Consider the following 57,671-nt stretch of genomic DNA (forward strand, 5'->3'; position numbering starts at 1 on the left):
AAGGAATATTGGTAAATACAGAGCAAGAGCAAAACCAATAGTTCCTAAAAATCAACGAAATAGCTTATGAAATACACTAACTTAATGACATTGGGGTCAAGCGCCGGCAAGACAGGCAGCTATCTTTTCAAAGATTCCGGTTGATAAAGATGCAACCACCATTAATAAAGTCTGTGCTTCAGGAATGAAAGCCACGACGTTGGGCGCACAACAGATTCAGCTTGGGTTGGAGGATATTGTAGTCACTGGCGGAATGGAAAGCATGAGCAATGTTCCTCACTATTCCCATTTGCGTAATGGAAAAAAATTAGGAGATTCAATCCTGACAGACGGATTGATCAAGGACGGACTTTGGGATGTATACAATGATTTCCATATGGGAAGTGCCGCCGAATTGGGCGTAAAAAAATACGGACATACAAGAGAGCAGTTAGACGATTACGCTTTACATTCTTATAAAAAAGCCCAGGAAGCAACTGACAATAATAAATTTAAAAATGAACTGATTTCAATATCCGTTGATGGTAAAAAAGGGAACACAGTAGTAGATAGAGATGAAGACATCGACAAACTTATTCATGAAAAAGTCTCACAACTAAAACCCGCTTTTGAAAAAGAAGGATCACTAACAGCTGCTAATTCCAGCAACCTGAATGACGGAGCCGCCGCTTTGATATTGGCATCCGCCGAAGCGGTAGAAAAGCACAATCTAAAACCTTTAGCTAAAATTATTGCTTATGCAGATGCCGCTCAGGCTCCGGAATGGTTTACCACTTCGCCGTCTATTGCGATAACAAAAGCATTGCAACAGGCGGGTCTTAGCTTAGAGGAAATCGATTATTTTGAAATTAATGAAGCCTATGCTTCGGTGATCTTATCCAATCAGCAGATTCTGGGCTACGACCTGAATAAAGTAAATGTATATGGCGGAGCGGTTGCACTGGGGCATCCTATCGGAGCGTCAGGAGCCAGAATCATTGTGACGTTACTCAATGTATTGCGCCAGGAAAAAGGAAGATATGGACTCGCAGCAATTTGCAACGGTGGAGGTGGTGCTTCAGCTATTATCATCGAAAATATAGACTGATATATAATTAACCACCATCACATTTACCTAAATATAATCATCTAAAATACTATAAAGAAATGGAACAATATGATTTGGCCGTAATCGGCTCAGGTCCGGGAGGCTATGTCGCTGCTATACGAAGCGCTCAATTAGGCTATAAAACGCTTCTTATTGAAAAATATGACACATTGGGAGGTGCATGTACTAATGTGGGCTGTATTCCCACAAAAACACTATTAGACAGCACGCATCATTATCATGATGCTGTACATAAGTTTAAAGCTCACGGTATTGATCTGGATTCCGTTCAACTCAATTTTGAGCAGATGTACAAAAGAAAAACAGAGGTTGTTCTCAAAAACACCCAAGGCTTGGATTATCTGATGAAAAAGAATAAAATAACCTGTATGCAGGGAACTGCTTCTTTTGTAGACCATTCAACTTTAAAAATAACGGCAGAGGATGAATCTTTTATAACAATTAAAGCAGACCGGTATATTATTGCTACGGGATCTAAACCTGCTTCTATTCCGGGAATTATCATTGATAAAAAAAGAATTATCTCTTCCACTGAAGCTCTATCTCTCCAAGAGCAGCCCAAAAGCATGATCATTATTGGCGGCGGTGTTATAGGAGTAGAAATGGCTTCTATTTTTAACAGAATGGGAACTCAGGTAACCATTCTGGAATATGCCGACCAGCTGATCGCCAATATGGATCATGATTTAGGGAGTAACTTAAAGAAGATTTTAACAAAAGAAGGAATTGAAATTCATCTTCAACAGTCTGTTTATAAAGCTGAAAATGTAGGAGATTATGCAAAAGTTGGCTTTAAAGATAAAAATGGAGCGGAACAAGAGTTAGAAGCTGAGTATGTTCTGATGGCAGTCGGTCGAAAAGCCAATACCCAAAATTTAGGCCTCGAAAATACGGATGTACAGCTGGACCAAAGAGGAATGGTTATCGTTAATGACGAACTTCAAACCAATGTCCCAAATATCTATGCCATCGGAGATGTCATCGGCGGAGCGATGTTAGCGCACAAAGCCGAAGAAGAAGCCGTATTTGTGGTTGAAAGAATTAATGGACAAAAACCACATATTCATTATCACCGAATTCCTTCTGTAGTATACACTTGGCCGGAAGTGGCGTCTGTGGGTTTTACAGAAGAAGAATTAAAACAAAAAGGAGTTGAGTATACCATTGGGAAGTTTCCTTTTTCTGCCAATGCAAGAGCCCGCGCAGGAATGGATACCGAAGGTTTTGTAAAAGTATTGACAGATCCAAAATATGGCGAGTTATTGGGCGTTCACATTATTGGAGCCAGAGCAGCAGATCTTATTGCACAGGCAGTTGTGGGATTGGAGTATGAAGTAACTGCAAACGATATGGCCAGAATGTCTTATGCACATCCTACGTACGCCGAGGTATTGAAAGAAGCCTACACTATTGCCTCAGGGCGACCTTCTCTTAATATTTAAAACCTCTGTGAGTTCTTATTTACGACTTAGGAAACTGAAGCGTTAAGAAAATGAACTCTGTGAACGTTAATAAAATTCTACTGTTTGAGTGCGGGACAAATATTTATCGGAAGCAGCAATAGTAAATCCGCACGAGTTTTAGAATTTTTAGAGAGCAGATTTTATTTTTAGTGGAAGTTTCCAGTCTTGACTTTTTGTTTCCTTTTGTGTTAAGACAAAAGAAAAATAGATAAAAAAATCATAAAAAATATTAAAACTTTTAATGATCATCTGTAATCTTATCTGATCTCATTGAAAAATTTTTGTGACCTTTGCTGAGTAGAATGCCTTAGCGCTTTTTGAATTAGAAGAACATGAACATTAAGGTAGGTATTCAAAATTTTTAAACATTTTAAGACAAAAAAACAATACATGATCAAACTAAAATACATTATCCTTTACGTAGAAGACGTACAGAAGTCGATGAACTTTTACAAAAACACCTTTGATTTCGAGATTAAATTTATCACTCCGGAAAACGATTATGGAGAATTAATTTCAGGAGAAACTACACTTTCTTTCGCTTCGTTAGAGCTTGCGGGTTCAAATATTAAAAAAGGATTTCTGGCATCTAAAACAGTTGATAAGCCTTTCGGAATAGAGCTGGGTTTTGTAACCGATGACGTAAAAGCTTTAGTTGAAAAATCTATAGCCAATGGCGCTTCCTTATACGAAGAAATCACCGTAAAACCTTGGGGGCAAACAACGGCTTATATAAAGGATATTGATAATTATTTAGTTGAGATCTGCACAGAAATTCAATAAAATACTATTTCGCCAATAGTAAGTTACCCAACATGCAATAGATGGTGTGGTAAAATAATGAGTGTGTTTCGTCATATCCAATACAACGAAACACACTTTTGTGTTTACTGTCAGTCAGACTATATTCCTACTACAGCAGTAACTTCTATTTCAATAATTACATCGCTTCTAAATAAACCTTTTACTTCTACAAGTGTGCTTGCGGGCGGATTATCTAAATTAATAAATTGATCTCTGGCTTCTCTGTATCCTGCGATTTGCGAAATATCAGAAATGAAAATCCCGAGTTTTACAATATCATTAAGGCTGGCATTACAGGTTTCTAAAATATCTTTGATGTTTTCAAAAATTTGAATCGTTTGCGTTTTTACATCATGACCCACTAGTTCCCCTTGCTTGTTGAGTGGAATTTGCCCCGACAGGATAATCATCTTCTGATGCCCCAATGGAATCTCTACGGCTTGTGACAACCCTTTTATCGTAAATACTTTTTCTGAATTTTTAAACTGTAACATAATTGAATGAATTAATTTTCTGCAAAATTCTACTATATTCAGCGGAATGAGATTGCTTACCATGCCATATTTCATGACTATTTGTGTCAACAGGAAAAGAGGGTTATGATTGGTGAATAGATTTTCTATTTTTGTAAAAAATCCTACATGAACGTTGTAAAACAAATAGCAGATCAAGATTCATTTCCGGGAACACATATTATCTTAACATCAAAGGGGATAGGTACCATAGAGATTTGTCGCCAACAACATACCACCCCTTTTCATAAGCAGAATATGTTGAAAGAACATTTTCTGTTATTTGCAATGGAAGGGGTGAATGAATTGCGCATTGGAAACCAACTCTTTTCTTTAAAAAAGGGCGATATGTTATTGATAAAAAAAGCGACGTATGTTGAGATCATAAAAAGTGGTAATGCCCTCAATAACTTTATGTATGAGAGTGTTTCTTTCACTTTGAAGAAAGACATCATTATTGATTTTATTAAATTGATTCAAACAGATGATTATTTAGGAAAGCCCGTTCCGGATGATGAAGTAATCGTTCATTCTTACGGTGGGAGATTGCAATCCTTCTTAGCATCATTACAACCTTATTTTGATGATAATGAAAATATAAAAACAGAATTATTTAAGCTTAAAATTTTAGAATTGCTGTTTGACCTTTCACAGGAAAATCCAAGATTTTTACAACAATTGATTCATCTTAACCGGTATGAAACCAGAGATTTGGTAAAAACGATGGAAGCGTATTGCTTTCAACCACATACCCTTCAGGAGTTGGCGCATATTTCAGGAAGAAGTTTGTCCAGCTTCCGCCGGGAGTTTGAATCTCTTTATCATCGTTCACCTGCGAAATGGATACAGGAAAAGAGATTACAAAAAGCCAAAGATTTACTCCTTTCTACCCAGCTTACTATTGCTAATGTTTGTGATGAAGTAGGCTATGAAAATGTATCACATTTCTCCCGTTTGTATAAAAGTCACTTCGGATTCAGCCCGAGTGAAACCAAAAAGCAACTACTGTGATACGATCTATTTTATTTAACTTGAACGGATTGAAAAATCTATTTATAGAGAAACAACGAATTAGGTAAAAAGTAGTAATTAAAAATTCAATAAAACATGAAACACCATTTTGCAGATTTATTATACCGTGAAGACGAGTATTGGACAATTGTTCCGAATAATGAAAGGTACGCCTATTCTATAGAAAGAGAAACTACAGATCTGGGAAGCGCTAGAATATTGACGATCAGTAAGAATAATGAAAATTGGCGACAGATCTTCCAATGTCCGAATCTGGAGGAACTTACGCTTTATGATCCAAGCAAAGAACAGGTAGAAGCTATAAAAGAACTCACCCAGCTTACAAGATTAAGGCTTTCTTTTTTCAGGGCAAAAGACATAGAGTTTATCGAAAATTTAAAAAATCTAGAAGAGGTTGTTTTTGAATATGTTTCGGGATTCTCTGATCTTTCACCCCTTCAGAAATTAGCAAAGCTAAAATCAGTTCATTTTGAAAACCTGCGTAGGGTTTCAAACTTCGACGGATTGAAAGGAATTAACAGTTTACGGTATATGCATATTGACGGCACCCTCGACTGGAGCCAGCCGATTGACAATTTTTCTTTTTTAGAAGGCTTACCTAATCTGGAAATGCTGAGCCTTGGATTTGTGATTAATAAAACAGAATTTCCGGCTCTTTTATCAGTTTTAAAATTAAAGAAACTCAAGAGATTGCGTATTGGAATGGCAACATTTCATGCTAAAGAATATGCATTTTTAAATAAAGCATTGCCGAATGTTATCAAAGGCTATACAGAGGAGGAAACTTCATGGTCTGCTTACTACCAAAAGAATAGTAATAATGGAGATATCTATTTTCTGGGTAAAGGATCACGAACCATAAAATCTACTGCTTCTAATGCAGCAGAGAAAAAAGAAGCTGCTGTTAACCAATTTGAAATCTATGAAAGAGAAGCTGAAGAAACTCTTAAACCTTATCTACTTTAAATATGAACATCAAAGAACATTGGAGAATAAAACTTAAGAATGCAGTTTTTGGGAGTATAAAACCAGAGATTGATCCTTTTGATGATACGCATTTTTATATAAGTGATGGTTGGGGATCTTCATTTCCTTCGATGAAACTGAGAAAGCTTACTCTTGAAACGGGCGATGAGGTCAATAGCATTTCCATTAAAAATTCTGTCCGTTGTTTATATTGGAATGAGAATCAAAAAGATCTTTTTGCGGTTTCTGACAATACCATATTTCAGATAGACAGAACTCGTTTTACTATTGAAAAGAAGTTGAAAAAAGGAGTTCCAAAATACAGTGATTACATCAATTCGGATGATAAAGATATTTTACTGATGATGAATTTCAGTTCAAGTGTTCTGAATATTTATAATTGTACTACGGAGACCTCAACAAAAAAGAAAGTGAAATCTTGCAGAGGAATCAGCAAAGAAAGTGAAAACAGTTTTCTTATTTTCTGTGGACATTATGGTTTTGTGATGAGGTATGATCTTAGAAAAAATAAAACAGAAGAAGTGCTGAAAACAGAAATCTACCGAAATGTGATTCATAAGAAATCGGGGAAGTTTTATCTTCAATGTGGAATTTTAGAACCTGCTACAGAAACAAAACATGAAAGAATAGAACCTATTCCAAAGCTTATCATCTATCAGTCTTTGGAGGATAAAGCTCCATTTACATTAGAATTAGATTTCCATTTTACCGATTTTTTAGTCTCTGAAGATGAAAAACTGATCTATTTCTATGAAGACAATAGGGTATGGGTATATTCTTTAGAGCATAAAAAGATAGAAAATCATTTCATTTTTGAAGAAAACATAAGAATTCTACAAATTTTCGATAAACAAAGAAAAATATTAGCCTATCCTTATGATGATGTAAAAGCTCTGATATGCTGGACGTTCTGATTCAATAATCGTCTGTACAAAAGATGTTTTTAAGTAAATCACAATAAACTGATAAATGTCAGCATCTTTATTATTTTTATTAAGTCTAAATAAATATAAATTTGTCTCAATAAAAATAACTATTAATGAAGAAGACTTTTATCCTTTCTGCTGTTGCATTTTGCGCTCTTGTTGAAGCTCAATATTGTTCACCTACGTTTCAATATGGTGCAGACAGCAACATGATTACCAATGTTACTTTTGGAAGTATCAATAATACCTCTCCGTTTCAAGCTGGAACAACACCTGTTTATGAAAATTTCACTTCGAAATCTACAGATGTACAATCAGGGGTAAGTTACCCGATTTCCGTAAAAGGACCTTCAGGAACATTTCCGAGTGATGTGGTAGTGTTTATTGATTTTAACCAAAACGGAAATTTCAATGATGCAGGAGAAAGTTTTTACATCGGTCGTTTGGCGGCGGCTAATCCTGCTAATGCATTTACTGTTACGGCAAATATTGCCATCCCAAGCAATGCAACTGCTGGAGCTACAAGAATGAGAGTTCTTAAAAATAGTAATACAGCAGCGTATTCCAATCCCAATGCTCCGAACACAATCAATACAGCTTGTGATACGAATTTAAGAGCAGGACAAACAGAAGATTACACCGTTAATATTATCGGAAATACATCAGTATTCCCTGCGCCTTATTGCGGAGATGAAAATATTACAAGTCTTACCGTTAGCGAAATTACCAAAGTAGAATTCGCAGGCCTTACCAAAAACAGTCCGATTAACGGTTCTTCTACAACAATAGAAAACTTTATCAGCACTGTATTTGACGTTAACCGAGGAGGTTCTTATCCTATCTCTGTAACAGGAGGAACTCACGGACAAACTACGGTTTCAGCGTATGCTTACATCGATTTTAACCATAACAATATTTTCGATGATAACGAAAAATTCAATCTGGGGTATTTAGACAATTCAAATCCGGTTCCGAATGAGCAATCCGGTATCACTTCAGGTACTATTGCAATTCCTGCTGATGCATTGTTGGGCCCAACCCGTTTCAGATTGGTAAAAGCGTATGAATCCAGCTCATGGATGGGAACATTAGAAAATTTACCATGTCCAAAAAACTGGTTCATTGGTCAGGTAGAAGATTACACCATCAATGTACAATCATCAAGTCTTTCTACAAGAGAAGTGGCTAAAGAATCATCAAAGATATATCCAAACCCAACAACAGGTTTAGTTTATATTAAAACAAATGAAAAGGTAGAGAAATTTGAAGTCTACAATATATCTGGACAAAAGTTATCAGAAGGAAATTCTACAACCATCAATATCAGTGATTTTGTTCCGGGAACTTATTTAATTAAAATTCAGACGAACAACAAAAAAATAAGTACAGAAAAAATAATTAAACAGTAAAACACATATCTAATCATATCCATATCAATTTTTGTTTTTTTCTAACCGACAGGCTATATCTGTCGGTTTTTTTGTGGGCAGGATGCAGTACAGTTTTAATAAAGGCTTAGAGCCTGTGATAATTTTAGATAACCATTGATTGATGAAAGTCTTAAACCATTAAGAGTAATTTAGTTATTAAGGAAAATTAAGAAAATCCACGGATTTCCTTAAGCGGGTCGTCATAAAGCAAAGCTCAAAACTTAGAGCCTGTTTAGATTTTACTCAATAATTTTTATACATCTAGTTATCAGTTGTTTATTTTCATCAACAATACTCAATAGATGATGTTTGAAATTATTTTTTGATTAAAAATATTAACGCAAAGTTGATGAATAATTTTGCTTTATTCTAAGTGAGCAAAGTGATGCGACTTCGTCGCTGATGAAGCAGTATGCTTATCCATACGCTTCGACGAATCAACTTAGTTGATTCTATCCTTTGCTCCCTGAAAACATACATAATGAAGCTAAAGCTTTGCGTTAGAAAAATAGGTCATCAGTACATTGTCTTTTAAATCAAAAAAAATCCTTAAAGAATATGATTTAGATAACCATTGATTGATGAAAGTTTTAAACCATTAAGAGTAATTTAGTTGTTAAGGAAAATTAAGAAAACCCACGGATTTCCTTAAGCGGGTCGTCTTAAAGCAAAGCTCAAAACTTAATATTCTAAAAACCTTAAAAGAACCTTAACGGTGAAAAAATAAGAATTACTAAAAATAAAAGCAGTCAATTATTTATGCAAGGTGAAAGTGAAAAACTAAACAACCTCTTAAAGATATTGATTCAATACTTTGCTTCTTGACATTTTTCAAATAATTGAAGTTTTCAATCTGAATATCCAATCGTAGTTCTACTACAATTTCTCAAATTTAACATCAAAACTAAGGTTTAAGAAATCTTTTTTCATTAATTTTATCATATAACACACTCGATGGAAATAAATTACTTAAAATACAAAATTCGTAATGGAGATTCCCTTCATTCAATTTCTTCCCGGTTAGGAATGACCGTTGAAGAGTTAAAACTGTTTCATAATACGCACTGTGAGAAGCTAGATACCCTTTGGTTTGAAAATATAAGTCATATAGAATCTCTATGGGTTCCACAGAATTATAAAACGGAAGAGCAGAAAGAACAGGAAAAAAGAGAAGACCTTCCTTCATTAAAACGATCAAATGCTTTCCATGCTAAGGAATATAAAGTTTGTGAAACTTTTGAAAGCATTGATGAGCTTCCTTTAACAGTTGATTATACCGTTAGTTTAGAAAGTCGAAAACTTCAAAACAAACCTATTGTTACATTTAATCGGAAAGATTTTATAACCAACGGAGAAGTTCCTGACAATAAAATAAGCACACTTACTCTTGCCTGCATGGAAAGTATATTGCCTGTAGATTTTATACTTCATGATAATGGGTTGATTGCTGGATTTTTAAATCATAAGGAAATAAAAACACGTCTCAGGCAAAAGCGTTATGATCTTGAAGATTATTTTCAGGGAGAAACGAATACAAGCTACCTCAAATTATTTCAGGAAAATTGTAGCAATGAGAAGTTATTTTTAAAACAGTTTTGTTCCAGCTTACTTTTTCAGATCTTATTTCCCAATATGGAATGGTTTCAAAAAAAAGAATCATGGAGAGAAAACTTCTTCTTTTTTCAAAACTCCTTTCAAATAGCATGTCGTATGGAAGCTGAATATATAGCAGAGGATAAAGATCATATGCTCACGGTTTTGACAGGGAAAATAGCCGAACCTTGCAGTTTTCAACAACTTAAAAATGGAAACAGAAGCAATGAAGCTGACATAGATAATGCTTCAGGAAAAATCCAAATCCAATATACCACCCATAAACAAAATAAATGTTTGATCAGAGCTGAGGCAACTCTAATTTTCAACAGTGAAAAAGCAGTTGATTACAAACACCATCTCACTTTAACACAAATGATATGAAAAATTACACCATTCAACAAGGCGATACTTTCAATTCGCTCTCACAGAAATTCAACATTAAAGATGATGGAGTTTTAAAAACCTATCATAATCTCCATTGCCCAATCGAAGATGTGATGCAGGAACCCATCCCAGGGAAACAAATCATCATTCCTGAAAATCCTGATTTTTTTGAAACCAAAGATCCCACTTCTGAAAATCCAAATGATGAGGTAACAGACCCGATGAATGGCTATGATGAGGTAACAAAAAACGAATCTGAAGCTACAGAATCTGCAAATTCCCAGAAATCAGAGAAAGAAGAAACTGAAAAAGCAAAACAGGAAAATAAAACAAGTAATCACGACGGAAAATATTTCGTAATCCAGAAAGGGAAAGCTCAATGTAATCAGGGAAATCAATTTCCTCAGTTTAAAGTAAGCTCCCATCAAAGGCATTATTTTAATGATTCGGGAAATGATTCCGATTATCTTGCGGTAACAGAAAATGATTTACAGTTTAACCCTTCGGGACCAAGTTTCGGACAATGCAAACTAAAACCTTCTTCAGGTGGTAATCTTCCCTGTGCTTTTGCGCCTGCCGGAAAATGGCAAAAAGTGTACGAAAAAACAAAAGTCGAAGGTCAAAGTTGTCTTTCAGAGATTTCTGAGCTGATGTGTAGCACGGGAGGAAAAATCACTGTCCTCAAACATGGACAGCAAAGTGAACTTAGCAAGAAACAAGTTGCAGAGGCTGATACAAGAGAACAGCAGGTGTATAATCCTATTGTGGACTTTGAGGAATTTAAAGAAGATATTAATGGTACAGATGAACTTTATTATGTATAAGCTATGGTAGGAAATATTATTGGAAATCAGAATCCTGTAGTCGGAATAAGCTACAGCTACGAGCTTAATCCGCTAGGTCTTTTAGGTTCTTTGGGAAGTAACTATGAATGGCAAATTTTCAAAAAACAAAAAACCGGACGATGGAAAGACATTACCAACACGCCCAAAAAAGGAAATAAGGCAACCTATCAATTTGGAGAAATCGCGATGGGAATTGAATTTGAAATGAAGGTCTACGAAATCAAAGAAGGACTGCTTTCAGGAATAGGTTCCTCAAAGAATTTAATCGGAACTCTTTCTGTGATTCCCACAAGAAATGAAGTGCCTAAAATAGATAGAGTTACCTTGTTCAACAGAGGCGCAAAAGATATCAACAAAGCCAATTATCGAGATACCTTAATAGCACAAGCTCATTGCATTGCAATGTTTAATCAGGAAATAGAATTTCATCTCTGGGAGGATGATGCTGAGGGAAGAGGTCCCAATGCTGAGGTCAATAAAAACAATCGTTATTCTAAAACATATAAAGCCCGAGTCAATGAAAAAGGCCTTGCCGAAGTGAAGATATCCCTGATGTCAGAAGAAAAAATACTTCGACAAATTGCTGATAAGTATATGATGAAGGGCGATCAGAGCGAAGGAGCTTATCATGAATATTATGTAACGGCAAGTCATGCAGGGAAAATACTTGGCGCGAGTCAGGTTAATGTGAATGTTGCCAATCCTGATTATAAAAAAGAGAAAGCTCAACCTCAAAAAGATACACCGAAGTTTCCGGAAAACCCGAGACACAACAAACAAAAGGATCCGAAAGGAAATATTATAGAAGCCGTTTTTATTAATAACGAAGGCAAAGAACTTTCTAAAATCACAGTGGGAGACCCTTTACGTGTAAGAATACACAGTAAAAATATGGTGGGTAAGCATATTCAGTATGTGATTTGGGAGAAGGATGCTACCTCTAATGATGAGATCTACCGCAGCAAGATGATCAAAATTCCCGGTGATGTTTGTGATACTTATGCCATTATCTTGGATAAAGATCTGTTTAAAAAAGGAATTGATCTTCCATTTGGTGATCCAGATGCAGATCAACAGCATTATTTTATTGAAATTATTTCTTTAGATTTATCTGCCCAGTCGGTGAAGTTTGGAGTGGATATGGAAAATGGCCTTCTTGAAGTGGAACAGGTGAAAAGCCCTTCGATTATTAAGGAACCGAAAGTTATGGAGAAGAAAAAAGAAAAAGGAAAATGTCCTAATTGTGAAAAAGATATAACGGTTGAACAATTACAAAAAATATATACTGCTAGCAAAGATGTTACTCTTATTTCTGAGTTAACTAAGTATTTAAATAAATATAAGAAAGAATATAAACTTGATACGTGTGCTAGAAAAGCTCATTTTTTCGCACTATCAATTCAAGAGTCTGGTTTAGATTTAATAGGAGCTATTTCTGGAGAAGGATTGAATTATTCTGCCGAAGCATTACCTATTCAATTTAAGGCATTTAGAAAAACAAATAGTCAAGGACGATCAGTTGATAAGTATGGAAATCCAACAACTGATAATACTAAAACAGTTCCAAATGATTTAGCATATCAATATGGAAGAAGCTCAAGAAATGGTTACATTGCAAATAAGAAAAAAATTGCTGAAATAGCGTATGGAAATCGTCCAGAATTGGGCAATAGATCACCTGAAGATGCATGGAATTTTAGAGGACGTGGTCTATTGCAAATTACAGGTAGGACTACATATGGAGAAATTCAAAAAAGAATAAATAAATTCGCTTCTTCAGAAAATATTAAAATTGAAGATGGGATGGATAGAGATTATTCAGCAAAAGAGGCTGCTCTTACAGGAATGGCAGATTGGTATAAAGAAGATATGTATGTTGCCGCTGAAAAAACTGGAAAATTGCCAGATGATGATGTTGTAGACCTTATTGTTAACATTATAAATAAGAATACTAATTCTAGAACTAAACGAAAGGAGCATTATAAAATAACAAAAATTATTTTTGAAGTTGATTTATGTCCTTATGCCAAACCACAGCAAGTAAAGAAAGCAGAATCAAAAGAACAAAAAATAGATAAAAGTGGAAGCTACGATATTGAAAAGGCCGTTGCTCATCTTAATAAGAATGCTCTTCCAAAATCAAACAGTCAGTGCGCTTTATATGTTAGACAAGCAATAAATGCAGGTGGAATATATAACTTATCGGGACATGCAAGAGAATATTATAATACAGATAAATTGGTAAAGTCTGGATTTACAAAAATAGGAACAAATATAGAATCTATAAATTTAGAAAAGGGTGATATTGCTGCATTTTCTGGTGTAAAAGGACATTCATATGGTCATATTGCGATGTGGAATGGATCGCAATGGGTATCTGATTTTAAACAAAAATCTTTTTGGGTAGCAAATCAATATTCTGTTGAAAAAAAATACGCTATTTATAGATGGAATAGGTAACAATAGTTTTACCTAATCAAATAATACTAATTAACATTTTAAGACTTTAATTTTATGAAAAAAATATTTCTTTTATCCATTTTTATTTGGCTGTTTGCGGGTTGTAAGCAAGAAAAAAAGGATGAAAATAAATCATCCACAATTGTAACTAATAATGATAATGAAGAGGCGATAAATAAAATAAAAGAATTTTACACATTATTTTATACTAGTAGCAAACCTTTCTATAATGAGGAATTAAAAAAGCAATATGTTTCCGAACGTATTATAAAAAGGATAGATAGTTTAAATTCAGACGAAGAAAACCTTATTCTAGATTATGACCCTTTTATAAATGGACAAGATTATGATGGAAATATTATAAAAAAAACAATAGAAATAAAACCTATAAATAATAAAAATGAGTATAGAGTAAGCTTTTTACTATTTGGAGAAAAAAATGAAAAGAAAACAAATATAGATTTACTATTAAAGAAAAATCAAGATGGAAAATTTCTCATATACAGTATATTAAGCAATGAGTATTTAAATTTCAATAACTTAAGCAAAAAAATAAATTCAGATACTAATCCAAATAAGGTTAATAAAGATGATTATATAATAAGCTTAATGAAAAGCAATCTTTCTACTCCTGAAAAAGTAACAAATCATTTAATTTTCACTAAAGATGAAAAAGGAGAATTAATAGTGAATACAGAAATATTAAATTATATTCAAAGAAATACAAGTGAAACTAATAATGCTTACACTATGGCATTATCTAAATATGTAACCAATCTTATAATTGAATATTATGAAAAGAATATATCAATTTTCACTGAAAATGATTTATTTAAGATTATTGCATATGCCGCAAATACAACAGATCCTTTGTTTAAAAAGTTTTGGAAGAATAATATTGAAAAATGGAGTAATGGAAATAAAGGATATATTCTAGGATTTTGTAATGTCGCATATCATAATCAGATATGGAATAAATTGACAGAGAACTTTAAACAGAATAAATATTATAATCTACCTTATTTAGAAGATATGGTATGGTTTGGAAGTGATTTTGATAAAACTGGAGCTCCATAATATATAATTAATCCTTTAGTGACATCGTCGTCACACTATGCAAAAAGTATAATATAAATACCTGTGCTCAAAAAATGCATTTTCTTACATAGAATTCTACAAATCAATCTTCTTTCCTTGTTCCGGGAAGATGTAAGTAACTCCTAGAGTCTTTTGTTCTTTAAGTTGTTTTTTTATTCGCTCTATATTATTATCTACAGGTTTAAGATGGGTGATAATGATAGGAACTTGTTTTAATTTTCCGGGTTGACAAAAACTGTTTAGGACGGTTAATTCAGATTCTAATAATTTGGGAGTAAGATGGCCAAACAAAGACTTGTCTGGCTGTTCATTTGGAAAAGAAACTTCAATTAAAATGCCTTTTAATTTTTGGGCATTAATATAAGGTGCAATCTGTTTCCATAAATTCTGAAGCAGGTTGCTTTGCTCTATAGAATCGCTGCCGGTATCTCCAAGATATAATAGATAATCACCATTTTGTCGTAAAAGAAATGCCGTACTCTCGTAAGGTTTTACATGGCTCAGTGGAAATGCCGTTACATACATCTCTGTATCGGTTAAAGGAATTTCCTTGCTTGTTTCTAAATTTACAATGCTGTATTTATTAAGATGAGGTGCTTCCCCAACATTGGTAAAGTTGGCCCAAGATTTCCATGAAAAATATTTATCTGTAAGTATTTCTGCTACAGAAGGAAGGGCGTAAATATATTTTTTAGTATCGTCGGGGCTGTTTAAAATCAAACCACTTGCATGATCTAGATGAGCATGAGAAATAAGATAGCCTTTAATATTTTTTTGGATCACCTGTAATGCTGAATTTCCCTTGAAGTTTCCTTTCTGTATGGCTTTTTCAATTCCTGAGCGTAATGTTCCGGCATCAAGACAAACATAATTTTCAGAATTCGCCGGAGCAGCCATATAACTGGATAAGTTACTTTCTTCACCGCCACCATATATTCCTAATGGAACCACTTTGAAACTGTTTTGAGCCGAACAAAGTATTGAAGAGGAAAAAATAATCAGAGGAAAAAAATATTTTCTCATATAGAATAGGTGCTATAGTTATATAGATTGAAGAATTATATTGCAAATTTAAATTAAAAAATGACGACCTACAAAATTTACGCAGAATAGACTTTATGAACAGGATTCTTTTAATTTATTCGTTTACATTATATTTTTGCTAACCATTTAGTTAAATCAACATCAGAAGATAGATTAAACTTTTTTTTCAAACGATACTTCTTGGTTTGTACAGTTCGTAGGGTTACATTTTCAATACGTGCTATATCTTTATTAATAAGATTTAGCCTTAAATAGGCACAGAATTTAATATCATGCTCGGTAAGCTCAGAATGTTGTTGAATAATTTTAGCATAAAACTCAGGATAAACTTCCTTAAATCTTATAAGAAAAAAGGGATCTCCATTTTTGGCTAGCATTATAATTTCATCAAAAGACTCGTTTACTTTTCTTTTCAGAAGATCAGTTTCTGTAGATTTTTCAAAAAGTAAGCTATCTTTCTGTCTCTGTTTTTTAAGGTAATTTTTTCGGATAAAATAAATCGTTAAAAAACATAAAATGATAATGCTTCCTATAATAAGATAAAGCTTGTTTTGCTTTTGTCGGTCTTCTTTCTCATTTTGTTTAACGATATTTTGTACAACAACATTTATGGCCTCTTTCTGTTCATTTTCTATGGTATCATTAATGAGTTTGTATTTTCTTAAGTATAAATCAGACTTTTCTTTGTTATTGAGAACACCGTAAATACTGGAAATAGAATCATATAAAACTCTTTTATTGATTTTAAATTTTATCTTTTCAAAGTACTGAAGAGATTTTAAATAATAGTCCAGTGTTTTTTCAGGGTTCTTTCTTACATATGATAAGTTTCCCCGACCATACCAAGCCAATCCTTTAATAGCAAGAATACTGCTGTCTTGTGCGGTTAATGCTTTATTCAGATAATATTCGGCAGAATCAAGATGGCTTTTACTTTTTATAAAACGATTGGCTATTTGAGTATAAACAATCCCGCTTGGTATATATTGCAAAGATTTTTTTTCTAGAACAATAAGAGAATCCTTTTGATTCATGAAGTTCAGCCGTTTCCAAATATGGGTGTAAAATAAAAGAAAGTTTTTCTGTTTTTCATTAGAAATTTGCCTAGAAAATTCTATGGCTTTATTAAAGTTTTCATTAGACTTTTCAAGCAATCCCAATTTTGTATCAATCTTGGCATATTCACTGTAAAGTCTTGCCTCTAATAATGGATCATTCATACCTTCCATTTCAACTTTAGCTTTGTCGAGATAATATATACTTTGATTGATTTTGCTTAATAAAAGAGAGATAAAAGCAATATTTATATAACCGTTAGCAACACCTACTTTGTCTTTCTTTTTCTGGCATTCTTTCAAAGCCTTCATATTATATTCTAATGCTTTTACAAATTCGCCTTTATCTGCAAATTCTGCAGTTACTTTTATGGTTTCAGGAAAAAAAGAATAATCTTGAGCATTATATTTTACTGTAAGTAGGAGGGTAAGCAGTAAAAGTATTTTAAAATTTGAATGAAATATCAACATTAACTTGTGTTTATTATCCAAAAGTAAAAATTTTATAAAAATAATTTTCTTAAATCTTTTAAAAATTTCTAAAATTCTTTAAAAATCATCATTAAAAGTATTTTTTAAGTACTGCATCTCTACTTGATGAGCGTTGTATGTTACTGATAATCAATTATAAATTGTTTTGTAGTGTCATTGTAGTCGCTCTTTTTCAGTATGCTGGTTATAGATTTGCAGAAACAAATGAACATCGAAATACTTTAAAATATACTAGTCATTTTTAAGTACGAGATACGATTCTAAACACACAAAAAGAACAAGAAAATTTATTACAAACAAAAAAAATTAAGAATGAAAAAAAATATATTTATATTATTTGGGTTGATATTTTCAAGCGCTGCCTTTTCGCAAGTGGGTATAAACACTGCTGATCCAAAAGCAACTTTTGATATTATTGCGAAAGATTCAAGAGGTACATCTACAACGCCTGAAGGATTATTAATTCCGAGAGTAGATCGAGAAAGAGCAGAGTCTATGTTTGGAGTAGCTATATCTACTTTGATTTATGTAAATGATGTGAAAACAGGTTTACAAAAAGGATCAGCATTAAATATAGATAGTATAGGTTATTATTATTTTGACGGGTTGTATTGGGTAAAACTAAATACAGATTCTGCAATCAATCCATTAGTGAATATATATAATTCTGATGGTATTCTTACTACTAATCGTATAGTAGATCAGGAAGATAAAACATTAACTTTTACAGGAACTAGGGTGAATTCGTTTTCAGTAGCTGGAGATACATTTTCAGTAGATGCGGCTAATAAAAGCATAGGAATTGGTACCATAAATCCACTTGCAAAAGTAGATGTGGTAGGTGATCGTTTCGGTATTAAAAGATCTGCAGGCTCTGGAAGTTGGGATAATCTTTGGTTTGATGTAGGTTCTTATGGTCCTTCAATAAATGCCTCAGGTGCAGAGAATGGTATAGATTTTAAGGTGGGAGCTAATGCTTCTGGGACTTATGGTGATGGGAATCAAGTGCTGACAACAGTAGCTACAATGCGTCCAGAAGGAAATATGGGAATTGGGACAACTACTCCTAATGTAAATGCTATATTAGAATTGAATGCCACTAATAGAGGTTTTCTTCCTCCTAGATTGACAACAGTTCAAAGGAATGCGATTCCGGCCGCAAGTAAACCAGCAGGATTAATGGTTTATAATACAAACACCAATTGTATGGAGTTTTGGAATTCATCATCATGGGTATCTACTTGTGCTGTTACGGCTCCCGTTGCCGGAGCTATTACTGCTGTTACCTGTGCAAGCGCAACCAATAATGGAACTTTATCAAAAGGAGTCGCAGTATCAGGAGTGACTTCAGTGATTCCTTATACTGGAGGAAATGGAGGTTCACATGGCGGACAAACAATTACATCTACAGGAGTTACAGGGCTTACGGCAACATTAGCTGCAGGAAGTTTTGCTAATGGAAACGGAACCCTTACTTATACTATCACAGGGACTCCATCTGGTGATGGCAATGCAAATTTTGCCATTAATATTGGTGGGCGTACTTGTACTTTAACGAGAGCTGTAATTGTTCCTGTAGGTACAATTGCTAGTTTAAATTGTGCAGGAGCAACTAATAATGGTACTTTAACTAGTAGAGTTGCTGCATCCGGAATAACATCTGTAATTTCGTATACAGGAGGAAATGCCGGTACATATACAGCACAAACAGTTACATCTACAGGAGTTACAGGGCTTACAGCTACCTTAGCTGCAGGAACATTAGCAAACGGTAATGGTACATTTACTTATACGATTACAGGAACACCTACATCAGCAGGTACTGCTAGTTTTGCGATCAATGTTGGAGGAAGATCATGTGTTTTAACAAGAACAGTAGCAGGTGCTGCAACGCCACCAAGTGGTTCTACCGCTTGTACAGCAAATTCATTTAAAATTCCGTTTGCGGCTACAAATGGATCAACGGTTTCAGGTACAATCAATGGAGTTCCTGTTAATGCTACGGTTAGTTATACAAATATTATCAGTAACTCTACATCACCTTGTGGACAACTCCTTGGTGGAGGCTATCAGATGGCAGCAAATGCACCAAGTAATAGTCGTCTCAAAATTAAATTTGATAAAAAAATAAGTAATCTTAAGATAAATACTATTACAGCAGGAGGAAGTAGTGGGCATATAATATATTTTAGAAATGGCGGAACAGCAATAAACCCAACATCCACTTCTTTAAGTAGCTCTCCTTGTAGCTCTACACTATACAATTTAGTAGATAATTATGGGGGATTATGGTTTGATGAAGTTGAGATTGTTTTTAGTAATTCAAATACACCAGGAATTATTTTTAGCTTTTGTGTTGGAGATGTTCAATAAAATATTCATTTCGTGTTTGTGTTTTGAGATTTCAGGGACTATTCATCCCAAGTCCCTGAAACTCTCTACAACATTTTAAAAATAAAAACTAGAGTTTTTTCATCTAAAGGTTATCCGTTTTTTATGAAAATACCTCTGATATTTTTAACAAAGAAAATTTTCCATAATTGAGGAGCGGGGAGGAATACCTATTTTATATCCCCGCTTAATTTTTTGAGAGTTAAAATTTGATTTAATACATAATGTAAGTGTTTTTCAGCCAAAGATCTATTTTTAGACTTTGGCTTTTTTGTATTCATACAATGATGTTATAAGATATGAAACCTGAATCTTAATTTTAGGAAACTCCTTTTTCTATATTGATAGATGAGCGCGTTTTATTTAAAATAAAACTTGTTTAAACTTTTAATTTAACCACAAAAGAGATAAAATATTAGCATATTATTTATTTAAGTTCATAATGAACTGCAAACAAGAACACATAAGTTTAAAAAAATCTTTGATTTTTATTCTTTTGTAAGCTTTGTTTTCAAATAGTTCAACTTTAAATGATTCAATAATAGCTTTTGTACCTTTTGTGGTTAAATTTTTTAATTAGTTTAAACAGGTTTATACTTAATGATTCATAAATGTGAAACGAAAAGGGGATTTCCATTTTGGCTACATCTTTATCCAATTTGGCAACTTCATCCTTTTCCCGAATACAGACCTTTGTCATGTAAAATTTAAACAAACAAAAAATGAAAACAATTTTTATAACAGGTGCTTCTACAGGATTAGGAAAAGCAACCGCAAAATTATTTCAAAGCAATGGGTGGAACGTTATCGCAACGATGAGAACACCGGAATCAGAAACGGAACTTTCTCAGCTTGACAATGTAACAGTTCTTCCGTTAGATGTTACCAACTCAGAGCAGATTCAATCCACCGTAAAAAAAGCATTAGAGATCAGTGATATTGATTTGGTTTTTAACAATGCAGGATATGGTTTAATTGGTCCATTGGAAGCATTGAATGATGACCAAATCGTAAAACAAATCAATACCAATTTATTAGGGGTTATCCGCGTAACACAGGCATTTATTCCTTATTTCAGAGAGAAGAGAAAAGGAATGTTTATTACAACAACTTCTATTGGTGGATTGATAGCATTTCCTTTAGCCTCAACGTATCACGCTACAAAATGGGCGTTGGAAGGTTGGAGTGAAAGTCTTGCATTTGAATTGAATAAATTCGGGATCAATGTAAAAACAGTTTCTCCAGGCGGAATTAAAACAGATTTCGTAAGCCGTTCTTTAGATACAGCCACCAGACCGGAATATCAGGAAATGATTGACGGACTGTTTTCAAGCATGGATGGTATGATGGACGCAGCTTCTGAGCCTTTACAAATCGCAGAAGTGGTTTATGAAGCAGCGACTGATGGGAAAAGCAAATTAAGATATGTTGCAGGAGAAGATGCCAATGCACTATACGCACAGCGTTTGGAATTGGGAGATGAAGCTTTCAGAGAGCAATTAGGTCAACAATTTATTTAGAAAATCTTAAAGTTATTCTAGTAGTAATTTGAAAGTAGTTTTAAACCATTAAGAAAAATTAAGTAGTAAGAAAAATCCACGGATTTCCTTAATCACAATTTCTTAAAGTGAAGCTCAATCTTAATATTCTAAAAACCTTAAGCATTTCTTAATGGTAGAAATAGTTGAAAACTTTTAATAAATTCAAGTAAAAAATAGCACAGGTATACAAGTATTTGTGCTGTTTTTTAATCTAAATAATTCTTACATTTATCATTATGGAAAAGAAAGAAAATGCCCCGCTGAAAATTGCATCCATTTCGGAATTGCATCGTTTATTGCAGCTTCCGAAACCTTTGCATCCATTAATAAGTTTGGTTGATAATACTGAAATGAGTGTCAATAAAGAATTACTCAATCGAAATTTTGTACTGAACTTTTATAAAATATCCTATAAGTTTTCTGAAAACGGGAAAATGGGGTACGGACAGGGATATTATGATTTCAATGAAGGAGGAATGATGTTCACGGCGCCCAATCAGGTTTTATCTACCGAAGAAGAGGCTGAATATCATGGATATACTTTATTGGTACATCCAGATTTTATAAGGAGTTATCCATTAGCAAAAAATATCAAAAATTTTGGTTTCTTTTCCTATGATACCAATGAAGCCCTGCATTTATCAGATAAAGAGAAAACGGTGATTGTAGGATTATTACACAATATTTTGGGTGAGCTCAATACCGCGATTGATGAGATCAGCCAGGATGTGATCGTATCTTATATTGAGGTTTTGCTGAATTACAGCAACCGTTTTTACAAGAGACAATTCATTACCCGAAAAAGTTTTAATAATGATCTGCTTTCGAAAATGGAAAATGTATTGGATGGCTATTTTAACAGACAGGAAACCTTAACAAAAGGACTTCCCACCGTGGAATTTTTAGCATCCGAACTCAACCTTTCACCACATTATTTAAGTGATATGCTCCGTAATTTAACCGGACAAAATGCTCAGCAACATATTCATGAAAAACTCATTGAAAAAGCGAAAGAGTATCTTACCACAACCAATTTTTCTGTGGCGGAAGTTGCTTATCAATTAGGTTTTGAACATTCACAATCTTTCAATAAATTATTTAAAAAGAAAATGAATACAACGCCGCTGAGCTATAAACAGTCTTTTAATTAAAATCAGGTTTATTCGCCATAAGGAAGATGTAATTTGCTGTTAACGAATTGATACATCTTTTCTCTGTCTTTCGGCATCGAAAGCATTATTTTTAGAAGGGTAGTAGTTTCACTTTTGGGATTTTCTTTCATGAAACGTTGAAATTCCTGAAGATTTTCAGGAGTAAATCCGCCCTCATCATTTTGGGTTGGAGTATTGTCGTAGCCTAAAAGATAAGCATATTGATAGCTTTGAAGTTCTTCGTTGATAGTCTTATTCAGTTTGGAAGTAGGGAAGTCCTGCAAAAATTTCTCACGCACTTCAACACGTTTTGCTACATCACGCCACGGAATTGAAATGGCAGCATCCGACTGAAAAAGCACTTTATCTTCTTCCTTCATGATTTCCAGATATTTTTGATAATCTGCTGTTAGTTTTCCATTAAAAATATTGAAATAAAAATCTGGCAACATGCGAAGTTCTGTGTAGGCTTCACCAACATCCCAAAACTCAACTCCTGTTTGTGTATAGGAATCAACCGTCTTTTTATATTTTTCCGGAACCTTTAATGTAGACTTATCGGTTTCTGGATGATAAACGTAAAATTCAAAAAACTGATCGAGTAAATGGGTTTCTTTTAATGTTAATAATGCGAGTGCAGAATCGTTTTCCTTTTTATAATTTTCATACATCAAATTGTTCTTTTCCGATGATGAATTTTCCAACATACTTATGATTTCATTCTTTCGATGTTGAAGATGGGTTAAAATTTCATTTTCTGACCGCAATGAATCCAAATAAACCGGAGGTAAGGAATAGGTAGTTTGTGTATTGATGATTTTAGTTTCTTCAGAAGGTTTTTCGGTCTTTTTTTCTTCTTTTTTACACGAATATACTAAAGAAAGTATCGCTAAACTTAGTGTCAATTTTTTCATAATGAGGTGTCTGATATATCAAAAATAATTTTTCCCTTAACTGGAGTTTAATAATGAACTTAAAATAATTGGTGTGTTAATCTTTTGTGGTAAATATTAAACATGTTGAATCCTTAGCAATCATTCATTTCGTAATTTACCTGATCGTATTTTTCGTCATAAGATTGGAATGTTTTGGCATTCGTAGGAACTTCTTTCACGTTCACATTCAATTTTTTGTTTCCATCCGGAGAGATCCAGAATCCTTGAAGAACGCCACCTGTTTTCTTTACGCTGATAATTCCCGTAATTCCGCCCTCTACCATAACCAAACGGTTTTCTTCATCGTCTGAAATTTCAAGATAGAGCCATTTGCTTATGTTGTCATATTTATACATTCCGGTATAGCTGGTAGTTGGGCAACCGGAAATTTCTTCTATTAAATATAAGGTAATGGGATATTTATCAATTGTTCCTTTGTAAAGATGTTTTTTAACTTCCTGTGCGTTCATTTTTCCAAAAGAAAATAGGATACAAAGGAAAGCTGTAATTTTGAATTTCATAGTGTTTACTTGAGTTATTAGATTATAATTTTCGGCAAATATAGAGGTTTAAAAATTACCTCATCGAGTGTCAAAGCTTGATGTAAAAATTAAAGTTTATTTGGAGAAATAGTAGAAATAAAAGAATCCGCTCTTTAGAAGCGGATCCAGTAGATAAATAGATCTCATTTTTTTAATTAGACAACAATAAAAAAGCACAGCCGACAATGCTGTGCTTAAATTTTTATTTCAAATTTAATTGCAATTCCAAAGTTGAAAAACGCAAAGAAAGTGTTCATTTCAGTTGTATTACGTAGTAAATGTAGGAATTATTTTAATACGGTGTGTAAATTTAATATTAACCCTTGTCATTTATCTAAGTTTATTGTGGGTAACTTTTGATATTACTTTTCGATAAGATATTTCAAACAAAATCATTCAATTAGGATTTGAACATTCGCAGTTCTTCAGTAAATTATTAAATAAAGAAAACGGCTACAATACCTTTCATCTATTGGCAGTTTTTTAATTAAAAGTATTAATAGGTCTTCGGTATAAAAAAACGGTCTCCTTTGTTATAAAAACATGAGAGACCGTTTTTCAAAAAAATAAGCATGAAAATCTATGTAAAATAAAAATTGAATTGTAATTGCATTTTATATTTAATCTTCATCTTTCTCTATATAATTTTTGATGTTTCTGTATTTATAGAGCATTTTTATGTTTTTAAGAAAAATCAAAAATTTCTTCATCATTTTGTAAGCTTTTAGAATCGTTTTATACTACTTTGAGGGATATTTATTTGTGTTGATCTAAAAATATTAGATTTAAAACAAGAGCCATCATCTTGCAACGATGACTCTAAAAAACACACTATGGAAATTGAAATTTAATTCTTATGTTTTATTTTATAAAGATTTTGTGTAAAGTTCTGCTTTCATATATCCTTTCCCCCAATTATAATTCTGACCAGAAGTACTCCAACTATTAAAATAAAACAGAACATTAGTACTTGAAGGATTTACTGTTTCTATATAACCGTTTAAACTATATGTAACAGTCATTGGAGAATAGGAAGTATTAGTAATGGTGTCTCCTAACGAGTTACCAATTGATACCATCCTGGAATGAGTTCCTCCTATTACAGGAACTGAATATTTTCTTGACCCAGGTACAAATTCTGACCCGTTTTTCAAGAATCTGACACCTACATATCCTCTATAGTTTTCTGCAGCAGTACCAGTAGTTGTTCCTGCCGGAATACTATAAGAAGTTGTGATTTTTGCTTCTGATCTAGCGGGGATAGTTACTGTTATACTCATTTTTAAATCAATGTTATTAACTTTTCCTATAGAAGTCACGTTATGCGTTACTGTAGTTGGTGAAGTAATATCATAAAAATCATTAAACTCCCATCTACTTTGATCACGTACAAGTTGCCAAGAAGCAACCCCATTAGCATCAGAAGTTAAAACTTTACCTGCACCTTGCGTGCCATCTGCAATTTTTACGGCTCCTCGTACATCTAATTTGTGAGTAGGTGCGGTAGTTCCTAAACCAATTCTGTCATTCGCAGCATCTACAGAAAAAGTTGCTCCGTCTACAGAAAATGAATTGGTTGTATTTCCTGTAAAAGCTAAGGTTTTATCGGCTTGAGCGACAATACGATTAGACGAAATAGTTCCGTTAGCATTATAAAGACTGGTATCTGTAGAAGCAGGAAGATCTTTCCACGTAGCAACACCATTTGCATCAGAAGTAAGGACTCTGTTATTAGCCTGTCCGCCATTTTCAATTCTTAATGAACCATTGATATGCAATTTTGCCGAAGGGGCTGAAGTTCCAACCCCGATGTTTCCATTTTCATCTATTCTCATTCTTTCATCACCTGATGTTTTCAGGGTAAGATCGGTAAGATTGGTGGTTCCGTTTCCTTTATATTTTGCAGAAATTCCTGTTCCTGCTCCCCAAGCGAAATTATTTCCTGCTCTTGGCGTAAAGTTGATGCTTCCAATATCCTCATTATTCACAAGATTTGTTGGTGCAGCTAAAGTTCCGTTTGCAGAACCAATATGAATGATCGGTGTTTTAGATCTTCCGAAACCTCTTAAGAATACTTCCTTTTCAGTACTGTTTACTTTATCATCTGCAACGATATCTAGTTTAGAGAAAGGAGCAGTAGTTCCCAAACCAATTCTGTCGTTCGCGGCATCTACTGAGAATGTATTTCCGTCTACTGAGAAAGCATTGGTAGAGCTTCCTGTGAAAGCTAATCTATTTGCTCCCTGAGCTACTGTTCTGTTTCCGGCAATTGTTCCGTCAGCTTTATAGATACTGGTATCTGTAGTAGCGGGAAGATCTTTCCAAGTAGCTACACCATTGGCATCAGAAGTAAGAACTCTATTATTGGCCTGAGAACCATTTGCAATTTTTACAGAACCTGCTACATGTAACTTATGGCTTGGCTCTTCAGTACCGATTCCTATGTTTCCGGTTTCAGTCACAATCATTCTTAGATCATTTGCACTAGCTGTACTGAATCTTATATCTGCCCCGGCTCCGGTGCCAACTTTTGAGGTAATATGAGCCCCTGAACCATGAAGATAATAGCTACCTAATCTTGGAATAAATGAAATCCCACCAATTAAATCTCCTTTTACCGAATTTTCTGGCTTACTTGCAGTACCATTAGCAGATGTAATTATAATATCTGAATTTTTTGTAGCCCCATGCCCTGATAGCCTGATTTCATTTTTTACAGCCCCAGTTTCTCCGCTTGCTAACATTTCTAATTTGGCTATAGGCGCTGTAGTTCCCAAACCAATTCTGTTATTCGCAGCATCTACTGAGAATGTTGTTCCATCTACCGAAAAAGCGTTTGCAGCTGTACCAGTAAATTCTAATCTGTTAGCTCCCTGAGCTACTGTTCTGTGTCCGGCAATGGTACCATTGGTATTATAAATACTTGTATTGGTAGTAGCTGGAAGATCTTTCCAAGTAGCTACACCATTGGCATCAGAAGTAAGCACTCTATTATTAGCCTGTTCTCCATTTTCAATTCTTAATGAACCATTGATGTGTAATTTTGCCGAAGGAGCTGAAGTTCCAACCCCGATGTTTCCATTTTCGTCTATTCTCATTCTTTCATCACCCGATGTTTTCAGGGTAAGATCGGTAAGATTGGTAGTTCCGTTGCCTTTATATTTTGCTGAAACTCCAGATCCTGCTCCCCACGCAAAATTATTTCCTGCTCTTGGTGTAAAGTTGATGCCTCCAATATCTTCATTATTTACAAGATTTGTTGGAGCAGCCAAAGTACCGTTTGCAGAACTTATATGAATAATAGGAGTTTTAGATCTACCGAAACCTCTTAAGAACATCTCTTTTTCAGTACTGTTTACTTTATTATCTGCAACAATATCAAGTTTGGCAAAAGGAGTAGTGGTTCCAATACCAATTCTGTCATTGGCAGCATCTACAGAAAATGTATCCCCATCAACAGAAAAGCCATTGGTTACTGTTGATGTAAATGTTAATTTTTTATTTCCTTGTGTTACCGTACGATCAGCATTAATAGTACCATTCGCATTATATAGATTGGTGTCTGTAGCAGCAGGAAGGTCTTTCCATGTAGCTACACCATTGGCATCAGAAGTTAAGACTTTGTTATTGGCCTGTGAACCATCTGCAATTCTTACAGAACCGTTAATATGCAATTTTGAACTAGGTACTGATGTTCCTATTCCAATTCTCCCATCTGAAGTAATTCGTATTCTTTCTTCAACTAAAGATCCTCTTCCAGGATAGCTTCCGATCATAAAATCTTCTTCTGATCCTGAGGTTATAGTATCTCCTGTTCGTACACTTCCAAGTTGCCAAGTTGCTCCTGCTGCGCTGGTACCATTATTGGAAAAACCTAAAAGCGTATGATTATTAGTAGCCAGTGGCGAAGTATTTCTTAGTGTCAGAATTGGGCTATGCCCCGTAGAAGAAGGTGCATCGATTAAGCTATATCTGCCATTTTTATTTTCCTTGCTTACTACATGCAAATTATTTTCAGGAGTTGTTGTTCCAATACCGACTCTATCATTTTTAGCGTCTACAGAAAAAGTTGTATCATCTACAGAAAAACCATTGGTAGCTGTTGTCGTGAATGCTAATTTGTTGGCTCCCTGATCTACTGTTCTGTTCCCGGCAAGTGCTCCGTCTGCTTTATAAATACTTGTATCGGTAGTTGCGGGAAGATCTTTCCAAGTAGCTACACCATTGGCATCAGAAGTAAGCACTCTATTATTAGCCTGTTCTCCATTTTCAATTCTTAATGAACCATTGATGTGTAATTTTGCCGAAGGGGCTGAAGTTCCAACCCCGATGTTTCCATTTTCATCTATTCTCATTCTTTCCTCACCCGATGTTTTCAGGGTAAGATCAGTAAGATTGGTTGTTCCGTTTCCTTTATATTTTGCTGAAAATCCAGATCCTGCTCCCCACGCAAAATTATTTCCTGCTCTTGGTGTAAAGTTGATGCCTCCAATATCTTCATTATTTACAAGATTTGTTGGAGCAGCTAAAGTACCGTTTGCAGAACCAATATGAATGATCGGTGTTTTAGATCTTCCGAAACCTCTTAAGAATACTTCCTTTTCAGTACTGTTTACTTTGTTATCTGCAACAATATCAAGTTTGGCAAAAGGAGTAGTGGTTCCAATACCAATTCTGTCATTGGCAGCATCTACAGAGAACGTATCTCCATCTACTGAGAAAGCATTGGTAGAAGTTCCCGTGAAGGCTAAAGTTTTATCGGCTTGTGCAACAGTACGGTTAGCTGAAATAGTTCCGTTAGAATTATAAAGACTGGTATCTGTATTGGTTGGAAGGTCTTTCCATGTAGCAACACCATCTGCGTTTGAAGTCAACACTTTATTGTTTCCCTGCGTGCCATCTACAATTTTTAGAGCTCCGGCAGTTGCAGATCTTACATCTAATTTGTTGGTAGGAGTGGTAGTTCCTATTCCCATATTTCCGTCAGCAAGCATTGTTGCTACAGTTGTTAGGGTTTGACCATCACCATATGTACCTACAGTATTTTTTCCTACATTAAATTGTAGTCCACCTTCAGCTCCTGATGCGTTGATTGTTGGGCTGCTGCCATCCACTTTAAACCAAAGGTTGTCCCAACTTCCACTATTTTCGGCATTTCTGATTCCTAAAACAGCACCGTTTCCAACAATATCTACTTTTGCTTTTGGAGCGGCAGTTCCTGCACCAATTCTATCATTTTTAGCATCTACGGAAAAAGTCGTTCCATCTACAGAAAAGGCATTGGTTGCAGTTCCTGTAAAGGCTAAGGTTTTATCAGTTTGAGCTACCGTACGGTTAGCAGAAATACTTCCGTTGGCGTTATAAAGACTGGTATCTATATTGGCAGGAAGATCTTTCCATGTAGCTACACCATTGGCATCAGAAGTAAGCACTCTATTATTAGCCTGTTCTCCATTTTCAATTCTTAATGAACCATTGATGTGTAATCTACTCTCAGGATTAGTTGTTCCTATTCCTACATTACCTGCTCCTGTAAGAACCATTCCGGGAGCTGAAGTTTTATTTGCCGCTGCATGAAATTGAAGCTTTTGGCTACTTACTCCTAAACCATAAAACTGACTTCCAGTAGCATTATTGTATACTGCTAGCTTTTTACCTGCTACTGCAGTATCATCTGTACCCCCAGTAATTGTCCCAAGGTCTAACCTATTTTGAGGCTCTACCGTACCAATTCCTACATTACCAGTGTTTTTAAGTACCATTTGAGGAGCATCATTTTTAGCGGATGCAGCATGTAACTGTAATGTATATCCATTTACTCCAAGTCCATAAAATGAGTTTCCATTAGGACTATTATACACGGCTAATTTTTTCCCTGCCTCGTCAGTTGCATCCTTTGCTGCATCCGATCCCAAATCTAATTTATTCTGTGGGATGGCAGTACCTAAACCTATTCTTTTATTGGCAGCATCTACAGAGAATGTATTTCCATCCACTGAAAATGTATTGACTGTAGTTCCTGTAAACTTCAATTTTTTGTCGCCGTGAGCTACGGTACGATCACTTTTTAATATACCATCTGCATCGTATATAGCTGCAGTAGATTCTGATTTCATTTTTACCCAAACAGTCCCATCAAAAAAATAGAACCCTGTTGCATTAATGTTTACAGATTTTCCTGTTGCAGAACCTGTAGAGACATTGTCTACATAGATCATTGTAGAGGCTATTATATTATCCATTGACTGAGCTCTTTGTCTGTCAACTCTGGGAATAAGTAATCCTTCAGGAATTTTAGTCGTTCCATTTGGATTCTTAGCCGTAATGTCTAAGGTAGATTTTGGATTGGGAGTGTTCATTCCGATTTGGGCATAAGCCACATTAGCTGTTACTAAAAGTACGCATGCTAAACCAAATTTCTTTTTCATTGTATAGTGGTGTTTATATTTCAACTGTGAGTAAACTAAGTAGGAGATATTGTAATAAAAGAATACATGTATCTGAATCTCAGTTTTGTTTGATGACAGGGCAAAGTTGAAACAAAAACACCAAAAATAGGTTACTACATCGTGACTACACGAGGTTAGTGTTTTGATTTTCAGTTATTTGAGTAGTTTGTTGTGGTCGTGTTGTAGTAGGGGGGTATTTTGAAATTTGGATATGGATACACTTATAAAACATGTAGTTTTAGATAATAATAGATTTAAAATCATGCGTATTTAAGTATAGGAATATTACGATAAGGGATACTTGAATAAAAAAAGTTATACCTTATAAATTTATAGAATCTTTAGTTTGTGATTTAAAAAAAATAATGCACACTTATAATTCAATGATCCATTTTACAAGATCAACATCGGCAGGAAGGTTAAGCTTCTTCTTAAGTCTGTACCTTTTTGTCTGAATTGCACGCACTGTAACATTTTCCAATCTGCTGATATCCTTATTGTTTAGTTCTAGCTTAATGTAGGCGCAAGATCTCACATCGTGTTCTGTAAGGTCTGGGCTCTGAATAATCAATTTTTCATAAAAATCATGAAACAGTTCCTTGAATTTTATCATAAAAAATGGGTCTCCGTTTTTAGCCAGTTCAGTTATCTCATCAAAAGAATGGCTGACTTTCTTTTTAAGTTGTTCCGTTTCCAATGATTGGGTTTCAATTAATTTATCTTTTTTCTTCTGATTTTTAATATTTTTCTTACGAATAAAATATACCAATCCTAAAAAGATAATAAAAATGACTCCTCCCAATAAATAAAACTTATTTCTTTCTTCTTGCTCTTTTTCCTGAAGTAGCCTTTCTATGGTTTTACCCATTACTTTTTGCTCATTAAAATTGATCGAGTCATTTAAAACAGTAAATTTCAAGAAATATTTTTGTGATTCTTCAGTATTACCAAGAAGTTTATAGGTGTCAGAAATATTTTTATATCCGGATCTTATATCAAATTTACGTTTGATTTTTTGAGAGATTTCAAGAGATTGAATGTAATAATCTAGCGCTTTATTATATTCTCCTTTTGTTTTATATAAATTACCAAAAATCTCCAAAGTCCTTGATTTTTCGTAAGGTAGGTTTTTGTTATTAGCTTGTAAAGATTTGTTTAAATAATATTCTGCAGAATCCAAATATACTTTTCTGGTAATAAAGTCATCTGCAATTTTAGTATACACTATAGTACGGTTAGTAGCAAGCAATAAACATTTATTTCTCATACTGTACGCTGAGTCTGGTTTTTTCAGCATTTCAAAATTGAACCATTTCCAAGAATAATTATAATATAAGTAGCCTCTTTTTACTTCTCTATCTTTTACCTTATTTAAGTATTGAATGGCTTTATTAAGATTTTTATTAGATTGTTTGAATAAATTAATTAGAGAATAATATCTCCCATATTCAGTGTATAATCTTGAGGAGAATAGGGGATTATTAATGTTGTTAATATCATCTTTTGCATCATCTAAGTATTGAAGTCCTTCTTTATACTTTCCAATGGTAATTAGATGGTTGGCAATATAGATATTCGTAATTACAATACCTTCAGTGTTTTTGGTCTTTTTAAAGTTATCTAAAGCTTTACTACTAAAATCAATAGCTTCTTCGAGTTTTCCTTTAAGCCTGTAATCCTCATTAATACTGTCCAGCTTTTTTAAGCTGTAGTTTTGTGAATAATGCACTGAACTAAGCATTAAAAACAGAACAAAGTAAGTTTTTAAAATGAGGTGGTTTTGGAACATTTAATTAAAATTTTAAATCAAAAATAAGTATTTACAAAGGAAGTTGAGATTAATATAAAGAAATAGTTGTTAAAATATAATAATTTGTATTTGTTTTTCCTTTAATGGGTTACTACAATATGACTTCATTTCATTTGCAAACTATAGAGTTACAGCAAGTACCGATTGGTAGTACGGATGTAGTAATCCTTTCTCCTTATTCATGCAATACATTTGCTTCTATAAATAATCAAAGGGGGATTATTTTATAAATACCCAAAGAGGAATTAAGGTTCCTTTTTTCATTCAGTGTTTGTGTTTAACAGTAGAGGCATAATCTCTACTGTTTTTTACACAAAAGACAAAGTATTATAAAAAATAATAATTGGATGATTATCAGTTTTCATAGCTTGCTAAGAATCGAATTTGAATCTAAAATTTAGAAAGGTTTATTTTGTTCATTGAACGGTTATTCATGAAAATATAATTAAAGAATATTTAAAATAAAAGAATCTGCTCTTTAGAAGCAGATCCAGTAGATAAATAGATCTCATTTTTTTAATTAGACAACAATAAAAAAGCACAGCCGACAATGCTGTGCTTAAATTTTTATTTCAAATTTAATTGCAATTCCAAAGTTGAAAAACGCAAAGAAAGTGTTCATTTCAGTTGTATTACATAGTAAATGTAGGAATTATTTTAATACGTTATGTAAATTTAATGTTAAAACTAACAAGTTATCCACAATTTATTGTGGATAACTTTTAAATCATTTATCGTTCAGGTATTTAAGAACAAAATCATTCAATATTTTTTTCTCTTTGATATTTCCTTTATTGTCCATTTTTCCATGATTAATATTGGTAGACTGCACAGTAATATGGTATTTTTCCTGTTCTTCTTTTGTGGGTAGAACACCTTCATCAGCCGGATAGTCATTAGAGCGCAATGTGTAAATTTTTGGAATTGAAGTTCTGGGAAGATACATTCTTCTATTATCCATTGCGATAATTTTATAGACTAAATCAGGATATTTATTTCCAAATAAAGCAATCATATCACCACCATTCGAATGCCCGATTAAGGTTAAATGCTTATAATCAAGTTCAGGTTTTGATTTTTTTAATTTATTTAAAACAAATAGAATGTTTTCAGTGCCATTTTCCCAAAAAGGCATTCTTACAATCTGTAGATTTCCTTCTAAAGGAAGTAATGAATCGGTTGGTAATTCATGCTGAATACTTACTACAAAATAGCCTTTGGATGCTAGTTTTTCTGTTAAATAAGAATAGATAAAATAATCTCCTCCTTTGTTTGCACCATAACCGTGATTGAAAATAATAACCTGCTGATTCAAAATTTTTCTGTTTGTTTCTGGGCTGTAAAAAGCAATCGGAATTTTTCTATTTCTGCTTTGGTCAAATAGAGTTAAAGTATCAAGCTTTACTTTATAATTAGAATTTGTGTGGATGTTGTTTTGGGAAGAACAAGTGAATAAAAATAAGATTAGGGGGAGAAAGAAGAGGGGGTTATTTTTCATTGTACTTTGACTAGTTGCAAAGATATAAAAATAGCTATGTATTCCTATTCAGATTGTTATGGTGTATTAACTTCCAAATTTAGAAAATCTCTAATGATCAATAAATCTTTGGCTAAAAAAATAATATAATTTGTGATCTGACAATTAATATTTTCACTTCTAGAATAAAAACCTATCTTTGGCTCATTAATATCTCTTTATAAATATTACCATTTTATTCAAGCGCATTTCTTTTGCCTTGAAATCTAAGGTTCAAATTTTCTGAACCCAATTATTCTATTTTTTAAATTTAAAAGACAAAAAAGCAAATCGGCTAGGTTACGATGTTGCCTCTTGTCGAAAATAAAGAGATCATTATGAAAACAAATACCATTGCCGTTATTGGCGGAACAGGAAAATCAGGAAGTTATCTTGTTCAGGCGCTTCTGAATAAAGGATATTCTATGAAGCTATTACTTCGAACTCCTGAAAATTTTACCCTTCAAAATCCTTTAATAGAAATTGTAAAAGGAGATGCAAGAGATTTTAATGCGGTAAATCATCTTATTAAAGGTTGCAGTTCGGTAATCAGTAAAATAGGGCAGCCTGTGGGTGAGCAATCTATATTTACGGATGCTACAAAAAATGTGATCCAATCGATGAATTTACATGGTATTACAAGATATATCGCGATTACAGGTCTTAATGTGGACACACCATTTGATCATAAAAATGAGAAAGTAAAAATGGCAACAGATTGGATGTACGAGAATTATCCTAAAACAACTAAAGATAAACAGGATGAATATGAAATTTTGAACAGCTGTAACTTAGATTGGACATTGGTAAGACTTCCATTAATTATTCCGACTTCTGAAAGTTTTCCGACTGAAACCAATTTGGAAGACTGTAAAGGAGAAAAAATAAGTGCTACCGATTTATCAGAGTTTCTGGTTTCTCAGATTGAGGATAAAACTTTTATTAAGCAGAGTCCGTTTTTGTATAATATTTAATTTTTTAAGCACAAATTTCACGAATTCCTTCACAAATAACACCATTTTAAAGCACTGAAAAAATGATTCTTGTTTCTAAGATGCAATAATAAATTCGTGAACATTCGTGAAAAATATTTGTGCAATTAGTGTTTAAAACAAAAAAAATAGAGCGTCACATTGACGCTCTATTGCTATTTATTGCTCCAGCTTTTCTTTAATATATTTCGCTGTATGAGATGTTTTATTTTTTGCTAATTCTTCCGGTGTTCCTGTGAAAACTACTTCACCACCATATTTTCCGGCTTCCGGACCAATGTCGATAATATGATCGGCTGATTTTATAATATCCGGTTGATGTTCAATAACAATCACTGAATGTCCAAGATCGATTAACGCTTGCAGGGATTTCAATAATTTTTGAATATCATGAAAATGTAAACCAGTTGACGGTTCATCGAATATAAATAAAGTCTTATCAGTTGTAACACCTTTTACCAAGAACGAAGCCAATTTCACACGCTGCGCTTCACCTCCGGAAAGAGTAGAAGAGCTTTGTCCTAATTGCAAATACCCCAAACCAACTTCCTGTAAAGGTTTTAATTTGGTTACGATTTTTTCTTCTTTATTTTCTTTGAAGAATTCTAATGATTCATCAACGGTCATGTGAAGGATATCAGAAATGTTCTTCTCATCGAATTTCACTTCCAGAATTTCATTTTTGAAACGGGTTCCTTTGCACGTTTCACATTCCAGCTCAATATCTGCCATGAACTGCATTGAAACATTAATGACCCCTTCACCTTTACATTCATCACATCTTCCGCCATCAACGTTGAAGGAGAAGTGTTTAGGTTTATAACCCATCATTTTTGAAACTTTCTGTTTGGCAAAAAGATCTCTGATGTCGTCATACGCCTTTAAGTAGGTTACAGGATTTGAACGGGATGATTTTCCGATAGGATTTTGATCAATTAATTCAATGTTTTTGATTAATTTTTTCGGAAACTCTACAGAATCGTAATCTCCTTTTTTACCGCCCATTCCCAATTGGATCTGAATGTCGTTCGTTAGAATTTCTTTCATCAGAGTAGATTTTCCACTTCCCGAAACTCCTGAAATAACAACCAGACTTTCCAAAGGAACGTCAACGTCTATATTTTTAAGATTATTTTGTCTGGCTCCTTTTATGTGGATCCATTCTTTTGCTTTTCTACGTTTTGCCGGAACTTCGATCTCCAGTCTTCCTGTTAGATATTTAGAAGTTAGAGTATCGGCATCTTTCAATTGTTTATAATCGCCTGCAAATACCAATTCACCACCAAGGTAGCCTGCTTCCGGACCAATATCGATGATGTAATCTGCTGCTCTCATAACATCTTCATCATGTTCCACAACAATTACTGTATTTCCAAGATCTCGAAGGTTTTTTAAAACACCAATTAGATTTTCGGTATCTCTGGAGTGTAATCCGATTGATGGTTCGTCCAATATATAGATGGAACCCACCAAAGAACTTCCTAAACTCGTCGCCAGGTTAATTCTCTGACTTTCACCACCGGAAAGTGTATTGGATGTTCTGTTAATGGTTAAATATCCTAATCCAACTTTCAGTAAAAACTCAATACGGGTTGTGATTTCATATAATAATCTTTTCGCGACTTCTTTATCATGATCAGATAGTTTAAAACTTTCAATCAAAGGAAATAGTTCATCCAAAGGAAGTTCAATAACCGATTGAATGTTATGGCCGTCAATCTTTACCCAGCTCGTTTCTTCACGCAATCTCAGACCTTCACAAGTAGGACAAAGCGTTTTTCCTCTATAACGGGAAAGCATCACGCGGTATTGAATCTTATATAGATTTTCTTCAAGCATTTTGAAGAAATTATTAAGCGATGGAAACCCTGTGCTTCCGTCACCTTTCCAAAGGTAATTTTTCTGTTCTTTGCTTAATTGATGGTAAGGCTTATGAATAGGGAAGTCTTTCGCTTTTTTAATGAAATCTTTCTTCCATTCGCTCATCGTTTCTCCTTTCCATGAAGCAACTGTATCTTCAAAAATGGATAGTGCTTTATTGGGGATCACTAAATCTTCATCAATTCCAATTACTTTTCCGTAGCCTTCACAAGTCGGGCAAGCGCCGTAAGGATTATTAAAGCTGAAGAAGTGAACGTTAGGTTCAAGAAACTCCATTCCATCCAATTCGAATTTATTGGAGAATTCTTTAACGCTTTCTGTTTCAATATTTTTAAGTGAACAATGACCTCTTCCTTCATAGAAAGCCATTTGAATAGAATCGGCCAACCTTTGAAGAAAACTTTCATCTTCTTCATAAGAAAAACGGTCAATCACCAAATTCATGCTCATTCCACTCTCAGGAACGAAACCAAAACTTTCCAGATCTTCAATCCCCGCTACATTTCCGTTGATTTCCAATCTTGTAAAACCTGCCACTTTCAAAACATTCAATGTTTCATTAAAGTTAGCAACGTCATATTCCAACGGAGCAAGCAATAAGAAAGAAGTATCTTTTTTTGATGATTTAATATAATCTACCACATCCGTAACCGAATCTTTTTTCACTTCTTCCCCCGAAACAGGAGAAAATGTTTTTCCGATCCTTGCGAATAAAAGTTTCATATAATCGTAGATCTCGGTAGAAGTTCCTACTGTAGAACGCGGATTAGACGAAATTACTTTTTGCTGAATGGCAATGGAGGGTGCTAATCCTTTAATGTCATCCACTTTTGGTTTCTCTAATTTACCCAAAAACTGACGGGCATAAGAGCTTAAACTCTCAACATATCTTCTCTGTCCCTCTGCATAAATGGTATCAAACGCTAAAGAAGATTTTCCGCTTCCGGAAACACCTGTAATAACGATTAATTTATTTTTCGGGATTAATACATCGATGTGTTTCAGGTTGTTAAGGTGTGCATTTTTAACAAAAACCTGTTTTTTAATATCTATTTCTTTAGTTGAAGCCATAGTAAATTTAAGACGAACAAAAATACAAAATTTTGGTGGATAAAATTGATTATTACTTTAGGGAACTATATACAATTCTGCACCTGCATGAAACTAAAGGAATACAGGGTATTGTTAATAAATTTTAATTTTCATCAAACCTTTGTTCAATAAAATGCATCTATTAAGGATACGACCTTAATAATTTGTAATTTTACTACACCATGATAAACACAAAAATAAAGTCAGTAATAGAATTGTTACAGACTTTTTCAACTGAACAAATATGTATAGACTACTTGGAACAAATGAGATGGGGAGGGGTTGTTGAAAGTCCTTTTGATCCTTTATCACAGGTATATAAATGCATAGGGAACAAATACAAATGTAAAAATACCGGGAAATACTTCAATGTTAAAACGGGTTCTATGTTTGAGAATACTAAAATAAGTTTGAGAAAATGGTTCTTAGCGATTTGGCTGGTAACGACGTATAAAAAGGGAATTAGCTCTTTGCAGCTTGCTAAGGATATTGGTGTAACTCAAAAAACAGCGTGGTTTCTATTACAAAGAATACGTGTATGTTTTAGTATTGAAAACAGCAACGAACTTAGTGGTATTGTAGAATGTGATGAAACTTTTATAGGCGGTAAAAATAAGAATAGACATAAAAATAAGAAAGTAAAACGGGCTCAGGGAAGAAATTTTAAAGATAAGACTCCTGTTATGGGTATGCTTCAAAGAGGAGGAAAAATGAATGCTTATGTTATAAATGATACCAGGCGACAGAGCATTCAGCCATTAATTTATAAGTATGTAGCTGTAGCTCCAGAAACAACGAGAATAATCAGCGATGAATGGTGGGCTTATACAGGGCTAGATAAATATTATGATCATCAGGTTGTAGACCATTCCAAGAAAGAGTATGTAAGTTTACAGGATGATACTGTGCATACCAATAGTATTGAAGGATCTTGGAAGATATTAAAAAACTCAGTAAGCGGAATCTACAATCATGTATCCAAAAAACATCTTCAGAAATATGTTGATGAATTTTTGTACAGATTTAATTTAAGAAAAATATCGGATAGTGATAGGTTTCAATACTTATTAAGCAATAGTGATATAAGGACGAAATATAAGGATTTGATAATCATTAAATAATCATTGTGGAAATTCTGCTTTATGATTAAAATGAAATTAAACCAAAGTACTCAATAGTTGTTTTAATAAGAGAATCGGGCGTGGAATTGAAAAAATGAAATCATAACCATTGTTAGAAATTTTCTCATTTTTGCTGATGTTGTTTATAAATTATATAAAACTAAGAATTAGGAGAATATTTCTTGTTTTCACTGTAATAAGCATAAATTAATTAATACCCAAAAACAAAATGATGTCACCAAATGTATTAAAACAAAAGAAAGTGAAGAGTATCACTATTAAAGATGTAGAATATTTTGATGTTGCAGATATAAAAAGCAACCATTATGATCTAAAGGTGAATATTAAAAAGATGATTACTATTGATGGAGTTCTATTGATAAAGGCTGAAGATATTTCTTCATTAACAGATTTTGATAACAAAATCAAAGGAATCTTTAAACCCAAAAAGTAAAAACTGTTAAAGTGTAGAATTGTATATAATTACCTTACTTTGAGCAAATAATCATCAAAAGCTCACATTTATAGCATATTATCATTCTGATATGTTAAAGTTTATGACTTTCATTATCTTTTTTTAGTTTGCTATTGTTTTGTATTTTAAAATTATTTAAAATTGCATTCATAAATATGTAATATAGAAATGAGAAAGTTATTCAGAGATCTTGTTACACATTTAATGAGAAAAAGATAAAATTTACTTCCCCTACAAGATGCAGTGTGTTTACTGCATCTTTTTTTATGACAACTATCATTTGCCTGTTTTGATTAACTCTATTACTTTTGGGCTTGCTAAAATGCAAAAAAACTAACTGAAGAATAATTCTGATATAGACATGATTAAAAAAGTAGGAAGTGCTTTTTTTCTTGGAACAATGCTTTTCTCTCAAGCACAGGAAAAAACAACTGAGATTGATACTATCGCTGTACAAGGTAAATTTATTGCCACACCTTATAAAAGTGCCAACCAAAACATTACCATTATTACGAAAGATGATATTATGAACTCGCCTGCAAAAAGCATTGATGAGATTCTTCAGCAAGTTCCCGGAATGGATATCAGAAGGAGAGGAGCCAATGGTGTACAAAGTGATATTGGGTTCCGTGGAAGCTCTTTTGAACAAGTACTTTTGCTATTGAACGGAATCAGAATGAATGATTCTCAGACCGGTCATAATTCAATGAATATTCCTGTAGACCTTGACGATGTAGAAAGAATAGAAGTGATAAAAGGTCCTGCAGCAAGAAGGTTTGGTCAAAATGCTTATGCAGGAGCCATTAATATTATTACTAAAATAAATCCTGGAAAAAGAGTTAAGATAAGTGCCGAAGGTGGGGATTATGAAACTTATAGTTTAGGATTAAACGCCAGTATTGGAAATGAGAAATTCTCCAACTCCCTTCAGGCCAATTCTGCTTCATCTCAGGGATATATGTATAATACCGATTACGAGATCAGAAATGTTTTCTATCAGAGTAAATTAGCGATAAAAAACGGAGACCTTAAATTGCAGGCAGGTTTTTCAGAGAAAAAATTTGGTGCTAATGGTTTTTATTCATCTCCAAAGGCTACAGAACAATATGAGGAACTTCAGTCTTCTATTGTGAGCTTAGTTCATCAGCAAAGTTTTGGTAAGTTTAAAGTCAATTCAAATGTGTATTGGAGAAGAGGGCAGGATATGTATCTTTTCAACCGTGAAAAGCCTGAAATTTACAGAAACATGCATATTGGAAATAATGTAGGTGGTGAAGTGAATTCCAGCTATCAATGGAAACTGGGAACCACAGGTGTTGGAGTGGAATTAAGAAAAGAACTGTTGGCAAGTAATAACTTAGGTAACAGAAACCGTTTTGTTTCTCAGGTTTTCTTTGAGCATCATTTTTCTTTATTAGATAAAAAATTAAATATTACCCCGGGAGTTTCTTGGGCAAACTATTCTAATGAAGGAAATTTCTTCTATCCTGGACTTGACGTAGGCTATAACTTCGATCCAAACAATAAAATCTATGGAAATATTTCAAAAGTACATAGGGTTCCTACCTTTACAGATCTTTATTATGCAAGCAAAACGGAACAGGGAAATTCTGGGTTAATTCCGGAAAATGCGGTGTCTGCAGAGGTTGGATATCAGTTCCAGAGTAAAGGTTTCTTAGCAAAGGTGAGTGGTTTTACAAGGAATTCTAACAATTCTATTGATTGGGTGAAAAAATCATTGGAGGATCCGATTTGGTATGCTCAAAATGTAGGCAAGATTGACACAAAAGGAATTGAAGTAGAAATCAACCAGAGGGTATTTAATTGGTTAAAATATACAGCAGGATATACTTATCTTGACACTAAGTTTCAGGAGACTAATGATTTTGTTTCCCGATATGTATTGGATAATTTAAAGCATCAGTTTATTGCAAAATTAGAAACAAAATTCCTTAAGAATTTTACCAACGAAGTTGTTTACCGATATAATGACAGGCTAAATTTGGGAAGTTATAACCTGATAGATGAAAAATTAAGTTTCGTTAATAAAGACTTTTCAGTGTATATTTTAATTAATAATTTAACAAACACTAGATATACTGAAACCTTTGGGGTGAATATGCCTAATAGATGGTTTCATGTAGGTTTTACTTACAACATCAATATTAAGTAATTGTTAATTTTTAGATTACGTAAAGTTAATGTTAACGGTTTATTAAATAATTTATTTTTGCAGAAAAAATTTATGAAACTTTTTTTAAGTCTAAGTGTGTTTTTTACCCTCAGTTTTTTCAAGGCACAGGAGCATGTTTCCAGCTTTAATGCCCTGACACTTACTTATAAGTTTCATCCTAAGTTTTTTCTTTATGCAGAAGGTCAGGCGAGAGGTATTGAAGATTATAGCTATCCGGATTATTATGAAATAAAAGGTGGATTGGGATATAATCTTACCAAGAACCACAAGCCTTTTGTTGGGCTGGGAAGATATGCTACCTATAAAGACCATGCTATTAACAAGGAAGAATTCAGAGTATGGTTGCAAGATGTTATTGATTTCAAAAAAGGGGTTGTAAAGTTTGAAAATAGATTCCGTATTGAAAAATCATGGTTTTATGAGCCTCAAACTGATATAAGTTCAGACAGAATACGTTATCGTTACCGTTTAAATATTTCAGTTCCCCTTAATGCAAAGAAAATTGAACCAGGTACTTTATTTGCCAACGTTTATGATGAAGTGTTCGTTGTGACCCCAATGAAGCCTTCTTTTGCAAGGAACAGAATATATGGTGGTTTTGGATATCAGATTGATGAAAACTTTGGAGTTTTAGGCGGTTATCTTTGGCAGAGAGAATTTGAAGCCAAAGGAAATAAAAATGTTCACTTCGTATACTTAGCATTAAACATCAATATTGACGATACAGATTCTCATACCAAAACCTATCATTTCCCGGGAGCAGATTAAGATGCTTTATCCAGCTCTACCTGGAAATCTACGAGCTGTACTTTATAATTATTATATGTTTTGCTGATCATTGATTGGTATTCATTAACGAAAGAAAATAGGTCATCTACCTCTTTTTGAATGTATTTATCATTATTAAAATAAATGTATTCAGAATCTGTAAACTCTTTAAGTAATTGTCTGTTTTCTAATGTTAAAAGATCTTTATATCCTGATTTTTCAAGGAAATGTTTTATTACTTCTTTGAATGGTTTTTCATTTTTAAGTAAGGTTGCTCTGTGTTTACGAATCTCATCAATAGGTAATGTCACCATAATGAATTGTAAATGAGGAATAAAATTAGTGATTGAATTCTGGAACATTTCATATTCATTATCCAGCAAAGCAAACTTTTTATATTTTTCAATTAAGATTTTCTTGTTACTTTCATCTGCTTTATGATAAAAATACAAGAATATATTTTTATCATTTTCATTAAGTTCAGATTTAATGACTTCAAACTCCTTTTTAAATCTTGGGATCAAGATCTTAGCTTCACTTGCTTTGTAAAGCCTGCCATTGCACTTGAATGTTTTAATTATTTTTGGATTGGCAACAAGTTGATTAAGGATACTAATATCTGTTTCTATACCTATTTTTTCATAGACTAATGATACATTTTTATCGTTAAATAAATCATTGTCTTTTACAGAATTTACAGTATAAATTAGCTCGTAAATATTTTCTAAAACAGGACTATGCCCCTCGTAATATCCGTTAAAAGCTGAACTAATACTTTGATAGGGATATTTCTCATTATAAAATTGTAAAAACTGCTCATTATTTTTAATAACTTCACCTACGTTTTCAATTGCATATAAGGCTAAATATTTATTTGTTAAAGCTTTGCAAACCTCATCAAAACCACGAATGACATTCTTTGCCAATTCATTGTTTTCAGGAATGTTTTTAGTCTTGTTTTTCCAGATTGCTTCAATTCTTATATGCGTTTCCGGATGAAATGACCATTGATCTTCAATTTCGATTTTTGTTTTGTTGTAACGTGTTGATGAATCTTCAAGCTTTACTTTTGGCAGATCATTTTCGTATGGATGATGGTCTCTTTCGCTAAAAACTTTCATTAAATAAGTCTGATTTTCAAAAAGATTTTCAGGAAAATACTTTTGTTCGCTGTCTGCATAAAACATAAATGCGCTGTTGAAGGCAGCATTGCTTACATCTAATCTTAATAAAGAAGATACTTGCTCTTTAGGGTTGGTAATGTAAGTAGCAATCGCATCTGCGTGAAATTCCATTTCTCTTCTTAATGAAGCATTATTCTTAAATATAAAATCAGAGAAAAACTTCAAAATATATTGAAAAGTACTTATAAATCCTACAGAGATTAATCCTGTAAGTTGAAATGCCCAATGCCCGGAACCATTTTTGAGAGAGTCTTCAAAATCTGTATTATTATAAACGGTATCGAAAATAATTTTTTCAACTTGATTTACATAGCCTCCAATTTTCATACTTCGCTGCGAAAAATGTCCAAATTCATGCGCTAAAACAGATTTAAGTTCACCTACAGTTGTAGAGTTTATTAATCCCATTCCAATCGTGAGGTTCTTTTTTACAGGTAAAAACATACTCCAAAAAAGAGAATTATAGCTTACGCTGGCATTAACTTCTGGTGACAAAAAGACTTTCCCCGGTTTCTGAACATTTGTTTCTGCTACAATATCATCAATAATGGCAAACAGTTCTGGCTGATTTTTTCGGTTAACTTCAATTAAATGTTTGTTGCTGTAATTATTTTTTATGAAGATAAATTTTATCAGAAAATAGAAAACGATAAACCCAATACTCACCAATCCTAATGCAATAACAACAGTGAAGTAGTTAGCGTTTAGCATCACAAGATTTAGGGCTCCATAGCCTAGTAAAAAAATCAGAAAGAGAGAAATTAAGATTAATATGAAATAGACAATAAAAAATATTGAAATTGAAGTAATTGCAGAAGTCAGCTTAGATTTATAAGCTGATGAAATAGGGGGAAGGTTATTAGTCATGTAATCTTAATATTTATCTATCAAATAATGATACGCTTTCAGGTATTTGTTGAACCTTTTGATATCTTTTGAAGTTAATTCTCGGTTTACTCTTCGAAGATCCATATTATCACGCAGATCATTGAGCTTTACAGCTACTGCCAATGGAGATCTTTCAGTTCTTTTTACAAAGTCGTCATATTCTTCATCAGGATCAAATTTGGTAAGACAGCTGATCGCAAAAATAATGTGTTCAGGAAAACCTTCATCCCTTAAATAATCAAGACTGAAGGTTTCAGGATGATCTTCTACCACATCGTGTAAAACACCCACAATTTTCTCGTCCATTGTTTTACCATATTCCATCACACGCATAACGTGAGCAATGTATGGAGCGTGGTACTTGTCTGTTTGCCCTTTATGTGCTTTATCAGCTATTTTTATTGCTCGGTGAAGCATATCGTCTTTAGTCATTGTATGTAAAGTAGAGTACAAAAATAAAAAATGCCTCAAAAAATAAGGCATTTTTATTCATATTATTTTACTATAATATTACTTGTTGGTTTCATCTTCCACGGAAGCGTCTGGTGCATTGTTTTTTACGGATTCAATTCCGTTTTCTCTACCACTTTCAGATTCGTACATTTCACTGGTTCCAATGATTTGTCCATTACCTGCTTTTAAATTGAAAAAAGGCTTTCCGTTTGAAGATGTCTTTCTTTCAAATTTCGAATCTTCCTTAGAATTTGTTTTCACAGATTCAATCCCATTTTCGCATGCAGCTTTTGAGTTGTATCCCTGACTCGTCAGAATGACTTGTCCGTTTACTGCTTTTAAGTTAAATTGATAATCATCATTTGTTCTTTTAGAAATAATAAATTTTCCCATAGTTGTAAATATTTAATGTTTGGTTAAAAAGGGTTTTAATTTTCAAATAAAAATAATAAAAATTTTTAATCTATTAGTGTTTAAAATTCCATTGTTTATTATACGACAATTTATACTTTTTTATGATGACTTCTTTCGGAAAAGTTATAGTAAGTTGAACATATTCGTTCTGATTATCCATTTTTCATTATTAATCTAAAGGTAATTAAAAAAATAAAAAGCGCCTCATTTTGAGGCGCTTTGAAATCAAATTTATAGGTTTAAAAGCTAGTAAGCTCCTTTCTCAATATAATGAGCAGCCACTTTCTCAGTTAATGCTACTACATTTGGATTGTTTGTATATTTTGTAAATCTTCTCAATCCTGAAAGCATCATTCTCTGTTCGTCTCCTTCAGCGAAAGAAATGATTCCTTCTTTAGCAGCAGTAATGATTTTTTCAACAGCTTTATAAAGGTTTAATTGAGCCATTGCAGCTTCCACAGAATCAGCAGAGAAATGCTTTTCGGCTCTTAAAATTGCAGATTCAGCCATATAGATTTGGTTAAGAATTTCAGATGCATTTAATAATAAATGTTGCTGTTTCTCAATATCCATCATGTATTTTTGAAGTGCAGCCCCAGCAACCATTAAAAATACTTTCTTAAGATTGGCAATGATGGTTTTTTCTTCACTCATAAATTCAGAATAATCAGGAACTTCAAACGAAGGAATTCCCATCAATTCTTTGCTGATCGCCATTGCAGGAGAAAGTAAATCTAATTCTCCCTTCATTGCTCTCTTAATCAACATTCCAACGGCTAGCAATCTGTTGATTTCGTTGGTTCCTTCATAGATTCTTCCGATTCTTGCATCTCTCCATGCAGATTCCATTGGAGTATCTTCTGAGAATCCCATTCCACCATAAATCTGGATTCCTTCATCAGCTGTATTTTGAGTAAGGTCAGAAACAAAAACTTTAAGGATTGAAGCTTCTACTGCAAATTCTTCAACACCTTTTAATTCTGCTTGTTGATGATCCATTCCTCCAGAAACTAATTCTGTAATTTTATCTTCTACATTTTTTGCTAAACGGTAAGATCCTGCTTCACTCACGAAAACACCTGTAGACATTTCAGCAATTTTCTTTCTGATTGCTCCGAAAGTTGAGATAGAAACTCCAAACTGTTTTCTTTCGTTTGAATATTGAATAGAATGGTTTAAGATTCTTCTTTGTCCGTCAAGGTTTGCCGCAGCTAACTTGATTCTACCAACATTCAATGCATTTAAAGCGATTTTGAAACCATTGTTTCTTTCGCCCAACATATTCTCTACAGGAACCTTCATATCATTGAAGAAAACCTGACGTGTAGAAGATGAACGAATACCTAGTTTGTGCTCCTCCTCACCGAAAGTCAAACTTTCAGGATTTTCAAGCTCTGAACGGTTGATAACAAAACCTGTGATGTTTTTATCATCATCTATCTTAGCAAACAAAGTGAAAGTATCAGCAAAACCTGCATTGGAAATCCACATTTTTTGTCCGTTGATGATATAATGTTTTCCATCTTCAGATAATTTTGCTCTTGTTTTTCCTGAGTTGGCATCAGAACCGGCATCTGGTTCAGTCAAACAATAGGCTCCGAATTTTGTTCCGGTAGCTAAATCCGGAAGATATTTCTTTTTTAATTCTTCACTTCCGTAAAGTAGCGTTGGCAAAGTTCCGATTCCGGTATGCGCTCCATAAGCTGTAGCCAATGAACCATTTCCTCCTGAAACATAATCACAAGCCAACATAGTGCTCACAAAGCCCATTCCAAGACCTCCGTATTCTTCAGGAACAGTGATTCCTAATAGTCCCATTTCGCCTAATTTACGCATGGTTTCTTCAGTCAAAGCGTAATCTTTTTTCTCAAAACGATCATGCTGTGGGATCACTTCTCTATCAATAAATTCTTTAGCAGAATCACGAAGCATTCTTTGTTCTTCAGAAAGTTCTTCCAAAGAAAATATTTCATTAGCAGGAATTTCTTTAATTAAAAACTCACCGCCTTTTAATGTTTTATTAAGTGTATCACTCATTGTTTTTGTTTTTTCTTATTAAGGAAACCTTCAAGGTTTTTAAAACCTTGAAGGTTTAGTTTTTATTGTATTATAAAAGCTCAAAAATTGAAGCTGCACCTTGACCCGTTCCAACGCACATAGAAACCATTCCGTATTTGTTTCCGCGTTTTCTCATTTCGTCAAGAAGTTGAACTGTTAATTTTGTTCCTGTGCATCCAAGGGGGTGACCAAGAGCGATCGCTCCTCCGTTTACATTCAGAATATCAGGATTTAAGTTTAATTCCTTTTTGATAGCAACAGATTGTGATGCGAATGCTTCGTTTAATTCGATTAATTCAATATCTTTTAATTCTAATCCTGCTTGTTTTAATGCTTTTGGAATCGCATAAATTGGTCCCATTCCCATGATTCTTGGCTCAAGACCTGCAGCTGCGTAAGCAACTAATCTTGCTTCTGGTTCCAATCCTAATTCTTTTACCATTTCTTCGCTCATGACGATTACGAAAGCGGCTCCGTCACTCATTTGAGAAGAGTTTCCGGCTGTTACGCTTCCTCCGTTGGCAAATACAGGTCTTAACTTTGCTAAGCCTTCCAAAGAAGTATCTTTTCTTGGACCTTCATCTACTGAAAAATCAAACTTTTTAGTCTGCATTTTCTGATTTTCATCCAGGAAATTATATTCAACAGGAATCGAAACAATCTGGTTGGCAAATTTACCTTCCTGATTGGCTTTTAAAGCTTTCATATGAGATTCAAAAGCGAACTGATCCTGTTCTTCTCGTGTAATATGATATTGTTTGGCAACCTCTTCTGCAGTGTAACCCATTCCCCAATAATAATCAGGGTTTGTTTTTGCAATTTCCGTTTCAGGAACTGGCTTATAACCACCCATCGGAATATAAGACATTGATTCTGTCCCTCCTGCAATAATACAATCAGCCATTCCTGCCTGAATTTTTGCAGAAGCAATCGCAATTGCCTCACTTCCTGATGCACAATATCTGTTTACGGTAACTCCGGGAACTTTATCTGTATTCAATCCCATTAATGAGATCAAACGAGCAACGTTCAAGCCTTGTTCAGCTTCTGGCATTGCGTTTCCTACGATAAGGTCATCAATTCTGTTTTTATCTAATTGCGGAAGTTCAGCCATTAATTTTTCAATTACGGTTGCCGCCATTACATCGGGTCTTGTGAATCTTAAACTTCCTTTTGGAGCTTTTCCAACGGCAGTTCTGAACCCCTTTACTATATATGCTGTTTTCATATTTTTTATTGATTAATATTATTTTCTGAGAGTTTTTTGCCTCGTAGAGGTAAACTGTTCATAGCTATTTGTTTGTTTTTGCTTTGCGGAGCTCCGTAGGAGCGACCTGTTAATCTTCAATCCATTCAAATAAATATTCCGAATCATATTCAATTTCAAATTTTGACATAAAATCCAAATATTCTTCTTTAAATGTTTTCTTTTTATGATGCTCTTCTTGGTTTAAAATATATTTAATAACAGAATCTACACTACTTTTAGAATAGGAGAAAGCTCCATATCCTTCCTGCCAGTTGAATTTTCCATTAATCCAATTTTTATCATTAATAAATTTTGAAGAACCAGCCTTGATGTCTCTTACTAAGTCTGAAATTGAAATAACAGGACTCATACTTATAAGAAGATGGACGTGATCCGGCATTGCAAAAACTGCGAATAATTTTTGATTTCTATTGGAAACAATACCTGTAATAAATTTATGTAATTCTTCTCTAATTTCTTTTGAAATCAGATTTTGTCTTCCTTTGACTGCGAAAACAATTTGAATATAAATTTGTGTATATGTGTTTGCCATAAAAATTAAAGCGGTTATTATCAGGTCGCCTCTACGAGGCTCGATAAAAATTACAAATTATTCTGCTATTAACAGTTCGCTCTTACGGAGCTGCCTATTAATTTCTCAACGGTTTTCCGTTTTGCAACATGTACTGAATTCTCTCCAATGTTTTTCTTTCACCACAAAGCTGAAGGAAAGTCTCTCTTTCAAGATTCAATAAATATTGTTCAGTTACGATTGTTGGCTCAGAAAGATTTCCTCCGACCATTACATTGGCCAATTTATCTGCAATTTTCTTGTCGTGTGCAGAGATAAAGTTTCCTGTTAACATTTGGTCAGTTCCAACATAGAACATTCCCAATGCGTCTTTACCTAATACTTTTACTTTCTGCTCGATTGGTTGAGTATATCCTTGTTCAGCTAGTAATTTTGCAATCTTTTTAGCTTCTGCAATCTGTCTGTTTTTGCTAACGGAAACGATATCTTTACCTTTTTCAAGAATTCCCATATCGTATGCTTCATAAGCAGAAGTTGCTACTTTACCCATCGCGATGTTCATGAAGGCTTCACGAAGTCTGTTATTTTTAACATCATCGCTGTGGAATTCTCTTGAAGTTCTCAAGGTCAGTTCTTTCGTTCCACCACCACCAGGAATCACACCAACTCCGGTTTCTACCAATCCGATGTAAGTTTCTGCTGCTGCAACCACTCTGTCGGCGTGCATGGTCATTTCGCAACCACCACCAAGCGTCATTCCGTGAGGAGCAACGACAACAGGAATAGAAGAGTAACGAACTCTCATCATCGATTTTTGGAAATAAGCAATTGCCATATTTAAATCATCCCAATCCTGCTCGATAGCCATCATTAAAATCATCGCCAAATTCGCTCCAACAGAGAAATTCGTGCCTTGATTTCCGATTACTAAACCGTCATATTCTTTTTCAGCTAAATCAATTGCTCTGTTTAATCCATCTAGAACTTCGCCTCCAAGAGAGTTCATTTTTGAACGGATTTCGAAGTTGATAATTCCGTCTCCTAAATCTTCAATCGAGGCACCTGAATTACTCCAAAGTGTTTTATTTTTTCTGATATTATCTAAAATAATGAAAGCATCCTGACCTGGAATTTTATTGTATTCACCTGAGTTTTTATCAACGAAAATACTTTGTCCCTCATCATTAACTTTATAGAAAGTTTCTACGTTTTTAACCCAGTCTGAAACTTCATAACCGGCATCTTTAGCGAGTTCGATACCTTTTTGAACACCAACGGCATCCCAGATTTCAAATGGTCCGTTTTCCCAACCGAAACCTGCTCTCATGGCATCATCGATCTTATAAACCTCATCAGAAATTTCAGGAACTTTATGCGAAACATAAGCGAATAGTGCGCCTAATGATTTTCTGTAAAGCTCACCGGCTTTATCTTTTCCACCAATTAAGACTTTAAATCTGTCAATTGGCTTGTCAATATTTTTAGTTAATTCCAACGTAGGAAAAGATGATTTCCCTTGAAGTTCATATTCTAAAGTCTCAAGGTTTAATCCATGAATTTCAGATTTACCATCTGCACTTTTCACTTTTTTATAGAAACCCTGTTGCGTTTTTGAACCTAACCATTTATTATCAACCATCTTCTGGATGTAATCAGGAAGGGCAAACACATCATTGAAATTATTGGTTTCAGCACCGCTTTGGCGAACGCCATTCGCAACCATAACCAAGGTATCTAAACCAACAACATCCGCTGTTCTGAATGTCGCAGATTTTGGACGACCGATTACTGGACCTGTTAATTTATCTACTTCAGATACCGTTAATCCTAATTTTTGAACGTTGTGAAGGAGATCCATCATAGAGAACACTCCAATTCTGTTGGCAATAAATGCTGGAGTATCTTTTGCTAAAACGGTTGTTTTACCTAAGAATTTAGCTCCGTAGCTCATGTAGAAGTCAATAACTTCAGGAGCAGTATCATTTGTTGGAATAATTTCTAAAAGAGGAAGGTATCTTACAGGATTAAAGAAGTGTGTTCCTGCAAAATAATGTTTGAAATCATCGCTTCTTCCTTCTGTTAGGAAATGAATAGGAATTCCCGATGTATTGGAAGAAATCAACGTTCCAGGTTTTCTGAATTGTTCAATTTTCTCGTAAACTGATTTTTTGATATCTAGTCTTTCAACTACAACCTCAATAATCCAGTCTGTATTTTTTATTTTTGGTAAATCATCATCAAAATTTCCAACCTTGATTCTATCTGCGAATTTTGGAGAATAGAGTAGAGCCGGACTTGCTTTTTTCAGTTTTTCAAAGTTTTCAGAAGCGATTCTGTTTCTTACCGCTTTATCATCTTTGGTCAAACCTTTTTTCTGTTCTGCTTCAGTTAATTCAAAAGGAACGATATCCAAAAGCGAAACTTCTACGCCAATATTAGCGAAGTGAGCCGCAATACCGCTTCCCATAATTCCTGAACCAAGAACCGTTACGTGTTTGATTCTTCTTTTCATTTGATTTATTGATTTGTTATATTATTTTTTATTATTTAAATCGATCGCAATTTTCATGATCTCAACCATGACTTCTTTGAAAGTATCTAACTTTTCCGGAGCAATTTTTTCCATCACTCTTTTGTTGAAGTTAACGACAACTTCTTTAGACATGTTTCTGGAGTTCAGTCCTTTATCGGTTAGTTTTATAATTACTTCACGCTTGTCTGTGGTTGTTTTTTCCTTATAAATATATCCGTTGTCTTCAAGAAGTTTGATAATTCTTGTTAATGAAGTGGGTTCAATGGCCATTTTAGGACCTAAATTCGTACTTCTCGTGCCTTCTTTAGGATCAATTTTAAGAAGAGTAAGGGCCTGAACGGCTGTGGAATCATGTTCCTGAGCAAGATCTGTATACATTTTAGAAACAGCCAACCAAGTCTGCTTTAAAATTAGATCTACGTTTTCTATTTTATCTTTATTGTTGTCCATCATTTTTTGGGAAATGGTTTAATTCAAATGTAGTAAATATTATGCATGCATAGTATTTATTAACGTTAAATTTTGTTAATAGATTGATAGTTAAGTGTTTAAATTGTATGATTAGCATAATACTATGCATGCATAGTATATGAGGTTAATAAAGAAAAACGCGTATTAGTAAATGGTTTTCACGAAATTAACTATTTCTTCGAAAGATTCGCATTGTTGTTTCATGGAATCATTAGAAATAACCCAAAAGTTGTTTTGGAGTTCAAAATTTAATAAAGAAAGGTCTTTTTGGAAGTTTTTTTGAAGTAATGAATACAACATTTCTTTATAAAAATCGGGTGCAATGATTTTTGGAGCTACAAAATTTTCATTAACTTGAAATAAAGAGGCATTTGTTAGCTCATCATGCTGAAGTAAAATATCTTCAACAATCCCGGAATACAAATGACTATCCTTTACGTACCATATTTTATCTGCAAACTCTTTGGCCAATCGCCAATCGTGGGACGAAAATAAAATCAATTTATTCTGTTCTTTAGCTAATTTCCTAAGCGTTTTTAAGATGATGATTTTATTCTTTTCATCTAAATGAGTTGTAGGTTCATCCAGAATAATAATAGGAGAGTTCTGTGTTAGTGCCCTTCCAATAAAAGCCTTTTGAAGGTTTCCGTCTGAGAGGTTTTTCAGAAGAGTATGTTTGTATTGGTCTAAATCTAATGCTGAAATAATATCAGAAACTTCTTCTCTGTCTTCTTTTTTAAGCTCAAAATAGAAAGGATAGTAAATGTATTTTCCTAGTGAAATAAGATCTTCAACGGTATAATTCTGCGGAATAATAGACTTTGAAAATACCACGGCAATGTTTTCTGCAATCTCCTTAACAGAAAGGTTTTTTATATTTTTATTATTAATTGAAATTTCCCCGCTTAATAAAGCATTTTGATGGAGAATAGATTTGATTAAAGTAGTTTTTCCTACACCGTTGTTACCAATCAATAAACATACGTCTCCTAAATTCAAATGAGCAGAAGCATTTGAAATTAAGGTTTTATTGTAGCCGATGTTTGCTTGTTTGATTTGTAGGTGCATTTCTCTATGTTGGTTTTCGCAAAGGCTCGAAGTTTGTTTTACAAAAATAGTGTTTTAAGGCGCAAGGAATTTGACAAAGTCAAATTTTTATACTGATTAATTTATAAAAAATTTACGATTCTAGTTACTCCATTTTTAAAGACATCGGATTGAAAATTCAATAATAAACCTAATTTACAATTTGTCATTTTTAAATAAGTTAAAAGTTGAGCTTTATGAGTTGGATTGATGTAGTCAACCGTTTTTATTTCCAAAATTAGTTTGTTTTCTACAATTATGTTTAGTCTAAAAGCATTTTCTATTTTCAATTCTTCATATACAATTGGAAGTAGCTTTTGCTTTTCTACAAATAGTCCTGCTTTTATTAATTCATAAAATAGACATTCTTCATAAACATGCTCAAATAATCCAGCTCCGAGTTTTTTATGAATTTTTAATCCTGTCTCAAAGACAATCTTTGATAATTCGTTTTCTGTCATTTGTGTTGTGTTTTTTATTCTTTCTTGGTTTTTCGCAAAGGCGCAAAGATTTCAATTTTCATGGTGTTTTTAAGGCGCAAGAAAATCAAAGATTTTCAGCAAATGTTATATTATATTAACCCTGTTAAAAATGTGCGTTCCTCAATTTTATCAAAGATAAAATCCTTGCGCCTTAAAAGTATAAAGTTGTCAAAAAACTTTGCGCCTTTGCGAAAAACCAACAATTAAATTTTATTTTGTTTCAAGAGCATCATCAATATCACAGGAATTCCAAATATAGAGCTTATCACATTCAATGGGATTTGAGATTTTTCAGCAGCGATTGAAAATAATAACATCATCAGCATTCCCAAAAACATATTTAAAATCCATTGCTGCCACAGTTTTGCAGGATTGTAAACCAATCTGCAAAAATGAGGAACAATGATTCCTATAAATAAAATGGGGCCTAGAAATGCGGTAATAGAAGCGGAAAGTAGGGAAGAAGCTACAATGATTAATAATTTAAGTTGATTCAAATTTACTCCTAAACTTTGTGCGTATGAAGTTCCTAAAGAATTTCCAATGAGAGGTTTTATCGTTTTAAAGCAGATAAATAATCCGATTAAAACTAATATCGATAAAACATAAATCTGATTTCTCGTTACCATATTATTCGCTCCGAAAGACCATAAAATATAATTTTTTAAACTTTGATTTTCTGCATAAAATTGAAGCAATGAAACAATGGCTCCAGCAAATGCAGAAACCAAAAATCCGAAAATAATAAGATAAGATTTATCCCGAAATTTATTCGACATTGATAATAAAACCAACATTAAAGCTAGACTTCCACCAATAGCAGATAAACTCAAAAAACTATTTTGAAGAAATTCGGGAAGAGAAATATTGTAGGAAAAAAAGATATAAAAGGCAACAGACAAACTAGCGACAGAGGTTATTCCTAAAATATCTGGTCCTGCCAATGGATTTTGAAAATATTCCTGCATTAAAAAACCGGAAGTAGGAATTGAGATTCCGGCTAGAAGCATCACTAAAACTCGGTTGATACGAATTTCGGCAATTTGATTATTTTCGGAGTTCAGGAAAAAATCCTGAAAGTTGAGACTTAAAAATCCTGTGTTCAGATTAATGATCGCAGTAATAATAATGGCGATTAAAAATAGTAAACACAGGATTTTGAATTTATTTGACATCATTCAGAAAGAATTCTGTAAGATTTATTTTAGCAAAGATTTTATTTTAGAATCTAATTCCTCAGGAGTAATCATTCCTAAAGATTCTTCAGTTTTATCACCTTTTCTCATATAGGTAAAAGGGATTGCGCTACCGTCCCATTTGGTAAAGTTGCTTTTGAAAAAGTTAGCATCCAGAAGTTTACCGTCAAGCAAGAGGGTGTTTTCACGAATACCATGTTCGTCTACAAAACGGGGAACATCTGTATTCCAAACATCTTTATTGTCAACACTTACGAAAGTAATTTTTACAGGTTTTCCTTTTAGCTCTGCTATCTTCTCTTTAAAATGTGGGATTTCTTTTACACACGGTCCGCACCAAGTGGCAAAGAAATTAGTTACATATAAAGTATCGTTTTTAGTTTTTAAATAGTCAGAAGCCTGCTGTGTTGTTAAAACTTTTAATGGTAAAGCAGAAGAAGCTGGTTCTGTATTTTGTGAAACTGTAACACTATCTGTACTATTTGCGTTATCATCAGTTTTCTGACTTTCTTTTTTACAACTCGAAAGTGCAACGAGAACAATCGTGGATAAAATTATCTTCCTCATAAATTATTTTTTAGCTATTTTTGAATTGAAGTATGGAACAACAAATCTATAAAGGGAAACTGACACAGTTTCATCGGCTAAAAATAACGAAAAAGGAAGAACTTACCAAAAATACTTTTTCTCTGGAATTTGAGATTCCTGAGAGCCTGCAGGAAAATTTTGAATTTGAAGCCGGGCAGTTTGTAAGTGTGAAATTTCTGTCTCATGGTAAAGAAGTTATTAATGATTATTCAATGACCTCGGCTCCTTATGAAAAAAAAATAAGTTTAGGAATAAAAATTACTTCTCCGGATGGAGCAACTTCACAATTGTTTAAAAACTATCATGTAGGAGATGAATTGCTTGTGAGTGAACCGAGCGGAAGATTTACATTGGTTTCTAAACCTCATGAGTTCAGAACAATCGTTGCTTTTGCAGCAGGAATAGGAATTACTCCAATATTAAGTCATTTTAAAAATATCCTTCATACCGAACCAAGAACAAGATTGTTTCTTTTCTTTGGAAATAAGAATTCGGAAGAATTAGTATATAAAGAATGGCTGGATAATCTTGCTAAAACATGTGGTGACAGATTGCAAATTTTTTATTTCTTTTCTCGGGAAAAAACGGCTGATCAATTCTTTTACGGAAGATTAGATGCTAAGAAATTGAATTTAATTATTAATCAAATTCTACATTTAGATGATACGGATGAAGAATCTACGATCTGGGATGCGGTGGATGAAGTATTGATTTGTGGAAAAGGAGAAATGATCAAGACGCTTGCTAATGCATGTTATCACCACGGAATTCCTAAGAAAAATATTCACTTTGAACTTTTTGAAGAATTTAATGATGATATTTATCCTATAGAAAAAGAGTTTCCTTTAATTGAAAATGTTGAAGTAGATTTTAAGATGTTCGGAAAAGAGTATCATACAGAATTGCCGAATAATAGAGAGAAAATTCTTCAGCAATTATTAATTCAAAAATTTTCTGTTCCGTATTCCTGCAAATCAGGGATTTGCGGAAGCTGCGAATGTTATCTTGAAGAAGGAGAGGTAGAATTGCTGGAAAATGAATATTTAACAGAAAAAGAAGAAGCGCAGGGTAAAATATTAGCTTGCATGTCTATTGCAAAAACTAAAAAAATAAAGCTTAACTTTGATCTCATTTGAGAGTCTTAAAAAACATATTTAACCTTACATTTATATCAGTAGAAATTGTAGTTTTACTGATATGTCTGGCTAATGCATGGGTTTTTGCACTTACAGGAGGACGAACATATACTAAGATTTCTAAAATTCCACCAAGGGAAATTGCTTTGGTTTTAGGGACATCGCCCAAAATGAGATCGGGAATGGCTAATCCTTATTTTACGAAAAGAATGGATGCTACGGCACTACTTTATCATCATGGAAAGATCAAACAGATTATCGTAAGTGGAGAAAAAAGCAAAGGCTATAATGAGCCAGCCGCTATGAAAAACTATCTTGTTTTTCAGGAAGGTGTTCCCGAAGAAATCATCACTGAAGATCCAAAAGGTTTTAATACCTATAAAAGTATTTTAAGATGTAAAGATGTTTACAAAAAAGACAATGTGATTATTGTATCACAAGGTTTTCATAATCTTCGAGCCTTATTTTTTGCAAGAAATAATAATATGAATGCATTAGGTTTTGATGCTCAGGATGTTAATAAGCCCGAAAGTTTCTACAGAAATCAATCCAGAGAGATTCTCGCCAGAGTGATTGCTGTAGTGTATTTTATATTGGGAATCTCTCCTGATTAGAAAGGATATCCGAATGCGATGTTCAAAGTAGGCTTGAAAGGCTGGAAGTCTTTCAATCTCCATCTATCACCTTGAGCCTTGTTGGGGTCGTAAATTTTATAAGCAAAATCTAGCCTAAGGGTAATATAAGCAACATTCACTCTTAATCCGAAACCACTACCAACACCCATTTGACCTAAAAATTTATTGAATTTAAATTCATCTCCATAGCCATCATTTTGGTTACGAAGACTCCATGTGTTACCAATATCCGTAAAAATAGCTCCTTCATACATGTCACTGAAAGGAAGCCTGTATTCAATATTGGTCGTTAATTTTACATTGTCTGTCATGTATGTACGCACTCTTTCATCAACCTGGGAATCAGAAGGCCCTAATCCTCCATAAGCAACCCAAGCTCTGATATCATTTGAACCTCCATTGAAATAAGACCTGATAACAGGCATTGAAGAAGAATTCCCATAAGGAATACCCAAACCAATAAATTGGCGTAATACTAATGTTTGATTGCCATTGAATTTGAAATATTTTCTTACATCAAAATCAAATTTGATGAATTGCGCATAAGGAATTCCGAAAATGGTTCTTTCCGGATTGGTTACAATACCACCATCATTTCTTTTCTTATTGAATATACTCAATGCATTTCCTGCTAATTCTACTTTTCCATTGAAATAGAATGCATTGGGGTAA

General features: G+C 33.6%; 42 protein-coding genes and 1 pseudogene (1 of these 43 running past the window's edge). 21 read left to right on the forward strand and 22 right to left on the reverse strand.

Going from position 1 to position 57,671, the window contains the following annotated elements; translation table 11 throughout:
• Positions 1–94 precede the first annotated feature (94 nt).
• From BUB80_RS00005 to BUB80_RS00015, 3 genes and pseudogenes are all read left to right on the forward strand, one after another.
• Positions 95–1,087 (forward strand): annotated as a pseudogene (locus BUB80_RS00005) (acetyl-CoA C-acyltransferase); the annotation flags it as partial.
• A 59-nt stretch (positions 1,088–1,146) separates the two neighbouring features.
• A complete protein-coding gene (gene lpdA / locus BUB80_RS00010; RefSeq protein WP_073289759.1) occupies positions 1,147–2,550 on the forward strand; it encodes a dihydrolipoyl dehydrogenase in 1,404 nt (467 codons plus the stop codon).
• Positions 2,551–2,961: 411 nt separating this feature from the next.
• Complete coding sequence (locus BUB80_RS00015) at positions 2,962–3,354, forward strand: VOC family protein (RefSeq protein ID WP_054508829.1); 393 nt, start codon at positions 2,962–2,964, stop codon at positions 3,352–3,354.
• A 119-nt stretch (positions 3,355–3,473) separates the two neighbouring features.
• Here BUB80_RS00015 and BUB80_RS00020 read toward each other — a convergent pair whose 3' ends face one another.
• Positions 3,474–3,869: a RidA family protein gene (locus BUB80_RS00020; protein ID WP_083546952.1), complete on the reverse strand. Its 396-nt coding sequence runs from the start codon at positions 3,867–3,869 to the stop codon at positions 3,474–3,476.
• Positions 3,870–4,016: 147 nt separating this feature from the next.
• Between BUB80_RS00020 and BUB80_RS00025 the strand changes: the two genes are divergently transcribed.
• The 8 genes from BUB80_RS00025 to BUB80_RS00060 all read left to right on the forward strand — a co-directional run bounded on the left by BUB80_RS00025 (position 4,017) and on the right by BUB80_RS00060 (position 14,624).
• Complete coding sequence (locus tag BUB80_RS00025) at positions 4,017–4,898, forward strand: helix-turn-helix domain-containing protein (RefSeq protein WP_073289761.1); 882 nt, start codon at positions 4,017–4,019, stop codon at positions 4,896–4,898.
• A gap of 96 nt (positions 4,899–4,994) precedes the next feature.
• On the forward strand, positions 4,995–5,885 hold the full coding sequence (locus tag BUB80_RS00030) for a leucine-rich repeat domain-containing protein (protein ID WP_073289763.1): 891 nt from the start codon (positions 4,995–4,997) through the stop codon (positions 5,883–5,885).
• A 2-nt stretch (positions 5,886–5,887) separates the two neighbouring features.
• Positions 5,888–6,820, forward strand: coding sequence for a hypothetical protein (locus BUB80_RS00035; protein ID WP_073289764.1), 933 nt, complete (start codon positions 5,888–5,890; stop codon positions 6,818–6,820).
• Positions 6,821–6,945: 125 nt separating this feature from the next.
• Positions 6,946–8,241, forward strand: a complete 1,296-nt coding sequence (locus BUB80_RS00040) for a GEVED domain-containing protein (RefSeq protein ID WP_073289766.1) — start codon at positions 6,946–6,948, stop codon at positions 8,239–8,241.
• A 975-nt stretch (positions 8,242–9,216) separates the two neighbouring features.
• A complete protein-coding gene (locus BUB80_RS00045) occupies positions 9,217–10,239 on the forward strand; it encodes a hypothetical protein (RefSeq protein WP_073289768.1) in 1,023 nt (340 codons plus the stop codon).
• Positions 10,236–11,066, forward strand: a complete 831-nt coding sequence (locus tag BUB80_RS00050; RefSeq protein WP_073289770.1) for a DUF4280 domain-containing protein — start codon at positions 10,236–10,238, stop codon at positions 11,064–11,066. Before BUB80_RS00045 ends, BUB80_RS00050 begins: the two co-directional genes overlap by 4 nt.
• A gap of 3 nt (positions 11,067–11,069) precedes the next feature.
• Positions 11,070–13,547 carry a glycoside hydrolase family 19 protein gene (locus BUB80_RS00055; protein WP_073289771.1) on the forward strand — a complete coding sequence of 826 codons (2,478 nt, stop codon included), beginning with the start codon at positions 11,070–11,072 and terminating at the stop codon, positions 13,545–13,547.
• Positions 13,548–13,601: 54 nt separating this feature from the next.
• The gene (locus tag BUB80_RS00060; RefSeq protein ID WP_073289773.1) at positions 13,602–14,624 is read left to right on the forward strand and encodes a DUF3828 domain-containing protein; all 1,023 of its coding nucleotides are present in this window, start codon (positions 13,602–13,604) and stop codon (positions 14,622–14,624) included.
• 96 nt (positions 14,625–14,720) lie between these two features.
• Here BUB80_RS00060 and BUB80_RS00065 read toward each other — a convergent pair whose 3' ends face one another.
• Both BUB80_RS00065 and BUB80_RS00070 read right to left on the reverse strand, forming a co-directional pair.
• Positions 14,721–15,668, reverse strand: a complete 948-nt coding sequence (locus BUB80_RS00065) for an MBL fold metallo-hydrolase (protein WP_073289775.1) — start codon at positions 15,666–15,668, stop codon at positions 14,721–14,723.
• A gap of 128 nt (positions 15,669–15,796) precedes the next feature.
• A complete protein-coding gene (locus BUB80_RS00070) occupies positions 15,797–17,215 on the reverse strand; it encodes a helix-turn-helix transcriptional regulator (RefSeq protein ID WP_073289777.1) in 1,419 nt (472 codons plus the stop codon).
• A 333-nt stretch (positions 17,216–17,548) separates the two neighbouring features.
• Here BUB80_RS00070 and BUB80_RS00075 point away from each other — a divergent pair, with 333 nt between their 5' ends.
• From BUB80_RS00075 to BUB80_RS00085, 3 genes are all read left to right on the forward strand, one after another.
• Positions 17,549–19,609 carry a hypothetical protein gene (locus tag BUB80_RS00075; RefSeq protein WP_073289779.1) on the forward strand — a complete coding sequence of 687 codons (2,061 nt, stop codon included), beginning with the start codon at positions 17,549–17,551 and terminating at the stop codon, positions 19,607–19,609.
• A gap of 740 nt (positions 19,610–20,349) precedes the next feature.
• Positions 20,350–21,147 (forward strand): SDR family oxidoreductase, encoded by a 798-nt coding sequence (locus BUB80_RS00080; protein ID WP_073289781.1) that lies wholly within the window; start codon positions 20,350–20,352, stop codon positions 21,145–21,147.
• 257 nt (positions 21,148–21,404) lie between these two features.
• Entirely contained in the window at positions 21,405–22,319 is a 915-nt protein-coding gene (locus tag BUB80_RS00085) for a helix-turn-helix domain-containing protein (RefSeq protein WP_073289783.1), read from the forward strand.
• 8 nt (positions 22,320–22,327) lie between these two features.
• Here the strand turns inward: BUB80_RS00085 and BUB80_RS00090 are convergent, their stop codons facing one another.
• The 5 genes from BUB80_RS00090 to BUB80_RS00110 form a co-directional block, all read right to left on the reverse strand.
• Positions 22,328–23,233, reverse strand: a complete 906-nt coding sequence (locus tag BUB80_RS00090; protein ID WP_073289785.1) for a hypothetical protein — start codon at positions 23,231–23,233, stop codon at positions 22,328–22,330.
• A 113-nt stretch (positions 23,234–23,346) separates the two neighbouring features.
• Positions 23,347–23,775 carry a hypothetical protein gene (locus BUB80_RS00095; protein WP_073289786.1) on the reverse strand — a complete coding sequence of 143 codons (429 nt, stop codon included), beginning with the start codon at positions 23,773–23,775 and terminating at the stop codon, positions 23,347–23,349.
• Between the two features lie 887 nt (positions 23,776–24,662).
• On the reverse strand, positions 24,663–30,224 hold the full coding sequence (locus tag BUB80_RS00100) for a beta strand repeat-containing protein (RefSeq protein ID WP_073289788.1): 5,562 nt from the start codon (positions 30,222–30,224) through the stop codon (positions 24,663–24,665).
• Between the two features lie 394 nt (positions 30,225–30,618).
• Positions 30,619–31,974 carry a tetratricopeptide repeat protein gene (locus BUB80_RS00105; protein WP_175549543.1) on the reverse strand — a complete coding sequence of 452 codons (1,356 nt, stop codon included), beginning with the start codon at positions 31,972–31,974 and terminating at the stop codon, positions 30,619–30,621.
• An 808-nt stretch (positions 31,975–32,782) separates the two neighbouring features.
• Positions 32,783–33,553 (reverse strand): alpha/beta hydrolase family protein, encoded by a 771-nt coding sequence (locus BUB80_RS00110; protein WP_073289792.1) that lies wholly within the window; start codon positions 33,551–33,553, stop codon positions 32,783–32,785.
• Between the two features lie 356 nt (positions 33,554–33,909).
• Here BUB80_RS00110 and BUB80_RS00115 point away from each other — a divergent pair, with 356 nt between their 5' ends.
• Positions 33,910–34,545 (forward strand): NAD(P)-dependent oxidoreductase, encoded by a 636-nt coding sequence (locus tag BUB80_RS00115; protein WP_073290133.1) that lies wholly within the window; start codon positions 33,910–33,912, stop codon positions 34,543–34,545.
• A gap of 177 nt (positions 34,546–34,722) precedes the next feature.
• Here BUB80_RS00115 and uvrA read toward each other — a convergent pair whose 3' ends face one another.
• Positions 34,723–37,515 carry an excinuclease ABC subunit UvrA gene (gene uvrA / locus BUB80_RS00120; RefSeq protein ID WP_073289794.1) on the reverse strand — a complete coding sequence of 931 codons (2,793 nt, stop codon included), beginning with the start codon at positions 37,513–37,515 and terminating at the stop codon, positions 34,723–34,725.
• A 203-nt stretch (positions 37,516–37,718) separates the two neighbouring features.
• Here uvrA and BUB80_RS00125 point away from each other — a divergent pair, with 203 nt between their 5' ends.
• The 4 genes from BUB80_RS00125 (at position 37,719) to BUB80_RS00140 (ending at position 42,094) form a co-directional block, all read left to right on the forward strand.
• Entirely contained in the window at positions 37,719–38,657 is a 939-nt protein-coding gene (locus tag BUB80_RS00125) for an IS1595 family transposase (protein ID WP_073289796.1), read from the forward strand.
• Between the two features lie 232 nt (positions 38,658–38,889).
• On the forward strand, positions 38,890–39,111 hold the full coding sequence (locus BUB80_RS00130; RefSeq protein WP_073289798.1) for a hypothetical protein: 222 nt from the start codon (positions 38,890–38,892) through the stop codon (positions 39,109–39,111).
• Positions 39,112–39,493: 382 nt separating this feature from the next.
• Positions 39,494–41,305: a TonB-dependent receptor plug domain-containing protein gene (locus tag BUB80_RS00135; protein WP_073289800.1), complete on the forward strand. Its 1,812-nt coding sequence runs from the start codon at positions 39,494–39,496 to the stop codon at positions 41,303–41,305.
• A 72-nt stretch (positions 41,306–41,377) separates the two neighbouring features.
• Positions 41,378–42,094, forward strand: coding sequence for a DUF2490 domain-containing protein (locus BUB80_RS00140; protein WP_073289802.1), 717 nt, complete (start codon positions 41,378–41,380; stop codon positions 42,092–42,094).
• Here BUB80_RS00140 and BUB80_RS00145 read toward each other — a convergent pair.
• The 12 genes from BUB80_RS00145 to BUB80_RS00200 form a co-directional block, all read right to left on the reverse strand.
• On the reverse strand, positions 42,091–44,145 hold the full coding sequence (locus tag BUB80_RS00145; protein WP_073289804.1) for a M48 family metallopeptidase: 2,055 nt from the start codon (positions 44,143–44,145) through the stop codon (positions 42,091–42,093). The two genes, BUB80_RS00140 and BUB80_RS00145, sit on opposite strands and share 4 nt — an antisense overlap.
• Positions 44,146–44,151: 6 nt before the next feature.
• A complete protein-coding gene (locus BUB80_RS00150) occupies positions 44,152–44,598 on the reverse strand; it encodes a phosphohydrolase (RefSeq protein WP_083546954.1) in 447 nt (148 codons plus the stop codon).
• Between the two features lie 78 nt (positions 44,599–44,676).
• Positions 44,677–45,012, reverse strand: a complete 336-nt coding sequence (locus tag BUB80_RS00155; protein ID WP_073289805.1) for a YegP family protein — start codon at positions 45,010–45,012, stop codon at positions 44,677–44,679.
• 267 nt (positions 45,013–45,279) lie between these two features.
• Positions 45,280–47,070 (reverse strand): acyl-CoA dehydrogenase family protein, encoded by a 1,791-nt coding sequence (locus BUB80_RS00160; RefSeq protein ID WP_073289807.1) that lies wholly within the window; start codon positions 47,068–47,070, stop codon positions 45,280–45,282.
• 70 nt (positions 47,071–47,140) lie between these two features.
• Positions 47,141–48,319 carry a thiolase family protein gene (locus BUB80_RS00165; RefSeq protein ID WP_073289809.1) on the reverse strand — a complete coding sequence of 393 codons (1,179 nt, stop codon included), beginning with the start codon at positions 48,317–48,319 and terminating at the stop codon, positions 47,141–47,143.
• Between the two features lie 109 nt (positions 48,320–48,428).
• A complete protein-coding gene (gene tnpA, locus BUB80_RS00170) occupies positions 48,429–48,893 on the reverse strand; it encodes an IS200/IS605 family transposase (protein ID WP_073289811.1) in 465 nt (154 codons plus the stop codon).
• Between the two features lie 97 nt (positions 48,894–48,990).
• Positions 48,991–51,384, reverse strand: a complete 2,394-nt coding sequence (locus BUB80_RS00175) for a 3-hydroxyacyl-CoA dehydrogenase/enoyl-CoA hydratase family protein (RefSeq protein ID WP_073289812.1) — start codon at positions 51,382–51,384, stop codon at positions 48,991–48,993.
• Positions 51,385–51,405: 21 nt separating this feature from the next.
• The gene (locus BUB80_RS00180) at positions 51,406–51,855 is read right to left on the reverse strand and encodes a MarR family winged helix-turn-helix transcriptional regulator (protein WP_054509975.1); all 450 of its coding nucleotides are present in this window, start codon (positions 51,853–51,855) and stop codon (positions 51,406–51,408) included.
• A 165-nt stretch (positions 51,856–52,020) separates the two neighbouring features.
• Entirely contained in the window at positions 52,021–52,944 is a 924-nt protein-coding gene (locus BUB80_RS00185; RefSeq protein WP_073289814.1) for an ABC transporter ATP-binding protein, read from the reverse strand.
• Between the two features lie 101 nt (positions 52,945–53,045).
• A complete protein-coding gene (locus BUB80_RS00190) occupies positions 53,046–53,423 on the reverse strand; it encodes a GxxExxY protein (protein ID WP_073289816.1) in 378 nt (125 codons plus the stop codon).
• A 224-nt stretch (positions 53,424–53,647) separates the two neighbouring features.
• Positions 53,648–54,619 carry a FecCD family ABC transporter permease gene (locus tag BUB80_RS00195; protein WP_175549551.1) on the reverse strand — a complete coding sequence of 324 codons (972 nt, stop codon included), beginning with the start codon at positions 54,617–54,619 and terminating at the stop codon, positions 53,648–53,650.
• Positions 54,620–54,643: 24 nt separating this feature from the next.
• The gene (locus tag BUB80_RS00200; protein WP_073289819.1) at positions 54,644–55,207 is read right to left on the reverse strand and encodes a TlpA family protein disulfide reductase; all 564 of its coding nucleotides are present in this window, start codon (positions 55,205–55,207) and stop codon (positions 54,644–54,646) included.
• Between the two features lie 32 nt (positions 55,208–55,239).
• On the opposite strand from BUB80_RS00200, the gene BUB80_RS00205 reads away from it, so the two are divergent.
• The gene (locus tag BUB80_RS00205) at positions 55,240–56,364 is read left to right on the forward strand and encodes a ferredoxin--NADP reductase (RefSeq protein WP_073289821.1); all 1,125 of its coding nucleotides are present in this window, start codon (positions 55,240–55,242) and stop codon (positions 56,362–56,364) included.
• Complete coding sequence (locus BUB80_RS00210) at positions 56,361–56,978, forward strand: SanA/YdcF family protein (protein WP_073289823.1); 618 nt, start codon at positions 56,361–56,363, stop codon at positions 56,976–56,978. The genes BUB80_RS00205 and BUB80_RS00210 overlap by 4 nt, the downstream gene beginning before the upstream one ends.
• Here the strand turns inward: BUB80_RS00210 and tamL are convergent.
• Positions 56,975–57,671, reverse strand: the 3' end of a protein-coding gene (gene tamL / locus BUB80_RS00215; RefSeq protein WP_073289824.1) for a translocation and assembly module lipoprotein TamL. Its footprint extends 1,904 nt past the window's final position; the window shows 697 of its 2,601 coding nt (coding positions 1,905–2,601); its start codon lies off the right edge, out of view; its stop codon occupies positions 56,975–56,977. The genes BUB80_RS00210 and tamL overlap by 4 nt on opposite strands.

Origin of the sequence: Chryseobacterium polytrichastri (assembly GCF_900142445.1) — a bacterium.
Classification (GTDB): Bacteria; Bacteroidota; Bacteroidia; order Flavobacteriales; family Weeksellaceae; genus Chryseobacterium; species Chryseobacterium polytrichastri.

What these genes read in the sequence shown, in the direction of transcription:
- lpdA (WP_073289759.1), top strand. Translation starts at nt 1,147, where the DNA reads ATGGAACAATATGATTTGGCCGTAATCGGCTCAGGTCCGGGAGGCTAT.
- BUB80_RS00015 (WP_054508829.1), top strand. Translation starts at nt 2,962, where the DNA reads ATGATCAAACTAAAATACATTATCCTTTACGTAGAAGACGTACAGAAG.
- BUB80_RS00020 (WP_083546952.1), bottom strand. Translation starts at nt 3,869, where the DNA reads ATGTTACAGTTTAAAAATTCAGAAAAAGTATTTACGATAAAAGGGTTG.
- BUB80_RS00025 (WP_073289761.1), top strand. Translation starts at nt 4,017, where the DNA reads ATGAACGTTGTAAAACAAATAGCAGATCAAGATTCATTTCCGGGAACA.
- BUB80_RS00030 (WP_073289763.1), top strand. Translation starts at nt 4,995, where the DNA reads ATGAAACACCATTTTGCAGATTTATTATACCGTGAAGACGAGTATTGG.
- BUB80_RS00035 (WP_073289764.1), top strand. Translation starts at nt 5,888, where the DNA reads ATGAACATCAAAGAACATTGGAGAATAAAACTTAAGAATGCAGTTTTT.
- BUB80_RS00040 (WP_073289766.1), top strand. Translation starts at nt 6,946, where the DNA reads ATGAAGAAGACTTTTATCCTTTCTGCTGTTGCATTTTGCGCTCTTGTT.
- BUB80_RS00045 (WP_073289768.1), top strand. Translation starts at nt 9,217, where the DNA reads ATGGAAATAAATTACTTAAAATACAAAATTCGTAATGGAGATTCCCTT.
- BUB80_RS00050 (WP_073289770.1), top strand. Translation starts at nt 10,236, where the DNA reads ATGAAAAATTACACCATTCAACAAGGCGATACTTTCAATTCGCTCTCA.
- BUB80_RS00055 (WP_073289771.1), top strand. Translation starts at nt 11,070, where the DNA reads ATGGTAGGAAATATTATTGGAAATCAGAATCCTGTAGTCGGAATAAGC.
- BUB80_RS00060 (WP_073289773.1), top strand. Translation starts at nt 13,602, where the DNA reads ATGAAAAAAATATTTCTTTTATCCATTTTTATTTGGCTGTTTGCGGGT.
- BUB80_RS00065 (WP_073289775.1), bottom strand. Translation starts at nt 15,668, where the DNA reads ATGAGAAAATATTTTTTTCCTCTGATTATTTTTTCCTCTTCAATACTT.
- BUB80_RS00070 (WP_073289777.1), bottom strand. Translation starts at nt 17,215, where the DNA reads ATGTTGATATTTCATTCAAATTTTAAAATACTTTTACTGCTTACCCTC.
- BUB80_RS00075 (WP_073289779.1), top strand. Translation starts at nt 17,549, where the DNA reads ATGAAAAAAAATATATTTATATTATTTGGGTTGATATTTTCAAGCGCT.
- BUB80_RS00080 (WP_073289781.1), top strand. Translation starts at nt 20,350, where the DNA reads ATGAAAACAATTTTTATAACAGGTGCTTCTACAGGATTAGGAAAAGCA.
- BUB80_RS00085 (WP_073289783.1), top strand. Translation starts at nt 21,405, where the DNA reads ATGGAAAAGAAAGAAAATGCCCCGCTGAAAATTGCATCCATTTCGGAA.
- BUB80_RS00090 (WP_073289785.1), bottom strand. Translation starts at nt 23,233, where the DNA reads ATGAAAAAATTGACACTAAGTTTAGCGATACTTTCTTTAGTATATTCG.
- BUB80_RS00095 (WP_073289786.1), bottom strand. Translation starts at nt 23,775, where the DNA reads ATGAAATTCAAAATTACAGCTTTCCTTTGTATCCTATTTTCTTTTGGA.
- BUB80_RS00100 (WP_073289788.1), bottom strand. Translation starts at nt 30,224, where the DNA reads ATGAAAAAGAAATTTGGTTTAGCATGCGTACTTTTAGTAACAGCTAAT.
- BUB80_RS00110 (WP_073289792.1), bottom strand. Translation starts at nt 33,553, where the DNA reads ATGAAAAATAACCCCCTCTTCTTTCTCCCCCTAATCTTATTTTTATTC.
- BUB80_RS00115 (WP_073290133.1), top strand. Translation starts at nt 33,910, where the DNA reads ATGAAAACAAATACCATTGCCGTTATTGGCGGAACAGGAAAATCAGGA.
- uvrA (WP_073289794.1), bottom strand. Translation starts at nt 37,515, where the DNA reads ATGGCTTCAACTAAAGAAATAGATATTAAAAAACAGGTTTTTGTTAAA.
- BUB80_RS00125 (WP_073289796.1), top strand. Translation starts at nt 37,719, where the DNA reads ATGATAAACACAAAAATAAAGTCAGTAATAGAATTGTTACAGACTTTT.
- BUB80_RS00130 (WP_073289798.1), top strand. Translation starts at nt 38,890, where the DNA reads ATGTCACCAAATGTATTAAAACAAAAGAAAGTGAAGAGTATCACTATT.
- BUB80_RS00135 (WP_073289800.1), top strand. Translation starts at nt 39,494, where the DNA reads ATGATTAAAAAAGTAGGAAGTGCTTTTTTTCTTGGAACAATGCTTTTC.
- BUB80_RS00140 (WP_073289802.1), top strand. Translation starts at nt 41,378, where the DNA reads ATGAAACTTTTTTTAAGTCTAAGTGTGTTTTTTACCCTCAGTTTTTTC.
- BUB80_RS00145 (WP_073289804.1), bottom strand. Translation starts at nt 44,145, where the DNA reads ATGACTAATAACCTTCCCCCTATTTCATCAGCTTATAAATCTAAGCTG.
- BUB80_RS00150 (WP_083546954.1), bottom strand. Translation starts at nt 44,598, where the DNA reads ATGACTAAAGACGATATGCTTCACCGAGCAATAAAAATAGCTGATAAA.
- BUB80_RS00155 (WP_073289805.1), bottom strand. Translation starts at nt 45,012, where the DNA reads ATGGGAAAATTTATTATTTCTAAAAGAACAAATGATGATTATCAATTT.
- BUB80_RS00160 (WP_073289807.1), bottom strand. Translation starts at nt 47,070, where the DNA reads ATGAGTGATACACTTAATAAAACATTAAAAGGCGGTGAGTTTTTAATT.
- BUB80_RS00165 (WP_073289809.1), bottom strand. Translation starts at nt 48,319, where the DNA reads ATGAAAACAGCATATATAGTAAAGGGGTTCAGAACTGCCGTTGGAAAA.
- tnpA (WP_073289811.1), bottom strand. Translation starts at nt 48,893, where the DNA reads ATGGCAAACACATATACACAAATTTATATTCAAATTGTTTTCGCAGTC.
- BUB80_RS00175 (WP_073289812.1), bottom strand. Translation starts at nt 51,384, where the DNA reads ATGAAAAGAAGAATCAAACACGTAACGGTTCTTGGTTCAGGAATTATG.
- BUB80_RS00180 (WP_054509975.1), bottom strand. Translation starts at nt 51,855, where the DNA reads ATGGACAACAATAAAGATAAAATAGAAAACGTAGATCTAATTTTAAAG.
- BUB80_RS00185 (WP_073289814.1), bottom strand. Translation starts at nt 52,944, where the DNA reads ATGCACCTACAAATCAAACAAGCAAACATCGGCTACAATAAAACCTTA.
- BUB80_RS00190 (WP_073289816.1), bottom strand. Translation starts at nt 53,423, where the DNA reads ATGACAGAAAACGAATTATCAAAGATTGTCTTTGAGACAGGATTAAAA.
- BUB80_RS00195 (WP_175549551.1), bottom strand. Translation starts at nt 54,619, where the DNA reads ATGTCAAATAAATTCAAAATCCTGTGTTTACTATTTTTAATCGCCATT.
- BUB80_RS00200 (WP_073289819.1), bottom strand. Translation starts at nt 55,207, where the DNA reads ATGAGGAAGATAATTTTATCCACGATTGTTCTCGTTGCACTTTCGAGT.
- BUB80_RS00205 (WP_073289821.1), top strand. Translation starts at nt 55,240, where the DNA reads ATGGAACAACAAATCTATAAAGGGAAACTGACACAGTTTCATCGGCTA.